General features: G+C 58.1%; 59 protein-coding genes and 6 tRNA genes (2 of these 65 running past the window's edge). 63 read left to right on the top strand and 2 right to left on the bottom strand.

The features are described 5' to 3' along the window. The 16 genes from CLG94_RS08465 to CLG94_RS08395 all read left to right on the top strand — a co-directional run. Positions 1-2906: the 3' portion of a YhdP family protein gene (locus CLG94_RS08465; protein ID WP_107562569.1), read on the top strand. Its footprint begins 385 nt before the window's first position; the window shows 2906 of its 3291 coding nt (coding positions 386-3291); its start codon lies beyond the left edge, outside the window; its stop codon occupies positions 2904-2906. 538 nt (positions 2907-3444) lie between these two features. Beyond that, positions 3445-3837, top strand: coding sequence for a response regulator (locus tag CLG94_RS08460; protein WP_107562567.1), 393 nt, complete (start codon positions 3445-3447; stop codon positions 3835-3837). 142 nt (positions 3838-3979) lie between these two features. Further along, positions 3980-4318: a hypothetical protein gene (locus tag CLG94_RS08455; protein ID WP_107562566.1), complete on the top strand. Its 339-nt coding sequence runs from the start codon at positions 3980-3982 to the stop codon at positions 4316-4318. Positions 4319-4357: 39 nt separating this feature from the next. Then, a complete protein-coding gene (locus CLG94_RS13285; RefSeq protein ID WP_161954092.1) occupies positions 4358-4498 on the top strand; it encodes a hypothetical protein in 141 nt (46 codons plus the stop codon). A 30-nt stretch (positions 4499-4528) separates the two neighbouring features. Next, the gene (gene sufB, locus CLG94_RS08450) at positions 4529-5989 is read left to right on the top strand and encodes a Fe-S cluster assembly protein SufB (RefSeq protein ID WP_107562564.1); all 1461 of its coding nucleotides are present in this window, start codon (positions 4529-4531) and stop codon (positions 5987-5989) included. 78 nt (positions 5990-6067) lie between these two features. Beyond that, positions 6068-6862, top strand: coding sequence for a Fe-S cluster assembly ATPase SufC (gene sufC / locus CLG94_RS08445; protein WP_107562562.1), 795 nt, complete (start codon positions 6068-6070; stop codon positions 6860-6862). 17 nt (positions 6863-6879) lie between these two features. Then, positions 6880-8247, top strand: coding sequence for a Fe-S cluster assembly protein SufD (gene sufD, locus CLG94_RS08440; RefSeq protein ID WP_107562560.1), 1368 nt, complete (start codon positions 6880-6882; stop codon positions 8245-8247). A gap of 14 nt (positions 8248-8261) precedes the next feature. Further along, a complete protein-coding gene (locus tag CLG94_RS08435; protein WP_107562844.1) occupies positions 8262-9521 on the top strand; it encodes a cysteine desulfurase in 1260 nt (419 codons plus the stop codon). Further along, entirely contained in the window at positions 9521-9973 is a 453-nt protein-coding gene (gene sufU, locus CLG94_RS08430; RefSeq protein ID WP_107562558.1) for a Fe-S cluster assembly sulfur transfer protein SufU, read from the top strand. Before CLG94_RS08435 ends, sufU begins: the two co-directional genes overlap by 1 nt. Before the next feature lie 99 nt (positions 9974-10072). Next, complete coding sequence (locus CLG94_RS08425; protein ID WP_107562556.1) at positions 10073-10384, top strand: DUF59 domain-containing protein; 312 nt, start codon at positions 10073-10075, stop codon at positions 10382-10384. Positions 10385-10451: 67 nt separating this feature from the next. Beyond that, entirely contained in the window at positions 10452-10793 is a 342-nt protein-coding gene (locus CLG94_RS08420; protein WP_107562554.1) for a ferredoxin family protein, read from the top strand. A 112-nt stretch (positions 10794-10905) separates the two neighbouring features. Then, positions 10906-11214, top strand: a complete 309-nt coding sequence (locus CLG94_RS08415; RefSeq protein WP_107562552.1) for a Rieske (2Fe-2S) protein — start codon at positions 10906-10908, stop codon at positions 11212-11214. Positions 11215-11338: 124 nt separating this feature from the next. Further along, entirely contained in the window at positions 11339-12385 is a 1047-nt protein-coding gene (gene moaA, locus CLG94_RS08410) for a GTP 3',8-cyclase MoaA (RefSeq protein ID WP_107562550.1), read from the top strand. Between the two features lie 219 nt (positions 12386-12604). Further along, positions 12605-14023, top strand: coding sequence for an aldehyde dehydrogenase family protein (locus CLG94_RS08405; RefSeq protein ID WP_107562548.1), 1419 nt, complete (start codon positions 12605-12607; stop codon positions 14021-14023). Positions 14024-14076: 53 nt separating this feature from the next. Then, positions 14077-15090 carry a ribonuclease Z gene (locus CLG94_RS08400; protein WP_107562546.1) on the top strand — a complete coding sequence of 338 codons (1014 nt, stop codon included), beginning with the start codon at positions 14077-14079 and terminating at the stop codon, positions 15088-15090. Positions 15091-15205: 115 nt separating this feature from the next. Beyond that, entirely contained in the window at positions 15206-15814 is a 609-nt protein-coding gene (locus CLG94_RS08395) for a Spy/CpxP family protein refolding chaperone (RefSeq protein ID WP_107562544.1), read from the top strand. Between the two features lie 53 nt (positions 15815-15867). Here the strand turns inward: CLG94_RS08395 and pdxA are convergent, their stop codons facing one another. Then, positions 15868-16902, bottom strand: a complete 1035-nt coding sequence (pdxA, locus tag CLG94_RS08390; protein WP_107562542.1) for a 4-hydroxythreonine-4-phosphate dehydrogenase PdxA — start codon at positions 16900-16902, stop codon at positions 15868-15870. A 133-nt stretch (positions 16903-17035) separates the two neighbouring features. Here pdxA and CLG94_RS08385 point away from each other — a divergent pair, with 133 nt between their 5' ends. From CLG94_RS08385 to CLG94_RS08335, 11 genes are all read left to right on the top strand, one after another. After that, complete coding sequence (locus CLG94_RS08385; protein ID WP_107562540.1) at positions 17036-17362, top strand: BON domain-containing protein; 327 nt, start codon at positions 17036-17038, stop codon at positions 17360-17362. Positions 17363-17599: 237 nt separating this feature from the next. Continuing rightward, positions 17600-17956, top strand: coding sequence for a hypothetical protein (locus tag CLG94_RS08380; protein WP_107562538.1), 357 nt, complete (start codon positions 17600-17602; stop codon positions 17954-17956). 249 nt (positions 17957-18205) lie between these two features. Then, positions 18206-18871, top strand: a complete 666-nt coding sequence (locus CLG94_RS08375; RefSeq protein ID WP_161954091.1) for a LuxR C-terminal-related transcriptional regulator — start codon at positions 18206-18208, stop codon at positions 18869-18871. 214 nt (positions 18872-19085) lie between these two features. Next, entirely contained in the window at positions 19086-19421 is a 336-nt protein-coding gene (gene bamE / locus CLG94_RS08370; protein ID WP_107562534.1) for an outer membrane protein assembly factor BamE domain-containing protein, read from the top strand. A 175-nt stretch (positions 19422-19596) separates the two neighbouring features. Continuing rightward, a complete protein-coding gene (locus CLG94_RS08365) occupies positions 19597-20238 on the top strand; it encodes a MotA/TolQ/ExbB proton channel family protein (RefSeq protein ID WP_239993181.1) in 642 nt (213 codons plus the stop codon). A 5-nt stretch (positions 20239-20243) separates the two neighbouring features. After that, positions 20244-20681: an ExbD/TolR family protein gene (locus CLG94_RS08360; protein WP_107562530.1), complete on the top strand. Its 438-nt coding sequence runs from the start codon at positions 20244-20246 to the stop codon at positions 20679-20681. 1 nt (position 20682) lies between these two features. Then, the gene (locus tag CLG94_RS08355; protein ID WP_107562528.1) at positions 20683-21546 is read left to right on the top strand and encodes a TonB family protein; all 864 of its coding nucleotides are present in this window, start codon (positions 20683-20685) and stop codon (positions 21544-21546) included. After that, positions 21546-22880, top strand: a complete 1335-nt coding sequence (gene tolB / locus CLG94_RS08350; RefSeq protein WP_107562526.1) for a Tol-Pal system beta propeller repeat protein TolB — start codon at positions 21546-21548, stop codon at positions 22878-22880. Before CLG94_RS08355 ends, tolB begins: the two co-directional genes overlap by 1 nt. 106 nt (positions 22881-22986) lie before the next feature. After that, positions 22987-23649, top strand: coding sequence for a peptidoglycan-associated lipoprotein Pal (gene pal / locus CLG94_RS08345; RefSeq protein ID WP_107562524.1), 663 nt, complete (start codon positions 22987-22989; stop codon positions 23647-23649). A gap of 13 nt (positions 23650-23662) precedes the next feature. Next, entirely contained in the window at positions 23663-24949 is a 1287-nt protein-coding gene (ybgF, locus tag CLG94_RS08340) for a tol-pal system protein YbgF (RefSeq protein ID WP_107562522.1), read from the top strand. A gap of 220 nt (positions 24950-25169) precedes the next feature. Continuing rightward, the gene (locus CLG94_RS08335; protein ID WP_107562520.1) at positions 25170-25637 is read left to right on the top strand and encodes a DUF2127 domain-containing protein; all 468 of its coding nucleotides are present in this window, start codon (positions 25170-25172) and stop codon (positions 25635-25637) included. Between the two features lie 84 nt (positions 25638-25721). On the opposite strand, the gene leuB is transcribed toward CLG94_RS08335, so the two are convergent. Then, complete coding sequence (gene leuB, locus CLG94_RS08330) at positions 25722-26804, bottom strand: 3-isopropylmalate dehydrogenase (protein ID WP_107562518.1); 1083 nt, start codon at positions 26802-26804, stop codon at positions 25722-25724. A gap of 59 nt (positions 26805-26863) precedes the next feature. Between leuB and yihA the strand changes: the two genes are divergently transcribed. The 36 genes from yihA to rpoC form a co-directional block, all read left to right on the top strand. Beyond that, on the top strand, positions 26864-27607 hold the full coding sequence (yihA, locus tag CLG94_RS08325) for a ribosome biogenesis GTP-binding protein YihA/YsxC (RefSeq protein WP_239993180.1): 744 nt from the start codon (positions 26864-26866) through the stop codon (positions 27605-27607). Between the two features lie 34 nt (positions 27608-27641). After that, on the top strand, positions 27642-29420 hold the full coding sequence (locus CLG94_RS08320; RefSeq protein WP_107562516.1) for a tetratricopeptide repeat protein: 1779 nt from the start codon (positions 27642-27644) through the stop codon (positions 29418-29420). Further along, entirely contained in the window at positions 29417-30241 is an 825-nt protein-coding gene (locus tag CLG94_RS08315; RefSeq protein WP_107562514.1) for a LolA family protein, read from the top strand. Before CLG94_RS08320 ends, CLG94_RS08315 begins: the two co-directional genes overlap by 4 nt. 3 nt (positions 30242-30244) lie before the next feature. Beyond that, positions 30245-31126, top strand: coding sequence for a 4-(cytidine 5'-diphospho)-2-C-methyl-D-erythritol kinase (ispE, locus tag CLG94_RS08310; protein WP_107562512.1), 882 nt, complete (start codon positions 30245-30247; stop codon positions 31124-31126). 7 nt (positions 31127-31133) lie between these two features. Beyond that, a tRNA-Gln gene (locus CLG94_RS08305) sits at positions 31134-31207 on the top strand. Between the two features lie 70 nt (positions 31208-31277). After that, the gene (locus CLG94_RS08300; protein WP_107562510.1) at positions 31278-32216 is read left to right on the top strand and encodes a ribose-phosphate diphosphokinase; all 939 of its coding nucleotides are present in this window, start codon (positions 31278-31280) and stop codon (positions 32214-32216) included. An 85-nt stretch (positions 32217-32301) separates the two neighbouring features. Next, positions 32302-32985 carry a 50S ribosomal protein L25 gene (locus tag CLG94_RS08295; RefSeq protein WP_107562509.1) on the top strand — a complete coding sequence of 228 codons (684 nt, stop codon included), beginning with the start codon at positions 32302-32304 and terminating at the stop codon, positions 32983-32985. A gap of 18 nt (positions 32986-33003) precedes the next feature. Continuing rightward, complete coding sequence (gene pth / locus CLG94_RS08290) at positions 33004-33585, top strand: aminoacyl-tRNA hydrolase (RefSeq protein ID WP_239993179.1); 582 nt, start codon at positions 33004-33006, stop codon at positions 33583-33585. Between the two features lie 19 nt (positions 33586-33604). Next, positions 33605-33985 carry a 30S ribosomal protein S6 gene (gene rpsF, locus CLG94_RS08285; protein ID WP_161954090.1) on the top strand — a complete coding sequence of 127 codons (381 nt, stop codon included), beginning with the start codon at positions 33605-33607 and terminating at the stop codon, positions 33983-33985. Beyond that, positions 33969-34388 (top strand): single-stranded DNA-binding protein, encoded by a 420-nt coding sequence (locus tag CLG94_RS08280; protein WP_239993178.1) that lies wholly within the window; start codon positions 33969-33971, stop codon positions 34386-34388. Before rpsF ends, CLG94_RS08280 begins: the two co-directional genes overlap by 17 nt. 31 nt (positions 34389-34419) lie before the next feature. Next, a complete protein-coding gene (gene rpsR / locus CLG94_RS08275) occupies positions 34420-34656 on the top strand; it encodes a 30S ribosomal protein S18 (RefSeq protein ID WP_107562504.1) in 237 nt (78 codons plus the stop codon). 49 nt (positions 34657-34705) lie between these two features. Next, on the top strand, positions 34706-35656 hold the full coding sequence (locus CLG94_RS08270; RefSeq protein WP_107562503.1) for a DUF2232 domain-containing protein: 951 nt from the start codon (positions 34706-34708) through the stop codon (positions 35654-35656). 41 nt (positions 35657-35697) lie between these two features. Next, a complete protein-coding gene (gene rplI / locus CLG94_RS08265; RefSeq protein ID WP_107562501.1) occupies positions 35698-36147 on the top strand; it encodes a 50S ribosomal protein L9 in 450 nt (149 codons plus the stop codon). A gap of 4 nt (positions 36148-36151) precedes the next feature. Then, a complete protein-coding gene (gene dnaB / locus CLG94_RS08260) occupies positions 36152-37561 on the top strand; it encodes a replicative DNA helicase (RefSeq protein ID WP_239993177.1) in 1410 nt (469 codons plus the stop codon). Between the two features lie 113 nt (positions 37562-37674). Then, complete coding sequence (gene radA, locus CLG94_RS08255; RefSeq protein WP_107562499.1) at positions 37675-39045, top strand: DNA repair protein RadA; 1371 nt, start codon at positions 37675-37677, stop codon at positions 39043-39045. A gap of 285 nt (positions 39046-39330) precedes the next feature. Beyond that, entirely contained in the window at positions 39331-39816 is a 486-nt protein-coding gene (locus tag CLG94_RS08250; protein ID WP_107562498.1) for a CarD family transcriptional regulator, read from the top strand. Between the two features lie 49 nt (positions 39817-39865). Further along, a complete protein-coding gene (locus tag CLG94_RS08245; protein WP_107562496.1) occupies positions 39866-40900 on the top strand; it encodes a PIN/TRAM domain-containing protein in 1035 nt (344 codons plus the stop codon). A gap of 84 nt (positions 40901-40984) precedes the next feature. Next, positions 40985-41677: a 2-C-methyl-D-erythritol 4-phosphate cytidylyltransferase gene (ispD, locus tag CLG94_RS08240; protein WP_107562494.1), complete on the top strand. Its 693-nt coding sequence runs from the start codon at positions 40985-40987 to the stop codon at positions 41675-41677. Then, positions 41674-42159 carry a 2-C-methyl-D-erythritol 2,4-cyclodiphosphate synthase gene (gene ispF / locus CLG94_RS08235; RefSeq protein ID WP_107562492.1) on the top strand — a complete coding sequence of 162 codons (486 nt, stop codon included), beginning with the start codon at positions 41674-41676 and terminating at the stop codon, positions 42157-42159. The genes ispD and ispF overlap by 4 nt, the downstream gene beginning before the upstream one ends. 18 nt (positions 42160-42177) lie before the next feature. Further along, positions 42178-43761, top strand: a complete 1584-nt coding sequence (gene cysS / locus CLG94_RS08230; protein ID WP_107562490.1) for a cysteine--tRNA ligase — start codon at positions 42178-42180, stop codon at positions 43759-43761. Then, positions 43758-44558 carry a 23S rRNA (guanosine(2251)-2'-O)-methyltransferase RlmB gene (gene rlmB, locus CLG94_RS08225; protein WP_107562489.1) on the top strand — a complete coding sequence of 267 codons (801 nt, stop codon included), beginning with the start codon at positions 43758-43760 and terminating at the stop codon, positions 44556-44558. The genes cysS and rlmB overlap by 4 nt, the downstream gene beginning before the upstream one ends. Before the next feature lie 86 nt (positions 44559-44644). Then, positions 44645-44720: transfer RNA gene (locus CLG94_RS08220), tRNA-Thr, on the top strand. Between the two features lie 39 nt (positions 44721-44759). Further along, positions 44760-44844, top strand: a tRNA-Tyr gene (locus CLG94_RS08215). A gap of 91 nt (positions 44845-44935) precedes the next feature. Next, a tRNA-Gly gene (locus CLG94_RS08210) sits at positions 44936-45012 on the top strand. Positions 45013-45228: 216 nt separating this feature from the next. Then, positions 45229-45304, top strand: a tRNA-Thr gene (locus CLG94_RS08205). A 102-nt stretch (positions 45305-45406) separates the two neighbouring features. Beyond that, positions 45407-46609 (top strand): elongation factor Tu, encoded by a 1203-nt coding sequence (tuf, locus tag CLG94_RS08200; RefSeq protein ID WP_107562466.1) that lies wholly within the window; start codon positions 45407-45409, stop codon positions 46607-46609. A gap of 81 nt (positions 46610-46690) precedes the next feature. After that, the gene (gene rpmG / locus CLG94_RS08195; RefSeq protein ID WP_107562487.1) at positions 46691-46840 is read left to right on the top strand and encodes a 50S ribosomal protein L33; all 150 of its coding nucleotides are present in this window, start codon (positions 46691-46693) and stop codon (positions 46838-46840) included. A 97-nt stretch (positions 46841-46937) separates the two neighbouring features. Then, a tRNA-Trp gene (locus CLG94_RS08190) sits at positions 46938-47013 on the top strand. Positions 47014-47178: 165 nt separating this feature from the next. Continuing rightward, positions 47179-47373, top strand: coding sequence for a preprotein translocase subunit SecE (gene secE, locus CLG94_RS08185; protein WP_107562485.1), 195 nt, complete (start codon positions 47179-47181; stop codon positions 47371-47373). Positions 47374-47404: 31 nt separating this feature from the next. After that, on the top strand, positions 47405-47935 hold the full coding sequence (nusG, locus tag CLG94_RS08180) for a transcription termination/antitermination protein NusG (RefSeq protein ID WP_107562834.1): 531 nt from the start codon (positions 47405-47407) through the stop codon (positions 47933-47935). Positions 47936-47984: 49 nt separating this feature from the next. Continuing rightward, positions 47985-48407, top strand: coding sequence for a 50S ribosomal protein L11 (gene rplK, locus CLG94_RS08175; protein ID WP_107562483.1), 423 nt, complete (start codon positions 47985-47987; stop codon positions 48405-48407). A 110-nt stretch (positions 48408-48517) separates the two neighbouring features. Next, positions 48518-49225: a 50S ribosomal protein L1 gene (rplA, locus tag CLG94_RS08170; protein ID WP_107562482.1), complete on the top strand. Its 708-nt coding sequence runs from the start codon at positions 48518-48520 to the stop codon at positions 49223-49225. Positions 49226-49256: 31 nt separating this feature from the next. Further along, a complete protein-coding gene (rplJ, locus tag CLG94_RS08165) occupies positions 49257-49772 on the top strand; it encodes a 50S ribosomal protein L10 (protein ID WP_161954089.1) in 516 nt (171 codons plus the stop codon). A gap of 77 nt (positions 49773-49849) precedes the next feature. After that, the gene (gene rplL, locus CLG94_RS08160; RefSeq protein WP_107562478.1) at positions 49850-50242 is read left to right on the top strand and encodes a 50S ribosomal protein L7/L12; all 393 of its coding nucleotides are present in this window, start codon (positions 49850-49852) and stop codon (positions 50240-50242) included. 27 nt (positions 50243-50269) lie between these two features. Next, a complete protein-coding gene (gene rpoB / locus CLG94_RS08155) occupies positions 50270-54286 on the top strand; it encodes a DNA-directed RNA polymerase subunit beta (protein WP_107562476.1) in 4017 nt (1338 codons plus the stop codon). 67 nt (positions 54287-54353) lie between these two features. Continuing rightward, positions 54354-57671: the 5' portion of a DNA-directed RNA polymerase subunit beta' gene (gene rpoC / locus CLG94_RS08150; RefSeq protein WP_107562474.1), read on the top strand. 780 nt of this gene lie beyond the right edge of the window; 3318 of the gene's 4098 nt are visible here — the first part of the coding sequence; it begins with the start codon at positions 54354-54356; its stop codon lies beyond the right edge, outside the window.

The raw sequence follows: 57671 nt of genomic DNA, 5'->3' as shown, positions 1-57671 counted from the left end.
GCCGGATCGTGCTGCGTCACCCCATCGTTCGGTTAGAACTGCCACGCCCACAGACGGAACCGGGCTCACCGATGCCCGTTCTCCTGCCGGTCGGCATCGAGCACGTGGAGATCCGGGACGGATCGGTCCTCTGGCGAGACTCCGGCATCGAACTGACACTGGTCGGGCTCCACGCCGACCTGCGAGCAACCGCAGGGGTGGTCGGAGGGACGCTCAAGATTGAAGAGAGCAAGATCCAAGGAGGAGCAACGCCGTTCCTCCTTCGCGATCTCACCCTGAGGGCGGAGGTTGACGGAGGCGACATCCAGGTCAAGCAATTCCACCTCTCCGTCCTGGGGGCCGCCGTTCAGGGAGCGGGTCGCATCCACAACTTCCTGACCGACGCGACACTTGATCTGACCATGCAGGCGCGTGGTGGGCTTGACGGGCTTTTTCCACTGAATCTGCCCATTCCCCTTAGGGGGGCTGTCCTGCTTGAGGGGAAGGCGACAGGACCCCTGACAGATCCCTCTTTCACCGGTTCCGCCGCAGTGGGCAACGGGCAGATCGAGCAGGTCGCTATGTCGGGAATGACCGTCGCGGTTCTGGCAAATCGCCGTGAGCTTCGCCTACAGGAGCTTACCCTACGAACGGCGAGAGGCGATCTGACCGGAGACATCATGCTTATCTGGGAGAAGCTTCGATACCGCCTCGCCCTGCGCGGGGAGCAGGTCGATTTGGCCGACATCCTGCGCCTCTTTACGGAAAAGACTCCGGTGGGTGGGCAGGCCACGATCCAGATTCAGGCGACGGGCGAAGGGGCTGACCTCAGGGGGCTGCGAGGCCAGGCCCACATCCGCATCGCGGAGTTGTATCTCATCGATCGCCCCGAAGAGCGGGGTCATGGTCAGTTCGTCCTTGAAGCTCGAGATGGTCGGATCCACGTCCGGCAGGGCACGGTCGAAATTGGCCGCGCGCGCCTGCAAGCCGAGGGCGTCGTTCAGCCGAACGGGGAGGTAAGTCTCAGCGTGTACGCCCACTTCCCGCAGCTCGAGCACACCGGGCGCCTCGTGGGCATCGATCCTCACGCGCTTGCCGGACAGGCCACCCTCAAAGGGCAGATCCGAGGAACGCCAGAAACCCTCCACGGACAGGGCACGGTGACGCTCACGAACGCCCTTATCCTCAAGGAGCACTGGGACCGAGGGCGCGCCACTGTGCACCTCGATCAGAGAGGGCTTCGCCTTGAGGGCCTCGAACTGCACCGGGGAGGCGAGATGATCGCAGGTCGCTTCGAGGTAGGCTTCAATGGTGTGTCACAGTTCGACTTGAGCTCGAATCGGATCGCTATTGAACGCCTGGCGCTCCTCCGGAATTCAGGGCTCACGGGGACGGTGCGGGCCTCGGCCAAAGGGGAAGGACCGATCGGCCAACCAAACGTCACGACGACACTCGAGGTTGGGGACCTGGCCTACCGGGGGACAAGCCTCGGCCGAGGGCACGGCACCCTGACCTGGGAAGGGGCTCGGGCGCGCATGACGGGACTCCTGAGCCTCCCTGACCGAGGCTACATGCTCCAAGGCGTGGTCACGGCCACGGGCGCCAGCCCATACGAGGGAACTCTCACGCTGGAGAAGGGCGATCTTGGGTCCCTTCTGAGGATCGTCGGGGCTTCCCTTCCCAATCAGATGGACGGAGTCGGTTCAGGACGGATCGAAATCGGCGGTCGGCTCGGGGAGCAGAGGCCTGAGCGGGTGACCGTGGACCTCGAAACGGCCCAACTGAATTTCCGAGGGCACGCCTTTCGGACCCAGGATCGGACCCGTCTCGCGTTTCAAGGAGGGCGACTTATGATCTCAGCGCTGTCGCTTCGAGGCGAGGGGACTGAGGTCACCGTGGGGGGGACCATCGGTGAGGAAATGGACGTGACAATCCGAGGGGCTGTCTCCGGGGCACTGGCCAGCGCCCTGCTCCCCGATGGCCTCGACGCCACAGGGGTGCTGGACCTGGATGTGAGGATTCAGGGGACTCAACGGCTTCCTCGCTATCGTGGACATCTCCGCACGAAAGACGCCTCGCTCACCGTTCGGGGGCATCCAGGGCCCCTGGAACATCTTGCGGGAGAGATCCAGTTCAAAGAGACGTCTGTCGAGACCACCCATTTGCAGGCTCGCTGGGGTGGTGGGACGCTGGGCGCGACGGTCCAGGGTAGACTTGAGCAGCCCGGGTGGCGCTGGCGAATTCAGTTGACCATGGAGGAGGGTCGCGCCGAGCGAATCGTCAAGGATCAGGACTCATTTCTTGCGACGGGACAGGTGCGGGCAAGCGGGGTAGTCACGGCTGGAGGGGGTGAGTATTTTCTTCGCTCCCTTGGGGGGCGAGTGCGGATCGAGATGGTCGATGGGAGGATTCAACGCTCTTTCATGATCGAGAAGGTTCTGAGGATGACCAACCTCACTGGGCTCTTCAAGAAGGGGCCAGAAGGGAAAGGGATGCCCTACGATGACATCAGCGCGACCTTCAATCTCAAGGATGGGATCGCGAGAACGGAGGACCTGAAGCTACGGAGTACGGCCCTGCGTGCCGGGGGCGTCGGCCAGTTTGACTTAGCTCATCGCACGGTCGATGTGGTCCTCGCGGTGCGACCGCTGAGCCTCACCGACGAGGCTCTCAAGGCAACCAGCGAACTGCCGATCATGAAGGAGCTTAAGATCGGAACGCTCCTCTTCGGGAAAGAGAAGAGCATTCTGGTAATCTCGTTTCGAATTCACGGACCCATAACCCAGCCGGCGGTTGAGGGCATCCCGACTCAGTCGGTCGAGCGAGGGGTTCTCGGGATCTTCAAGCGGATCCTAGACCTGCCCGGTGACCTGCGCTCGGGTGGTGGCCAGGCCCCCGACCGCAGACCGGATCAGGGCCAGCCATAAGCGAGCAGGCTAAGAAAAACTAGGCTGAGGCGATAATAGGGACAGACACTATTTATTGAAACCCTTTCTTGGTCTTCCCCTCTGCAACACGTGTATTACTCGTCCAGTGTCCTGCGCACCTCCCAGATGAACCCGTCTCTTTGCAGTGGCCGCTCTGTCATCGTGTGCCTTCGAATCGCTGTCGTTCCGAACGACCGCCTGGTGATCATTCCCTCGTTGCCTCACATGATACGGGTGGCCGGATGCAACGGCTCAGGTAATCCGTGGCATGCACGATCATGACCGTACACACCACGAATCGTCACGATAATAGTGTCTGTCCCTATTATCCCAGGAGAAACTCCGACCCCCTCGGAAGAATTCCCACCCTCCTGAAGAGTTCCCGTGACGAGGGAATCCTCCCTTGATTCACATCGTTCCTTTAGTCATATATAGTTAGATAGGTATCCTTCCCCATTTTGCTGGCCCATTTGGCTGGTACGATCTTTGCTATATGAAGTGATTGTTAGTTGTCAGGCCAGATGAGGGATCGGTAAACATGCATGTAATGTTGTGTTCGAATAATACGGGTCTGGTGGACGCGGCATCCAGAGCGTTCAGCAAAGACGGGTATCGCCTTACGGTCTGTGAGTGCGGGCTGGAGGCTCTGGGGGTGGTCGAGGTCATGGATGCCGATCTCCTGATCCTGGATTTGGATACGCCTGGGCTTGACGGCCTCCTGATCGTCGCAGCCATCAAGGAGTTGGCCCCGACGCTGCCGATTGTGGCGGTTTCGACGAAGCCCCAGGTGGATGCGCGGGTCGTCTCCCACAAAGGAGTCTCCTATGCGATGCTACCGCCAGGATCTACCGAGGCGATGCAGGTGCTCTTGGCCGGGTTGTCGGAGACCGAAAGGACCAGGTTTCCGTCTGGCGCGGGATCAGTACAATGATGGGGATTGATTGAAGGGCTCTCTCTTTCAGAGGGATCTCGCAAGGTTGGATTGGAGTGATAAAATGAGCAGTCCAAATCATCATCTTCACGTATTTCGTCACTATGGACGGAGCAAATCCGTTTCTGATCCACGAGGTGGGATGAAGGAACAATTGCCCCAGGGGGGTCAGATGGTCAGCATTATCGAATACTCTGCGGAGAAGAAGGCCAGAAACAGCTACCCTCATAGGATCATCTCTCCTCCTATGCCGAGCCGATGTTGCCAGGCCCGTATGAATCGGATCGGACAGGTACAGGTGGAGGACGATAGCAGGTTTTACTATAAGCGGTGTTCGCACTGCGGCTTCACGGTCCGGGAGTTCATGTCAGCTATTGACATTGAGCGGCTGCTGGGCATGGACGTGTCGGACTGGGGGGATCGCACGGAGGCTTGGCTTGACCGGATCCAGCACGAGGTCGAGACCGAAAGAGCCGCCTGAATCGTCGAGGCGGTTGCAGGCACGCTCCAGAGGCCACCGGTGGTGGTGATTGATGCGATAGGGCGCGACACGGAAAAGGTGTGGAAAAAAGAGGCCGATGGCGCTAATATTAAGCGTTATTGGCGAGAGGGCTGGCTGGCCCCAAGCACCGGGACCGGTGAAGAGGCCCCCGCTATTTGAGATTCAAAAAGAGCAGAAGCAGGAGAGGGCGTGAGTAGTAGCTCGAAGGCGATCGAGGCCCTGGCCAACCAGGAATACAAGTACGGGTTTGTGACGGAGATCGAAGAGGAGTCCGTTCCTCACGGACTGAACGAGGATACCGTCCGTCTCATCTCTGCCAAGAAAAATGAGCCCGACTGGATGCTTCAGTGGCGCTTGAAGGCCTACCGGCATTGGGTGAAGCTGGAAAAGTCAGAGGCGGAGCCGAAGTGGGCCAACGTCAAATATCCGCCCATCGACTACCAGGGCATCCGGTACTATGCGGCGCCTAAGCAGCAGACGGAAGGACCCAAGAGTCTCGATGAGGTCGATCCGAAGCTGCTGGAGACGTTCGCGAAGCTGGGCATTCCCCTGTCGGAGCGGAAGCGGCTCAGCGGCATCGCGGTTGATGCGGTGTTTGACAGCGTCTCGGTTGCTACGACGTTCAAGGGGAAGCTGGCTGAACTCGGGATTATCTTTGGCTCCTTTTCCGAGGCGGTGCAGAATCACCCGGACCTGGTCAGAAAGTACCTTGGGTCGGTGGTGCCCTACACCGATAATTTCTTTGCAACGCTGAACTCCGCCGTCTTCAGCGACGGGTCGTTTTGTTATATCCCGAAAGGCGTGCGCTGCCCGATGGAGCTTTCGACCTACTTCCGCATCAACGCCGCCCAGACGGGCCAGTTCGAGCGGACCCTGATCATCGCCGATGAAGGGGCCTATGTGAGCTACCTGGAGGGGTGTACCGCCCCGATGCGGGACGAGAATCAGTTGCACGCGGCGGTCGTGGAGCTGATCGCCCACGATGACGCCCAGATCAAGTACTCGACGGTCCAGAACTGGTATCCGGGCGACAAGGAAGGGAAGGGCGGCATCTACAACTTTGTCACCAAGCGGGGCAAGTGCATGGGGAAGCGCGCCAGGATCTCCTGGACGCAGGTGGAGACCGGCTCGGCGATCACCTGGAAGTACCCGAGCTGCATCCTGCAGGGCGATGATTCGATCGGGGAGTTCTACTCGGTAGCGCTGACCAACCACTACCAGCAGGCGGATACCGGCACCAAGATGATCCATATCGGCAAGCGCACCAGGAGCACTATCATCTCAAAGGGGATCTCCTCCGGTCACGGGCAGAACAGCTACCGGGGACTGGTCAAGATCATGAAGGGGGCGACCGGCGCCCGGAACTACTCGCAGTGCGACTCCTTGCTGCTCGGCGATCAGTGCGGCGCCCATACCTTCCCGTACCTCGAGGTGCATAACAACTCCTCGCAGCTCGAGCACGAAGCGTCAACGTCCAAGATCGGTGAGGATCAGCTCTTCTACTGCAAGCAGCGCGGGATCTCGGCTGAGGATGCCGTCAATCTGATCGTTAACGGCTTTTGCAGGACGGTCTTGCGCGAGCTGCCGATGGAGTTTGCCGTAGAAGCCCAGAAGCTGCTGGGCGTGAGCCTCGAGGGAAACGTTGGCTAAGTAGGGGCGCTGCTTGCTGCGCCCATTTTGGGCAGGGCAAGCCCTGCCCCTATATTGGGTATTCGAAGAGGATAACCTTTGCTCATAATTAAGAACCTGCACGCGCAAGTCGGCGACAACGAGATCCTGCGTGGCATTGATCTTGTGGTCAAGGCAGGCGAGGTCCATGCCGTCATGGGTCCGAACGGCTCTGGCAAGAGTACCCTGGCCCATCTGCTTGCCGGTCGGGACATCTACAAGGTCACGGCCGGCCAAGTGATGTTTGAGGGGAAGGACCTGCTCCGAATGCCTCCGGAAGAGCGCGCTCGCGAGGGGGTCTTCCTGGGTTTCCAATATCCGGTGGAGATCCCTGGGGTGAGCACCAGCTACTTCCTGAAGGCGGCAGTAAATGCCACAAGAAAGCACCGCGGCCTCGAAGAGCTGGATGCTATCGACTTCCTCAATCTGATCAAGGAAAAGATGAAGCTTGTCGAGCTGGACCAGGGTCTCTTGAATCGTCCGCTCAACGAAGGTTTCTCCGGTGGGGAGAAGAAGCGGAACGAGATCTTCCAGATGGCCGTGCTCGAACCCAAGCTGGCGATTCTCGACGAGACCGACTCCGGCCTGGACATCGATGCCTTGAGGATCGTGGCGAACGGCATTGATGCGCTCAGAAGCCCGGACCGCGCCCTGATCCTGATCACTCATTACCAGCGGCTACTGAACTACGTCACTCCCGACTTCGTCCATGTGCTCTTTGAGGGGCGGATCGTCAAGTCAGGGGGGCAGGCGCTGGCCCTCGAACTCGAGGCGAAAGGGTACGACTGGATCAAGGCGGAAGCTGTACTTGCCCAACAGGCGCCTGTCCCCGACTCCGATCGGGGAATCGTGTAGGAGGCAGCAACGGCGTGATGCTTCAAGTTGCGGAAGAGCTGGACAGCTATCGCGTAGACTTCGAGCGGCTCGAGAGGGGCAGCGTGTGTAGGCGACCCCAGTGGATCAATCTTATCCGCAGGGCGGCGTTCGGCCGGTTCACCGAATTAGGGTTTCCCACGACTCGGCTCGAAAATTGGAAGTACACCAACGTCGCTCCGATCGTCAAGACCACGTTCACACGCGCCGGACAGGCGTCATCGCGTCATCGCGTAATCGCAATGGACGCAGTTACTCTCGAAGGGGTGGCGTGCGCCCAACTCGTCTTCGTGAACGGCCATTATTCGTCCGATCTTTCGTCGCTTGAGAAGCTTCCGGAAGGTATCACGGTGAGCAGCCTGGCAGCGGTTATCGCCAGCAACCCGGCTTCGGTCAAGGCGCACCTGGCTCAGTACGCCGGTTACCACGATCAGGCGTTCGTGGCCCTCAACACCGCCTTCATGGAGGATGGGGCGTTCGTGTCCATTCCAAAGGACACGATTGTCGACGCACCCATCCACCTGTTGTTCATCTCCTCCGCCCGCCTCGGGCCGACTGACGATGAGGGGGGCTCGGCCCCGGTGTCGTACCGGAGGAACCTGATCGTGGTCGGGTCTCACAGCCAGGCGCGGATCATCGAGAGCTACGTGGGCCTGGAACACGACGTCTATTTGACCAATGTGGTCACCGAGATCGTGGGCGGCGAGAACGCAGTAATCGACTATTATAAGGTGCAGCGGGAAAGCGAGGAGGCCTTCCACGTGGCAACGGCGCAGGTGCAGCTCGGCCACAACAGTACGTTCTCGTCCCACGCCATCGACCTCGGCGGCGCCCTCGTCCGGAACGATCTGAACGTGGTGCTCGATGGGGAAGGCGCCGAATGCACTCTCAATGGCCTCTATATGGTGACGGGTCGGCAGCACGTGGATAACCACACGCGGATCGATCATGCGCAGCCACATTGCAGCAGCCGTCAGCTCTACAAGGGTATCCTCGATGGGAAGTCGAAGGGGGTCTTTAGCGGCAAGATCGTCGTACACAAGGCTGCCCAGAAAACCGACGCCAAGCAGTCCAACAAGAACCTCCTGCTGTCGGAGGACGCCGTCATCGACAGCAAGCCGCAGTTAGAGATCTTCAACAATGACGTGAAATGCACCCATGGGACGACCATCGGCCAGCATGACCAGGAAGCGTTGTTTTATCTGCGTTCTCGCGGTGTCGATCTTGCGGCTGCCCGGAGCCTGCTGACCTATGCGTTTGCGAGCGAGCTGCTCGGTCGGATCAAGATTGAGCCGGTCCGAGCCCGGCTCGAAGCGCTTCTGCTCACGCGGCTTTGCGACGGCGCCGTACCCGAGGAAACGCCATGAGAGCAGTCACAGCGATGACCGCACAGGATACGCAGGCGCAGCCTACAGCGCGCTCGACATTCGACGTGGCGCGAATCAGGGAGGACTTCCCAGCCCTGCAGCAGCAGATCCGCGGCAAGCCGTTGGTGTACCTCGACACCGCGGCCACGAGTCAGAAGCCGAAGCGTGTCATTGAGACGATCGAGAAGTATTACCTGACTGAAAACTCGAATGTACACCGGGGGGTCCACCTCTTGAGCGAGCGGGCCACGGAGGCCTTTGAGGGTGCCAGGGCCAAGGTGGCGCGCTTTCTTAACGCGAGGGATGCGCGCGAGATCATCTTCGTTCGCGGCGCCACGGAGGGGATCAACCTGGTGGCCCACAGCTTTGCCAGGCCACTTCTTACGGTGGGGGACGAGATCCTCATCACCGAGATGGAGCACCACTCGAATATCGTTCCGTGGCAAATTGTGTGTAAGGAGACTGGCGCGGTCCTGCGGGTCGTACCGATCAACGACGACGGTGAGTTGCGGCTCGACGAGTATGAGCGGCTGCTCGGCCCGAGAACGCGGTTGGTGTCGATGGTGCACGTCTCAAATGCTCTTGGCACGATCAACCCGGTACAGCAGGTGATTGATATGGCGCATGAGCGGGGTGTGCCCGTCCTGATCGATGGGGCCCAGGCCGCGCCCCATCTGCCTGTGGATGTGCGAGCGCTGGACTGCGACTTCTATGTATGCTCCGGTCACAAGCTGTTTGGTCCCACCGGCATCGGCATCGTGTTCGGCAAGGCGCACCTCCTCGAGGCCATGCCTCCATACCAGGGTGGGGGCGACATGGTCCTCTCGGTCACCTTTGAGAAGACGATCTACAACGAGGCGCCGTTAAAGTTCGAGGCTGGGACTCCCCACATCGCAGGTGCTATCGGGCTTGGCGCGGCGATCGATTACGTGAGCAGCATCGGGCTGGATCAGATTGCCGCCTACGAGGGCGAGTTGTTGGCGTATGCGACGGACGCCATCTCCGCCATCCCCGGCCTGCGGATCATCGGGACCGCTAAAGAGAAGGCGAGTATCCTGTCCTTTGTCCTTGACGGTGTTCACGCGCACGACATCGGTACGATCCTGGATCAAGAGGGGATTGCGATCCGGACCGGCCATCACTGTGCTCAGCCGGTACTGCAGCGATTCGGCGTGCCGGCCACCGCCAGGGCGTCGGTGGCTTTCTACAATACGCGAGACGAGATCGACGCACTGGTGAAGGCGATCTACAAGGTCACCGAGCTGTTTGGCTGATGTCGGACCTGCGCGAACTTTACCAGGAGGTCATCCTTGACCATAATAAGCGGCCGCGAAATTTCCAGAAGCTGGAAGGCGCGAACCGTGCGGCGGAAGGCTATAATCCATTGTGCGGCGACCAGATTACGGTGTACCTGCTTGTCGAAGATCATGTAATCAGGGATATCGCCTTTCAGGGATCGGGCTGCGCAATTTCTAAAGCCTCCGCATCGATGATGACTGCGGCTGTGAAAGGCAAGACTACAGCGGAAGCCGAGGGCCTTTTCGAGACCTTTCATAGAATGGTCACGGCCGATCTGAGCGTTGCATGTGATCCGCTCGTAGTTGGGAAGCTGGCCGCCTTTGCGGGTGTACGAGAGTTCCCAGTTCGGGTTAAGTGTGCTACCTTGCCCTGGCATACCATGCAGGCCGCGCTGGAGGGGAGAGGGCAGGTCTCCTCGACGGAATAGGATGTTTCATCGGATCAAGGCCAACAAAGGCAGCGATCAGTCTTCAGCACTCAGCGTTTTTGCGTGAGCTGACGGCTGACCGCTGGGAGCTGATTACTTATGAATACGAGTGAAATCGAGGCAGAGGTCATCGAGGCCCTGCGCACCGTTTATGATCCCGAGATCCCTGTCAATATCTACGATCTGGGGCTGATCTATGAGGTGAAGGTGGAGCCCTCTGGCTTAGCCAGGGTGGCAATGACCCTTACGTCGCCTCATTGTCCGGCTGCAGCGGAACTGCCGGCGCAGGTCGAGATGAAGGTGCGGTGTGTCTCTGGTGTGGCGGATGCCCAGGTCGAGGTAGTCTGGGATCCCCCATGGGATCCGTCCAAGCTGTCCGAAGCCGCCAAGCTCCAGCTTGGTTTCCTGTAGTAAAAGGTTTGTGCGTGTATCAGAACTTCAGTCAACCTAAACCACTTAATCAACGAGGAGAAGAACGATGGCGTACATTGTAGCCGAGCCATGTATCGGAACCAAAGACCATGCGTGCGTAGATGTCTGCCCGGTGGAGTGCTTCTACGAGGGTGAAGAGATCCTTTGGATTCACCCGGAGGAGTGCATCGATTGCGCCGCCTGCGAGCCGGAGTGCCCGGTTGCCGCGATCTTCGAAGCGACCCAGGTGCCGGAGCAGTGGCAACATTTCATCCAGCAGAACGCCGATGCGTGCAAGGACGGACATACCCTTCCGGTGGCGGTCCAGAGAGCTGTGTGGGAAGCTCAGAAGGAGGAGGAGGGGAGCGAGGCCAATCTCTATTACAAGAAGTACCCCGCGAAACACTAGGTAAGCTCTTGTAGCAACCCTCCGAACGGGGTGCGAAATCCCCCTCACCCCCCCCTTTTACCAAAGGGGGGAACGGGGGGTTTCGGGCTACGAGGGTGGGGGAGGTCGACAGATGACAGCGTTTGTGAAGGTGGCAACAACCGGAGAGTTGGCCCCCGGCCAGGCTAAGCAAGTGGAGGTTGGGGGCAAGACCATCGCCCTCTTTAATGTTGGTGGGTGCTACCACGCCATCGATGATACCTGTACCCACGATGGCGGTCCCCTCTCCGAAGGTGAAATTGAAGGGAGTACTGTCACTTGCCCCTGGCACGGGGCCAAGTTCAACGTAACGAACGGGGAGGTGATTAGGCCTCCCGCGCGAGTTGCAGCGCCCTGCTATCGGGTTCGTGTGAACGGCTCGGATATCGAAGTGGAGCCCTAAGTGGAGAAGCTATCAGCTTTCGCGGTCAGCTATCAGCTCGTCTGGTGCTCCCCCTATTTTATCTGATTTATCTGAGGCTGGCGGCTGAGCGCTGATTGCTGACGGCTTTTTTGAGTAAGCGCAAATGGCACACCTTACCGAATACTCCCCAACGTTTCTTGACACATTGAGCAGGCCTCTTCGCAATCTGCGCCTGTCGGTCACCGACAGGTGCAACCTGCGTTGTCAGTACTGTATGCCCGAGGAAGAATACGTCTGGCTTCCGCGCAAGGAGATCCTGACGTTGGAAGAAGTGAGCGGCCTGGTAGATATCTTTGCCGAGCTTGGCGTCAACAAGGTTCGCCTCACTGGCGGCGAGCCGCTCGTCCGCCGAGACCTTGCAGCCCTGGTCAGGATGATCGCGCGCAACCCGCAGATCAAGGACCTTGCCATTACGACAAACGGTATCCTCTTGGCTGAAGCCGCGCAGGCGCTGCATGACGCTGGTCTGCACCGCGTAACTGTGAGCCTGGACACTCTTCGCCCCGATCGTTTCACGGCACTGACAAGAAAAGACTCCCACGCAAAGGTGCTGAATGGGATCAAGACTGCGGGGCAAGTTGGCTTAAAGGAATTGAAGATTGATACCGTGGTCATCCGGGGGGTCAACGAAGACGAGCTCGTCGATCTGCTGGAGTTTGGCAAGCAGATCAGCGCCGAGGTCCGCTTCATTGAGTACATGGATGTGGGCGGGGCGACTTTGTGGTCGATGGACAAGGTCTTCTCTAGAGCCGAGATACTTGAGGTTCTCACGCGACAGTACGGCTATATTGAGCCGGTCGCTGCAGTGAGTGCTGCACCCGCCGATCGGTTTGTCCTGCCGGACGGCACGGTGTTCGGCATCGTCGCGTCCACAACTACACCGTTCTGCAGCACCTGCGACAGGAGTCGGCTCACCGCCGATGGGACGTGGTACTTGTGCCTGTACGCCCAACACGGGATCGACCTGCGATCTCCGCTCAGATCCGGGGCCTCGAAAGCAGAGATAATCTCCACCATCGTCTCCGTATGGACCATGCGAAGCGATCGCGGCGCAGAAGAGCGGAAAGAGATTCGGTCTAGAGACGTGTTGGTCTCGGTAGATAGACTCAGACAAGACCCCCGCCTTGAAATGCATACACGGGGAGGGTAGGCGGAGTCAGGAGCCTACCTTCCCGTCACAGAAGTCCTACGTACAATGGGCCCAGTGCGCCGGGTCACGTCTCTCGCTGCCTTAACCTCTACTCTGTTGTGAGCCATTACTGGTCTCGCAATAACCAACTCCTGTTAGAATGAAGCAGGGGCAGTCCGTAGAGCGTTTGCCGGGTCTCGTGATGAGGGAAGAGGAGGCGGCTGGAGGAGGGAAGTGGCGATGCGGATGTACGCGGCCGGCCAATGGATCGACGCAGAGAAGAAGATCAACGTCCTGAGCCCGTACGATGGAACGGTGGTCGATAGAGTGCCATGTGCGGATCCGGGCGATGTAGAGAATGCCATGGAGGGCGCAGTCCGTGGCGCGCGGACGATGGGATCGCTTCCCGGCTACGACCGCTATCGAATCCTGAGGGCGGCGGCAGACCTGATTGAGGCCCGGAGCGAGGATTTCGCCAGAACCATTACTCTCGAGGAGGGTAAGAGCCTGGCCGAGTCGCGCTTCGAGGTGAGCCGGGCAGTGCAGACCATGACCCTATCAGCCGAGGAGGCCAAGCGGTTACATGGCGAGACCATCCCCTTTGATGGCGCCCCGGGCGCTGCCGGTAAGTTCGGGTTCACGCTGCGCGTACCGTGTGGGGTCGTGGTTGCGATCAGCCCGTTCAACTTCCCGCTGAACCTGGTCTGTCATAAGGTCGGACCCGCTCTGGCGGCCGGCAACGCGGTCGTCATCAAGCCGGCCACGGACACCCCTCTCTCGGCGCTGAAACTTACGGAGGTGCTGCTGGAGGCCGGCCTGCCGGCCGACGGGATTGCCTGCCTGACCGGCCTGGGGGCTGAGATCGGCGACGCACTGTGCAGGGATCGTCGGGTCCGTAAGATCACCTTTACTGGAAGCCGCGATGTTGGAGAGCGGATTTGCCGGATGGCTGGGATCAAGAAGATCACCATGGAACTCGGCGGCAACTCACCCATCATCATCATGCCCGATGCCGATCTGGACAAGGTGGCCCTGGCTGTGGCCGCGACCGGCTACTCGAATGCCGGGCAGGTCTGCATCTCCACGCAGCGGGTCCTGACTAGCGAAAAGATCTATGGCGATTTTCTGGACGCCCTGAAGCCGAAGGTGGCCGCTCTGACCACGGGCAACCCCCTGGACGAACGGACCAAGGTGGGTCCGATGATCCGGGAAAAAGAGGCCATCCGGGTTGAGGAGTGGGTAAATGAGGCGGTGGCAGGCGGTGCGCAGGTTGTGACGGGTGGAGTGCGTCAGGGGGCTATATACGCGCCCACAGTCGTTGCCGATGTCTCCCCCGACATGCGGATCTTCCGTGATGAGCTGTTCGGGCCGGTGGTCGCGGTTACGCGATTCGACTCCATCGACGAGGCGATTGCGCTGGCCAACGACACGATCTACGGCTTGGCGGCCGGCATCTTCACTAAGAATTTGGAATGGGCGATGCGGTTTGCGCGCGAGGTCGAGGCGGGTAACCTGATGATCAACTGGGGCCCGCAATGGCGTGCTGACTTGATGCCCTACGGGGGACTGAAAGAAAGCGGCTTCGGCAAGGAAGGTCCGCGCTACGCCGTGGAGGAGATGACCGAGCTGAAACTGGTCTGCTTCCATTTGGCCGGCTAACGATTGTAACATCTCACGCCGAATGTCGAGTTCTGTGACACGGTGTTGCAGGAATGATCAATCTATTTCAATCAAGGCTCCTCAATGGGGTATTCGAGGATCCCGGCCTCTTTGTGAGGCTCAGGTGGGAACGACGCGCCCTTCTGTTGGATCTCGGTGATCTGACGGCGCAGCCGCCTGCCGATCTGCTGAAGGTTACCGATATCTTTGTTTCTCACACCCACATCGATCACTTTATTGGCTTCGATCATCTTCTGCGGATCGTCCTCGGTCGTGGTCACACGATTCGCCTCTTCGGACCGCCAGGCCTCATCTCGAACGTCGAAGGGAAGCTCTCCGGCTACATCTGGAACCTGGTTGAAGGGTACTCCCTCATATTCGACGTCCACGAGGTAAGCCCTGACAAGATTACCGCAGCACGCTTCCCATGTGGCGCTCGCTTCGAGCGGATCGATCTGCCGCCGCCTTCACCGTTTACCGGCGTGCTGGTCGACGATCCGTTGTTCCGGGTCGAGGCGGTACATCTCGATCACAAGATCCCGTGTCTTGCCTTTGCCCTGGCTGAAGCGCAGCGGATCAATATCGACCCCGAACGGCTGAAGTGCCTCGGTCTTTCGACCGGGCCCTGGCTGACCGAATTCAAGCGGCTGGTCCGCATGGGCGCGCCGGATGATACGATAGTCCGAGTTCCATGCGGGGATGAAACCGGCGAGACATTTCAGGAGCTGCTGCTCGGTGATCTTAGAGGCAAGATCGTGACCATCACGAGCGGTCAGAGGCTGGCTTATGTCACTGATACGCTATATTCCGATGAGAATCGGCAGAAGATCGTAGCCCTGGCGCATGATGCGGATATCCTGTTTTGCGAAGCGATGTATCTGGAGCGGGACCGGGATTGCGCGACCGAGCGGCACCACTTGACGGCGCGGCAGGCCGGACTCCTTGCCCGCGAGGCCAACGTGAAGGAGCTGGTGGTCTTTCATTTTTCCCAACGATATCAGGAGTGCCCGGAGGCCCTATATCATGAGGCCGCTGAGGCTTTCGGTGGCCCGGTCCGCTCGCACTAAACCTTGTCCCGCCGCCGGGTGTCGAAGGAAAAGATGTGGCAATCGGGCTTTGGGTTATCGCAGCGGATATGGATCCGTGAAACCGTAGAAACCATTTGAGAAGGAGGAAGTGACTATGCGAACAATCGTGACAGCCGCGTTGGTTCTAGTGGGTGTGTTGGGACTGGTGGTTCCGCCAACGTGGAACCAGGCTGCCTCGGCTGAAGAAGGTGCGGGTGGACCGGGGATGACGGGGCACCGGATGACTCCCGAAATGATGCGCGGGAGACATGAGATGATGCGGGGCAAGGGGATAGGCCCCTCGTTCTATGGGCGGGGGGGCCATGAAGGACCGCTCATCAGCCAGATGCTGATGTGGCAAGAGCAGTTAGGACTCAGCACAGATCAGGAGCGTACCCTCAGGGAGCTTCGAGTCAACTTTGAGAAGGAGTCGATCAAGCGGACTGCGGATATTGATGTGACGGAGCTGGAGTTGAACGGCCTGCTGGAGCAGGACAAGGTGGACGTGGCCAAGGTAGAGACGCTGGCGAAGAAGAGCGCGATGCTACAGGCTGAGCTTCGTGTAGGTCGTGTCAAGACGATCGAGGCCGGGAAGGCGGTACTGACACCGGAGCAAACAGAGAGACTCGATCGATTGGGCCACGAATCGATGATGGGTGGCATGGGCATGGGAATGAGGATGATGGGCCCAGGCATGCCTCAGATGCACCCTGGCGTGCGATAACTGGCGAATCGATATCGTCTGAGGATAATATAGGCAGGGGCGGATGCTCAGGACTACACGTCGAGGGGGCGGGCTGCCTTGCGCCGGCGATGGGCGAACTTCGTGGCCAGCAGGATTGCCTCTACCAGGCTGCGAGGGTTGGCGGTTCCTGTCCCCGCGATGTCGAAGGCGGTGCCATGATCTACTGAGGTGCGGATAATGGGGAGACCCGCGGTGACATTGACCCCCCGGTGAAACCCGATCATCTTGAGCGGGATATGGCCCTGATCATGGTACATGGCGACGACGGCATCGAATTCGCCAAGCTTGAGCCGATGGAATAAGGTATCAGGTGGGAAGGGGCCACTCGCCTTTATTCCCTCAGTCTTAGCGGCCTCGACCGCCGGCATGATCTCTTCTATCTCCTCCCGGCCGAACCGGCCGCTCTCGCCGGCATGAGGGTTGAGACCAGCGACGCCGATGCGCTTCTGCCGTGATCCGAGATCGCAGAGAACCTGATGAGCCAGGCGAATGACGGTCAGTATCCGCGCCCGTTTCACCTTGTCGCAGACGGTTCGTAACGAGTTATGGGTCGAGACATGGAGAACCCGCATCCGCCCGACGACCAATAGCATCGCGTAATCCTTAGTGCTGGTCCGCTCGGCGAGCAGCTCCGTTTGGCCATCGTACTTAAACCCTGCCAGGGCCATTGCCTCCTTGTTAAGGGGGCCGGTCACGACTCCATCCAGTTCACGCGCTATCGCGAGGTCGATCGCCCTATTGAGGTACTCCACCGCGGCTCTGCCGCAGTGCGGAGCAAGGACGCCTGGTGGGCAGTTCGCGGTATCAACATTCTTCAGGTCCAGCACCTCGAGATAGCCCGGGTCCGCTGTGACCTCAGCCGGGGAGGCGATGGACCGAACGAGGAGGTCGAGGTGGCAAAGCTTTATGGCCCGCCGCATGATTTCAGCCTCGCCGATGATCAGCAGACGACAGGCCGCCCGCACCTCCTCTTGTGTTACGGCCTTGGCCACGATTTCCGGACCGATCCCTGCCGGGTCGCCGATGGTCAATCCCAAAAATGGACGAAAGATCGTATGTCGGGGCATGATTCCTCCTGAAAGTAGGCTGGATGATAACACAAAGCGCTTCTTCTCCCCAGGCATTTCTGGTATAGTGACCCCGTGGCGCTAAGCTCCGTAGGCGTCTTTGGTAGCGGAACGAATAACTGGAGGGGGACTTATGCATCTGCCGAGCCGAACCGGCATTGTGTTCATCGCTATTCTTATCACCGCTTTCCCCTTGCTTTCGGCTTGCGCTCCCACGGCTACTCGCGAGAGCACCGGGGAGTACCTTGATGACACGGCTATCACCGCCAAGATCAAGTCTAAACTGCTTGGCGACCCTACAATCAGTGGCTTCGCAGTTTCGGTGGAGACCTTCCGCGGCCGGGTGATCCTGGCTGGGTTTGTCAACTCTCAGGCCCAAGTTGATCGGGCGATCGCACTGTCCCGAGAAGTGTCTGGCGTCAGGGAAGTACAGTCTGCGCTGGTGATCAAGAGCAGGTAGCGACTGAAGAGATAACTGCTGATGACGAGAGGCGTGCCCTGTAATGGTGCTTTCTTACCGCTTCTCTTTCCTGCCAGCTCACACTACCCCCGCCCGTTTTTAAGCCGAATGCAACCTCCTACCACCCACAGGTCGTGTGAAGACCCTACCTGTGCTTGGACTGGGACAAGGCCACGATTGGCGTCAGATGAAGCTTCGCACCGGGCGATGGGAGAGCGAAGAAAGAGTCTATAGGCGATGATGGCGACTGCGCTCGACCTGTTCTCCGCCTTCGCTGACTTCGTGCTTACGCTGTCTGTTTCTGTGTCGGCGCTCCAGTTTGTTGGGATCATCCTCGTCGCGTTTCTGCTCGGTCTGCTCCTCGGGCGGGTCACGAAGCGTGGGGTTAAACAAGCCGTTGAGAGTTCAAACGAACGGGAAGTGGGCCGCGTCTTATTGGATTTCGAGAGGTTGACACCACTTGGTCCCTCTAAAGAAGAAGCAGCAGAAAATTCGGCGATGGATATCTCTGACCTCCGGTCTGACCAGATGCGTAAGAAGCCAGGGGCGGGTGATCGAGAGGAACAACAGGGGCCGACATCACTCAAAGAATGATCCACATCACACGGTGTTATGGTCAGTGGATTTGAGAAAAAGTTGTGGTATTCCAACGGCATAAGATGGCCGCCAGTTTGGGGGCTAAATGGAGGGTTGGCGCCTCCTCGTGATCCTCGTTATGTCACCTTAATACGGATCTGCTGTTTCTCTTGATTTTTACGGCAGGCTTCGGCACTTTTAGCGAGTACGCTCTCTAGTTCAATGCTCACGCGCTGCATGGCACATACAATGGATACGACGCACCTGATGACGAGTTCGCTCGCAGAGATCTTTTCAAAGACGGCAGATGGGGCTCTCGGCGTAGATCAGGACCACATGATCACTCTGTGGAACGGGGCGGCTGAGCGCCTCGTGGGGTACGCGGCCACTGAGGTTATGGGGCGACCCTGTGCTGAGGTCTGGGCTGGAAGAAACCGAACAGGCTGCCGACTGTGCGGAGCCGACTGCTCCCCGATCACCTCGGCCAGGAAAGAGGAGCCGGTCGAGGGACGTGAGATTATGATCCACACCAAGGCTGGGCGCCCCCTCTGGCTCCACGTCAGCACCATCGTTGTCCCTGCCGATGCGCCGAGCCTCTTCACCATGGTGCACATCTTTCACGACGTGACCCGGCAAGTGGAGACCGAGATCCTCCTCGGCAAGGTGCAATCACTGCTGGGGGGTGAAGGAGACCTCACGGATGGCGGCAGGATGAGCCCCATGGAGAGCGCCTCCCCCTTGAAGGTGTTAACGCTCCGAGAGCAGGAGGTCCTCCGGTTCATCGCCCGTGGCGAGAGTGCCAAGGGGATTGCAAAACAGCTTCGCATCAGCACCACCACCGCTCGCAACCATACACAGAAGATCCTCATCAAGCTTGGCCTCCACACCAAACTCGAGGCCGTGGCGGTCGCCTTCCGCTACAAGCATTTCTAGCGCAGAAACTCATATTACTCAGGTAACTACTCAGTTAGATAGACTATAGGCTGTTAGACTGTAGGAACATGCCATGCGAGACCATACCAAGCTCAGAGCATTTGAACTGGCCGACGAAGCGCCTTGATTCGGTCCATGCGCAACGGCTAACAGCCTTCAGCCTACAGCCTAAACACCTTGTAGTTACGTTAACCCTGCCGAAGAGGAGAGAAAAATGCGTAACTCGTATCGTCGCATCTTGAGCCTTGGGTGCTTTATCCTGCTGCTCGCCGGGTGTGTCTCGGTGGGCGCGGAGTTCCCGACGCCTACTGCCGCGATGATCAAGAACGGGGTGACCACGCGGGCCGAGCTGCTTCAGCTCTTTGGTTCTCCGATCCAGGTCGGAATCGAGGATGGGGATCAGACCTGGACGTGGGTCTATGTGAAGGCGGGAAGCTTGAGCCGAACCCTCTCCAGACAGTTGCATGTTAAATTCACCGAACGGGGGGTCGTCAAGTCGTACTCCTACACCTCGAGCCTGCCGGAGGAGGTTCAGCGGGAAACCCGGTAAGCGTCTCGGGAGGAACGGGTGGGTACGGAAAGCGCCGGTTGAATGATCTTGACCATGATAGATGGTGATGGTATAAGCACAACTTAAGGACTATGAGATGAATGCCGTAAGCCTAGTTGTACAATCAGGGCTCGTTGCGAAGGCAGTGCTGCTCCTCTTGTTGAGTTTTTCCTTGATGAGCTGGACGCTGATCTTCATGAAGTTCGGAGTGTTCCGGCGAGGCCAACGGGAATCGACTCAGTTCCTCCGCATCTTTCGATCAGCCAAGAACCTCACGGCCGTTTTTGAAGAATCGAAGCGATTTGCGAAAAGCCCCATTGTAAGCGTATTTCAGGAGGGGTACCGAGAGCTCAGCCAGATGGTGAAAGGTGGCCAAGGTCCAGCCAATCAAGGGCCGGACGCCAATGAGCTAAGGGCAATGGTAGCCGAAATACCCATTTACAAGGAGCCACTCGAGCTCATCAGCCGGACCCTCCGCCATGCGAGTATGAAGGAGGTTGCGCAACAAGAGCGCTATCTGATCTTCCTGGCGACGACAGGTAACGTGACGCCGTTCGTCGGTCTCTTTGGGACGGTATGGGGAATTATGGATGCCTTTGCCAGCATTGGTCAGGCGGGTTCTGCGAACTTAGGCGCTGTGGCGCCTGGGGTCGCAGAAGCCCTGATCACTACGGCGGCCGGACTGGGGGCGGCCATCCCTGCGGTGATCGCCTATAACTACTTCTTGAATCGAGTTAGAAGACAGGCAACGGAGATGGAGATATTCGGTCTGGAATTTCTTACCTTGGCTGAACGGATTCTGGGAAGGAGCCGCTGACGGCGATGGTTTCATCGGGTACCGGTTCGGGTGAGCGACCAGGGGGCAGTGCACTCTCTGAGATCAACGTCACGCCGTTTGTCGATGTGGTCTTGGTCCTCCTCGTCATCTTCCTCGTTACGGCGCCGATGATGCTCAGGGGGATCGATGTCAAGGTGCCGAAGACCGAGACCAAGAATGTCGGGCCTGAGGAACGGCTGATGCTGACGGTTACCAAGGAGAAGGCCGTCTACCTGGATGATCAGCCCATCACTCTTGCCCGTCTGGAGGGAATCCTTGTCGGGCTTCGACAACGCAATGCAAAAGCTGCCGTGTTCCTTCGGGCGGATGAAGGAGTGGCTTACGGTGTTGTCGTGAAGGTCATGGATGCGGTGAAGAAGGCCGGCATTGAACGGTTGGGGATGGTGACCGAACCGATTCCTCCTGTGGCGAAGGGACGGTAGTGTGGCGGTGAGAGCGATTGGGAGGCGTCTCCCTTTGCCGGAAGGGTCGTCCTCGTGTGGTCTCTCGTTTTTACTCCATGGACTTCTGGCGCTTGCGGTGTTGTATGTCCCGCAGTGGCTTCACGGTAAACCATTCAAGGTGCCGGTCAGCTACGAAGTGACGCTCGCGTCTCTACAGGAGATAGACAGTAAGCAGAAGCCGGATTCTCCTCTCCTGGCAGGGCAGAAGATCGCGACCGCAACGGCGAAAGTCGTCGCTCAGCCGCGGGATGTTCTCACGCTACCATCGCTTCCCAATCCGAGCATTTCGGGGGCGGCGGTACGACCCCACGCCGCCCGAACGCGGACCGAGGAGATGACCCTCCCGGATAGGCACCGGTCATCCGAGCGCCAGCCTGTTGCACCTGTAGTGACGCCCCCTGCTCCCTCGAAGATCGTCGCTCCACAGGTGACTTCCGCTCCTGCCATCTCTCAGTTTGTAATCGCTCCGCCGGTCGGTGATCTTACAAAAGCGGGAGCTGGCCAGGGTATCGGTGTGGCTACGGAAACCGGGATAACGGTGGGGAACACTGATCCGGCGTTAGCCTATTACTTCGTCCTGATCCAAGATAAAATTACTAGTAACTGGACGCCGCCAAAGATGAGTCCTGGTACGACGGCCAGCGTGAGTCTCTCCATGAGGATCCTTCGTTCCGGGCAGGTTCGCAATCTCGCCGTCGGGTCGTCCTCGGGAGACCGTCTGCTTGACGACTCGGCAGTTCGCGCCGTCGGTCTCTCGAGCCCACTGCCGCCGCTGCCTCCACTGTTTAAGGCCGAGGCGCTCTCACTTGACCTGCGCTTCACATTTGTGGGAGAGAAGAGCTGATGCGATCCTACCGTTGCGTAAGCTCGGGTAGCGCGCTCTTTGTCTTCGGGCTATTTGTTATGGCGATGCTTCCGCTTCCGGCCCTCTCCGCAGAGGAAAAATATACCGTAGACATTGTTCGAAAGGAGGCACAGAAGATTGTCATTGCGGTCGTAGGCTTCCCGCCGCTGATGGCCGGCGCCAAGGCGGATGACCTCGGCACCCAGGCGGGCGCCATCCTGACCGATGACCTGAAGAGCGGGGGGATCTTCGACGTCATTGATTCGTCGTTCCTCCCAGTCAAGGCCACCCAGGTCGAGTTCGGGCAGGAGAAGGGGTTGTTATCGGCGCTGAACTCCCTGAAGGTCCAAGCCGTGGTGGTTGGAAAGCTTTCGTCTCGCGGTAGCGAGCTTATCCTGGAAGGTCAGCTCTTTGAGGTGACGAAGGGCGAGATGCTTTCCGGGAAGCGATATGTTGGGGATTCTCGGACCTTGCGGACAATGGTGCATCGTTTGGCAGACGAGATCGTCTTCCGACTGACTGGAGAAAAAGGGATCGCCTCCTCGCGGATCGCGTATGTCTCCTCCGTGAATGGCGCCAAAGAGATCTACGTCATGGACTATGATGCATATAATCCCATCCTCATCACCGGTAATCACTCCATTAACCTGTCGCCGCGGTGGTCTCCTGATGGCAAGAAGATCGCCTACACCTCCTATCGTGATCAGAATCCAGACCTGTTCGTGATCGATCTGGAGACCGGCCGGCGTCAGAAGATCTCGTCAAACCCTGGGCTCAACGTTGCCCCGGCTTGGTCTCCGGATGGAGAGCGACTTGCCTTTTCGATGAGCAGCGGTATGGGCACCAGCCTCTTTCTTGTCCGGCCGGACGGGACTGGCCTTCGTCGACTTACGCAGGGGCCGCAGATCGATATCTCCCCATCCTTCGCTCCTAACGGACGGCAGATCGTATTTAATTCGGATCGTGGCGGTACACCGCAGGTCTACCTGATGGATATCGAAGGGACCAATGTCCGGCGTCTGACCTTCGGGGCTGGAAACTATAGCGTGTCGCCTCGATGGTCCCCACGGGGGGATAAGATCGCATTCGTGGGTAGACAGAGTGGAAGCTTCGATATCTTCCTGATCAATCCCGACGGTACGGGACTGGTCCAGTTGACGTCGAATTCGCGCAATAACGAGGAGCCGTCGTGGTCGGCTGACGGGCGGCATATTCTATTCACCTCGACGCGGAATAGTCATCGGCATCTTTACATTATGAAGGCCGATGGATCGAATCAGCGTCAATTGACCAAGGATGGAAAGGAAAATTACCTCGCCGACTGGTCGCCGTAGGCGAGGATAGGCAGTTCTTTTCAGGGGGCATCGTGAAGGCATGACCGAAACATTGGCGGGATAGCGTATAAAGGATCGTTGGCTAGCACAAAAGGAGGACTTCGATATGAGATGGATGCAGCGAGCACGGGTCGGTTCTACTCTCACATTGGCCCTTATGGTATTGTTTCTGACAGGCTGTCCGAAGCGGCCAGAGGTCGTAGAGACTGTTCCGAGGTCGATCGCGCCGCAAAGCGAGGTCGGTATGCCGGTGCTTCCGCCGACGCCTCCACCGGTGCCCAAAGTTGCCACTCCAGCAGAGAAGTCCCCCACTGAGGTAGCGGCCCAGTTGCCGGAAGCCAGGCCGACCGCCGAGACCGGTGCGGTCCCGGAGGCTAATATCGCTGAGGCGGAGGTAAGGCCGGAAACAGCAGCCGAGGTCAAGGCACCAGTGCTGGCATTGAAAGACATCTACTTCGATTTCGATCAGGCCGCGATTCGAGAGGACTCGAAGAAGTTGTTGAGCGAGAACATTGAATGGATGAGGAAAAACTCTGCAGCCAAGGTGACCATCGAAGGTCACACCGACGAGCGCGGCTCCAGTGAGTACAATCTTGCGCTTGGTGATCGGCGAGCCAGAGCAACGCGCGATTACCTGATGGCTGCCGGGGTCGAGGCGAATCGAATCAGTTCAATCAGTTTCGGGAAGGAGCGCCCATTTGTGCTTGGGCACGACGAGTCCGCCTGGCAGTGGAATCGGCGAGCCCATTTTGCCGTTAGTGCGAAATAACGAGACACGCGGTATGGCCGATGCCAGAGAGAAGGGGATGAGGCTGCATCTCCCACTAGCGGCTGCGCTGACCCTTAGTGTGTTGACTATGGGGTGCGAGGGGGATTTGCCTCTGCGCATGCTTCAGCGGGATGTGGACTCCGTGAGGAGCGAGGTGGCAGTCGTCGCCAGGACCGATGAAGGCTCAAGAGTGTTTATCGAGGAGCGGCTCAAGAAGATCGAGGGGCGCCTGGAAAAGAGTGAGCGCGGGCGGGCGGCTCTGGAGGAGAGGCTAGGGAGGTTGGACGCGGACCTTAAGAGCCAATCGGCGAAGGTCGCCCAGGAACGACAGGAAAGACAGGGGTTCCTTCAGTCTCAGGCGTCTCTCACCGTGAAGCTGGACGAGTTGACAACCGGAGTGCGCTTGGCTCAGGGGCAAACCGAGGGGATTGGCCATGGCATCGCAGAGGCGAACAGGCGAGTTGATGAGTTTGGGCGTCAGCTTGATCAGTTCGGCCGACGAGTGAACGGGTTTGACAAACAGGTCAATCAGTCCGTTGTTGCTTCACAAGAGGCGACAGCCGTAGCTCAGCAGGCGGTAGTCGCCTCCCAGCAGACTCCAAAGCAAGTGACGGCCGCGCTCCAACAAATGGCCCAACAGACTAACGCTGCAATTGAGCAGGTAAACGCAACCGCACAACTGGCCCTGACCGAAGCCAGAAAACCGACTAAGGGAAAGCCACTCGCTGGCCCTGCCGCCTTGCCTCGCGCCGGGGCGCAGCCCCTGTCCCCTGCTGTTACCCCGATCATGGCGGCACCCCTTGTTCCTCCTGTGCCGGCCACCCAGGCCTCGGCTCAAGAGGTTACGGCCCCGTCCCCCGCCGCTCGAACGGCGGAGTCGCCTCCACCCCAGACCCCGGCTCCTCAACCGGTGACTAGCGTGCAGAGTGCCGGTGAGCTGTACAGGAATGCCCTGAACGATTATGCGAAAGGCCATTATGAATTAGCGATCAACGGTTTCCGAAGTCAGATCGAGATCTACCCAGACTCTAGTCTCGCTCCGAATGCCCGGTACTGGCTTGGCGAGTCGTATTACAGCCAGAAGAACTATGGCCAGGCGATCAAGGAGTTTGCGCTACTTGCCAAGCAGCATCCGGATAATCCAAAGGTAGCGAGCGCCATGCTCAAACAGGGGTATGCGTATCTCGAGATGAGGGATAAGTCCAGGGCACGTACGGTTCTCGACGATCTGCTTAAGCAGTTCCCAAAGTCGCAGGAGGCGAGGATGGCGAAGGAGCGGCTGAGCAAGCTTGGGCGTTAACGGTTCGCGGTTCACAGAGATGGCAGCAGAACATTCTAAAGTGCCAGTCTCTGGCCAGTTCGTCGCCGATGTTTTCTTTGCCCTGTCCGCTTGAGGTCAGTGTTCCCGCGATCTGACCTCACCCTATCCCGGTCTGCATTCGGCTTTGGCGAAGATATTTGCGACTACTTAATCTGTCCACCCTGAGGTCCTACGGCACGAGGCCGGGAGGGTAGCGCCCTTGCCAGAGACGACTGCCTCAAAAGATGGGGCCCTGCGGACCATCATTGCCCTCAAGGTCCTTGGCGGGGTCCTGTTCTTGCTGATCAGCCTCGGTGTCTTTGCTCTGATCAACAAAGACATTTCCGACCTGGCAGAGGGAGTGGCCGATTCGCTGGGCGTCGATCCGGAGAACCATTATCTCCTGCAGTTACTCGGATGGCTTACCGGAATCTCTTCGAAGCAGATCGTTGCGATAGGGTTCGTGACCATTCTGTACTCAGCCCTTTTGCTGACCATGGCCTGGGGACTTCACCTGGGACTGGTATGGGCTGACTGGCTGACGATTGGTGTGACGGGGCTCTTCATTCCAATTGAGCTGTACGAGGTGATCCGGTCGTTCCGCCTCACCTACGGGGTTGCGCTTGCGATCAACGTCTTTGTAGTCTGGTATCTGATCCGCCGCCGCATCCGAGTGTCATCGCTTTAACGGACAGTGACGCAGCGCCTATCCCGCGACGTCTTCGCACATCCTCCCGCACTTCGATCTTAACAACACCCCTTCCAGGCACGCTTAGCCTTTCACAAGGCTCTCGACCACAAGGTCACCCATGTGTGCCGTATTGACGAGTACCGCGGGGCCAGGTTGCCAGATATCTGGCGTTCGGTACCCTGCCTCGAGTACCCGGCTTACCGCAGTCTCGATAGCGGCCGCTGCTAACTCGTGGTGGAGTGAATAGCGCAGGAGCATTGCGGCGGACAGGATGGTGGCAAGGGGGTTGACTGTGTCCTGCCCGGCGATGTCGGGGGCGGAGCCATGGATCGGTTCGTACAGCCCTGGCCCATCTCCCAGGCTGGCTGAAGGCAACATCCCGATAGAACCGGCGAGCATGGCGGCCTCGTCGCTGAGAATGTCTCCGAAGGTATTCTCTGTGAGCAGCACGTCAAACTGGCGGGGATCGCGGATGAGCTGCATCGAGCAGTTGTCCACCAGCATGTGGTCCAGCTCGATGCCAGGAAACTCCTTGGCCGTCTCGGTGACGACACGCCGCCAGAGCTGGGAGCTGGCCAGCACATTGACCTTATCGACGGAAGTCAGTCGCTTCCGGCGCTGCGCGGCGATCTGGAATCCGATCCTGGCGATTCGCTCGATCTCCGGTGTCGTGTAGATGAGGGTGTCTACAGCTCGTTCCCCTTGGGCATTGGGAAGGGCGTCGATCCCCTTCGGTTCACCGAAGTAGAGACCACCTGTCAGCTCGCGCAGCACCATCAGATCGACTCCCTCGATGATCTCGCGCTTCAGTGGCGAGGCATCTACGAGGGGGGCAAACAGCTTCACTGGCCGGAGGTTCGCGTACAGCCCCAGCTCTTTGCGGAGGAGGAGCAGACCGCGCTCCGGCCGGCGATCCACCGGCAGGCTATCCCACTTGGGGCCACCGACCGCGCCGAAGAGGATCGCATCGCACGCTTTGCAGAGGCTCAGCGTCCGAAGCGGAAGCGGCGTCCCTTCCCGATCGATGGCTGCCCCCCCGACGATCCCCTCCTCGAACTCCAGGGGGATGCCGAAACGGGCTCCGGTGATCTCAAGGACCTTCATCGCCTCCCGGACGACCTCCGGCCCAACCCCATCTCCTGACAATACAGCGATCTTTGCCATACATCCTCCCTTGCAACCAACTGCGAAAAGCATTAGTCGCCTGAGGAGTATCACGGGGATTGAGACGGGTCAAGGGGAAAGGCGCAGGGGAAGGCTACACCCTCACAACGGCGGGGAAGCTATGCTATACTGACACCATGAAAATCCTCTCTGCTGAGTTCGTGATAAGCGTCGCCTCGCTCGCCCAGCTCCCGCGTGAGCAAAGAGCGGAGATCGCGGTCGTGGGCCGCTCTAACGTCGGCAAGTCCTCGTTGATCAACTGTCTGCTGCGCCGCCGTGGGCTTGCCCGCGTCAGCGCCGCACCAGGCAGAACGCAACTTCTCAATTTTTTCCTGGTGAACCAGGACTTCTATCTGGTTGATCTTCCTGGCTACGGCTACGCAAAGGTACCTGAATCGATCCGGCGGGCGTGGGGACCACTGGTCGAGGGGTATCTTGCTGCGAGGCGTGACCTCAGGGCTGTCATTGTGCTTATTGATGCGCGACAAGGGGTCACGGAGAAGGACCTTCAGATGAAGCGATTACTGGACAATTTTTCCATCGGCTGGGTTCCCGTTCTCACCAAGATCGATAAGCTTCGACGGACGGGCCGCGACGCGCAGATCCGCGATGCCGCCCATGCCTTGAGCTTGAGTGATCTTCGGGAGATTCTCCCGTTTTCTGCGAAGTCTGAGGAGGGTCGAGAATCGTTGCTGGCCATCATCGATGGCTGTGCGCAACAGCGACCCGACCCGAGGTATTCGACGTTGACTCCGACCTGCAGACCTGCTAGGCTCAGACCGGAAATGACGGGGCGATCGTAGTTACCAGCCCCTGGAAGAGTGCGTGCGGAGCTGGATGAGTATGATTTGGTTAGGGTGGGTCCGACAATGCTTTTGCGGATTGTTGGGGCTGGCTGTGTTCGGTCAAGGGTACGTGGCCGCCCAGACGGTAGAGCCTGAAGCTGCAGGGAACCGTAGGGTGCCCCCGGCTGCCGTCGCTTCCGTGGCCGAAGGGACCGGGCGGGAAGGAAAGGCCGAGGCCTACTACCGATTCATGAGGAGCCTGCTGGCAGAGCAAACAGGGGATTATCAGGTAGCGATCACATGGCAGAAGGGGGCGCTGCACGCCGACCCCCGATCTGTTGTCATGCACAATCACTTGGCTTCCCTGTACATGAAGCGAGGCGACGCTCGAAGTGCGATTAACACGGGAGAGGAAGCGCTCGCCCTTGATCCGAAGAACCTTCCAGCCCACCTGCTCTTGGCTACCGTCTATCAAGGCTTACATAACCTTCCGGTCGCCGAACGTTACCTCCGTGAGGCGGTCGACCTGAACTCCAGCCGGACCGAGACATACCTGCAGCTCGCGGCCCTCTATGCGGAGGTCAAACGAGCGCAGGAGGCAATCGCTGTATACCGGAGGGCACTGGACGTTGATCCGGGTTCGCTGGTTGCCCGCTATAACCTGGGTCGTCTCTACCTGGAGGAGGGACAGTCGGAGCAGGCCAGCCAACTCTTTCAAGAGATCCTGGAGCGCGATTCAGACTTCGATCCTGCGTTGGCGGCGCTTGGAATGAGCCTCGAGGCGCAGGGGAGATTTGACGAGGCTAGGGAGATGTACCAACGTGCGATCGAGAGCGATCCCAGGAATGGCGAGTTTCGGGAGCGTTTGGCTCAGCTTCACTTGAGACGGAAGGACCTGGGCGCCGCCCTTATCGAGTATCGGCTGCTGCTCGATCAGGAGCCGGGCAATCGCTCATTCAAGCTGCGGGTTGGATTTATCTATTATGAAAAGAAGGCATACGCCGAGGCCATGGGGGTCTTTCGAGATATCCTCAAAGAAGAACCGAGCAACCACGAGGTCCGCTACTATCTGGGGCTGATTCTTGAGGATGACAAGCGCCTGGATGAGGCCCTCGAAGAGCTGATACAGATTCCCAGGGACAGTCCACGCTATCCCGACGCGCTGTTCCACCGCGGGTACATCTTCAGCCAGAAGGAACGGTATGCCGAGGCAAACGATCTGCTCTCTACGGCGGGAGCCCTCAGGCCGAATGAGGGCAACATTCCGTACCTGATGGGTCTGATCTATTTCCAGCAAAAAAGCTATGCTCAGGCCATAGCGCAACTTGAACGCGCTCTCGGTCTGGAACCGAGCAATGCCGCCTATCTCTATCAACTCGGCTCGGCCTTTGAACGGAGTCGTCACATTGACAAGGCCGAAACGACCTTTCGTAAGCTCTTGGAGGTCGATCCAAAGAATGCTGATGCGTATAACTACTTGGGCTTCATGTTTGCCGATGAGGGGATCAATCTCGATGAGTCGATCGTCCTGGTCAAGAGGGCGTTAGAACTTCAGCCCGATAACGGGGCCTTCGTAGACAGCCTGGGCTGGGCCTATTATAAGAAGGGGATGGTGGACGAAGCCCTGGTTGAACTGAAGCGTGCCGTGGAACTCACCGAGAAGGAGGATCCTACCATCTTTGAACACCTCGGGGACGTCTACTTCAGAAAGCAGATGACCCGTGAGGCGATCAAGGAGTGGGAACGATCCCTCGCCATCGACAGCAGCAACGAGACAATCCAGCACAAGCTCAGAAAGGCCCTGGACGTGCTCTCTAGCGAGGGTGGATGATCGGTCGCCCATCTCTCCGCCCCCTGACGCTGATAATCGGAATAGTGCTGAGTGGATGCGCCCATGCACTTAATCTCGTTGTAGAGGAAAAGGATCTACCGCGCCCTTCGCGGCCAGTTGTGCAGGAAATTCTTCATACCCTACAGGAGCGTGAGGCTGCGGTCACAAGTCTGAAGGCTGTACTCGACATCACAGTGCGGTACGGGGGGACGCAAGAGTATCGTCAATGGGTAGCCGCCATCGAGCGACCAGATCTGATTCGACTGGAGAACATCGGCTGGGGTGGGTTCACGTCATTGGTTGTCTTGAGCGACGGACACCGACTGGTCGCGCATGCACTATTGCAGAACATATTCGTAGAGGGGAGTGCGACGCCTGATAGCGTTGCCGCGGTCACTGGATTTCGCGTGGCACCGGCACATCTGGCGCGGTTACTGCTTGGGTTACCGCCCCTTTCTATTCAGGTTGAGAAGACAGAACTCTATGGCCCGGATGGCGATCACGCTTACCTGCTGCGAGAGCAGGAATCGTCCTTCACGCAGCGCCTCTGGTTATCCGATGACGACCTGAGCCTTCTGAGGGGGGAGTTGTACGACCGACAATCACTCCGCTTGAGATTTCGGTACTCTCCTGCGGGCCACGGGTTGCGTTCGCTCATCTTGGAGGAGCCCTTGAAGCAGGTGGCGATGGAGGTATCGTACCGGTCCTACAATCTGAATATCGAGCTGCCTCGTGAGCTGTTTCGAATCCCGCAGCCGACCCAAGGGGCGCAGGTGGTGAACCTGGATGCGGGATTGGCCCCATTGCTCAGGTTCCCGTAAGACATGAAGCAGGTCACGCTGATTTCTCCTTCTAAGATTAACCTCTTTTTAGAGGTTCTGGGGCGGCGCGACGATGGGTACCATGAGATCTGCTCGATCGCGGTCCTGACCGAGCTAAGCGATACCATCACCTTGGAACGCCGTACGAGCGGTATTACAATCTGGGCCAAGAATCCCAAGGTTCCGTCTGGACCTGATAATCTGTGCTACCGGGCGGCCGATCTGCTGCTGCGACACAGCGGCACGCACGGCGGAGTGAGCATTCGGATTGAGAAGCAGATTCCTATCGCTGGAGGAATGGGGGGAGGATCGAGCAACGCTGCGGCGACCCTGTGGGGGCTAAACCTATTGTACGACCTTGGGTGGCCTCGCGAGGAGTTGATAGGTCTCGGATCTGTGCTGGGCTCCGATGTTCCCCTTTTCTTTTGTCGGGAGGCCGCCTTTGTGAGGGGGCGAGGGGAGCGGGTAGAAGAGCTAGCCGCGCTTACGCCACGATGGCTTGTCATTGCCAATCCCGGAATTGAGATCCTTACGGCCTCGGTCTATCGCCGACTGAGATTGCCATTGACATCCGATAAAACCGGGGTTACAATGCGCGTTTTGTTTGAGTCTGGCCAGGAGGAGGCTGCGCTGTCGCATTGTTTCAACCGACTGGAAGACGTGGTTCTTGAGGCCTATCCGGCGGTCGCAAACCTTAAGCAACGGTTGTTACTGTTGGGTGCAAGTCCGGTCCTGGTCAGCGGGAGCGGGCCAACTGTCTTCGGCGTCATGCGAGAGGCCGAGATGGCCAAGCGGGTAGCCTCGAGTTTGGTCGAGAGCGGAATTACCGCTGTTGCCTGCCGCACGCTGGACAGAAACCCCCTCTTCCTGTTGGCTGACCACTGACCGCTGTTGGGGGGTCGGATAAGGGTAATCCGGCAGCCTTTGGAGCTGCACATCGAGGTTCGAGTCCTCGCCCCCCAGCCAGCAGGTGGCGGCAGGCCGCCGTCGAGTGTATAGAGGCAGGAGAAACTATGCGGTATTCGGAGAACGTCTGATGACTGACCGGTTAATCCTTTTTTCCGGCAACGCCAATCGAGCCTTGTCACAAGAGATTGCGGACTACCTCGGCGTCCCGCTGGGTGACGCCGAGGTAACACGCTTTGCTGATGACGAGATCCTGGTCCAGGTTTGTGAGAATGTCAGGGGCGCCGACGTCTTCGTGATCCAGCCCACTTGCCGACCCGTCAACGAGAACCTGATGGAACTGCTGGTGATCATCGATGCCTTGAAGCGGGCGTCGGCCTGGCGGATCACAGCCGTGATGCCATACTACGGCTATGGGCGGCAGGATCGAAAGGTTCAACCTCGCGTACCCATCACCGCGAAATTGGTGGCTGACCTGCTCACGGCGGCGGGGGTACATCGGGTCTTGACGATGGATCTTCACGCCGGACAGATCCAGGGTTTCTTCACGACCCCAGTCGATCATCTCTATGCCGCTCCGGTGTTACTCCGGTATTTCGAGGAGCGGAGATTGGGGGATGCGGTGGTGGTCTCTCCGGATGCAGGCGGTGTGGAACGAGCCCGTGCATTCGCCAAGCGCCTGGGGAGCCCACTGGCATTTATCGACAAGCGTCGGACACGGCCCAATGAGGCGAAGATAATGCATATTGTTGGAGACGTCGAGGGTCGGGACGTGATCATCGTGGATGACATGATCGACACTGGCGGAACCCTCACGCAGGCGGTCACGGCGCTCCTTGAAAAGGGAGCGAAACGAATCTTTGCGAGCTGTACGCATCCAGTTCTCTCTGGACCGGCGGTAGAGCGGATCGATGGATCAGCCCTCGAAGAGGTGGTTGTCACGAATACCATCCCGCTTCCCGATGGTAGAATGTCTAAAAAACTGACCGTTCTCTCTGTGGCGCCCCTTCTGGGGGAGGCTATTAGCCGCATCCACAAAGAGGAATCCGTTAGCTGCCTTTTCGTCTGACAGTGAGGATAGTAGATCTGATGTGTAGGTACGAGGAGGGGGTTCCACCTGTGCCTCGTGAGATGCTCGTGAGAAGGAGGGTGCAATGGCAGAAGCAGTGCTGAAAGGGCAGGTCCGGACGCGGTTTGGCAAGGGAGTTGCGAGACGACTTCGGCAACAGCGGCTGATTCCGGCCGTTGTGTACGGCGGTAGTTCCGGACCGATGGCGGTGACAGTCAATCCCGTTGAAATGCTGAAGCTCCTGGGGACCGGGGCGGGTGAGAATGTCCTGATTACCCTCTCCCTGGAGGGAGATGCTGAGCGATCAAGGACTGTCATTCTGAAGGAGTTACAGCGAGACCCTGTACGATGGGAGCCGCTGCACGCGGATTTCTTTGAGATCTCCATGAAGCGAAAAATCAGGGTTCAGGTCCCGCTCAGGCTCGTAGGGGAAGCCGTCGGTGTTAAGATGAGAGCAGGTATTTTAGAGCAGCATCTACGTGAGGTGAGCGTTGAGTGCCTGCCCGGGGCGATTCCCAGTCACATCCAGGTGGATGTCAGTCGTCTTGATCTTGGCCACACCATTCACGTCAGCGAACTTACCGTGGGAGAGGACATCAGGGTGCTTGATGATCCCGCCAGGCCGGTAGTTGCGGTAATGATTCAGCGGGTGGCGGTTGAGGAGGCTGCGGCTGCAACGGAGGAGAAAGCGGCTGAGCCAGAGGTGGTGGCTGGTAAGAAGGAGGCGAAAGAGGGTAAGCAGGAGGGCGGAAAGGGAAAGCCCGCTTAGCGAGGTGCCTCGTTGTGGATGGTGGTGGGCTTAGGCAATCCCGGTCCGGAGTATGAAGCGAGTCGCCATAATGTGGGATTTCGAGTGGTGGAAGCGTTGGCCGGGCGGGTTGGCATGGCCCTCGATCATTGCCGGTACCGTTCGTTTTTTATGAGAGGCTCCCTACATGGGGTGCAGGTTCTTTTGGTTAAGCCCTTGACATTCATGAACGATAGCGGATTCGCTGTCTCCAGGTGGCAGCAGGCCTTATGCCTTGAGCCTGGTCGAATTATTGTAGTTCATGACGACCTGGACCTGTCTACCTCTCAGCTACGGATCAAGGTTGGCGGTGGTCACGGGGGCCATAGGGGTGTCCGTTCCGTCCTGGAGGCGATGGGCAGCGCTGATTTTTTGCGAGTCAAGGTGGGAATCGGACGGCCTCGGGAGGGACAGGATACGGTAAAGCATGTGCTTGGGCCGTTCGAGGAACGTGAGGGTGACGCGATACAGGTGGTGGTAGAACGGGCCGCCGATGCTGTAGAGGCGCTGTTGCAGGAAAGTCTCGAGGCGGCGATGAACCGCTATAACGTCCGAGGCTCCCGTCAGGATCTAATAGCGTAATCTGGAGGAGGTGAAGAGAGTGAACCAGCACGAGGTAATTGTCATTCTGGACCCAGCCCTCACGGAGGATGGTGTCGAGACAGAGATCAGCGGACTTCGCACAGTCGCCGCCAAGAAGGGGGGGGAGGTGCTGGAGGTTCAGAAGTGGGGGAAAAAGCGACTGGCCTACGAGGTGAAAAAGCGGCGGGAAGGCCAGTACGTCCTGATGAAAGTGGATGGCATGGGCGGAGTCGTGACCGATCTCGAACGGCATTTTCAGATCACTGAGGCCATCTTGAAAGGGATGGTCGTCAGGGCTGAGGAGCCCAAGAGAAAGCGCTTCAAGTCGAAGTCGCAAGCCACGCTCGGTAGTAGTACCGTGATAACTACCCAGGAGGTCGGCGATGGTGAGCTTCAATAAAGTGATTTTGCTGGGAAACTTGACACGGGACCCGGAACTTCGACATACGCCGGCCGGCATGGCCGTGTGTAACTTTGATCTGGCGGTTAATCGCTCTTTTACAGCGAAAGGTGGGGAGCGGCGAGAGGAGGTCTGTTTCATTACAGTAGTGGTATGGGATAAGCAGGCGCAGTCCTGCGTCGAGTTTCTGAGTAAGGGGCGTCAGGCACTGGTCGAAGGTCGGCTTCAGCAACGGTCATGGGATACGCCAGATGGCCAGAAGCGGAGCAAATATGAGGTGGTTGCAGAGAGGGTGCAATTTATCGGTGGGCGAAAGGACGCAGCGGTCTCCGATGAGGAACCGCCCCTGTCCACGCATGCTTTAAGCGGGGATCGGACCGGCGAGGAGGAGGTACCATTTTGAAACGTGATGACGCTCAGGGGGGTGATGGCGGATGCTGAAAAAGAGGCGAAGCTTTCGGAGGCAAAAGGTCTGCAAGTGGTGCGTTGATAAGATCGAGGCGGTCGATTTCAAGGACGCCAAGAGACTCAGAAACTTTATTACGGATCGAGGGAAGATCATTCCGCGCCGGATTTCCGGTAGCTGCGCGAGTCATCAGCGCCAGGTGGGCGGAGCCATCAAGAGGGCTCGCAGTATCGCATTGCTTCCCTTTGCCGCCGATCTGGCCTGAGCGAGAGGGCCTGACAGATCGCTGGGGCGGGATTTACGGAACGCGCTCGATGAAGGAGGGGTCGGTCAAGACGTTAGGACAGGGCGCGGCCCTCTGCCTCGCGTCTCTCATGCTCGCACTGGCTGGCGGGACGATTCCGATTATCGGGATCTTTTTCGGCCTGCTGACTCCACTGCCGCTTATTCTCCTGTCCTTGAAACGAGGCCGAGTCGTCGCCCTGCTTGGAGTGCTTACCGTGGGGTTCTGCCTCGCCGGCCTTCTGGGTTCAGGATACGCCTGGATATTCTACATTGAATTTGGCCTGCCTGCGATTGTACTGGCGGAGGCTATCCGCCGCCAGTGGGCCCCGGAGATATCGGTGGCCGCAGGGAGTCTGACCGTCCTCGTAGGCGGCCTGGGCGGCCTCTTAATCCTGTCTTGGAGTGCAGGCGGCTCTTTGCTGGATCTCCTGAGGCATCGACTCGACATCGCCGTGCGAGAAGCGGTGGCGCTGTACAGCAAGATGGGCGTTTCTCCGGAAGAGGTTGAGACGCTGTTCAGGTCGGGCGAAGAGGTGCGACACTTTCTGCTCACGACCTCACCTGGCCTCTTCATGACGGCGGCGCTACTCAGCACCTCAGCCAACTTCTTCCTGGCAAGGAGAAGATCGGCTCATGCCGCTGCATCCGGTGATTCGAAGCCGGGGTTTGTCTGGAGAGTTCCGGACTCGCTGGTGTGGGTGTTCATCGGATCTGCCGCCTTATTGCTGAGTGGCCTGCCGATTGCGAAAGAGATCGGTCTCAACGGGCTACTCGTCATGATGACGCTGTATTTTCTGCAGGGTCTGGCGATTGCCACTTTCTGGGTCAGGAGGTTACAGCTTTCGCCGTTGGTGGGGATTTTGGGTGTCGTGCTGTTGCTTCTTCAACCCCTGCTGTTGCTTCTTTTGACATTGGTTGGGCTATTCGATATCTGGGTTGTTTTTCGTCGGCATTCGCTTCCGAGGCTCCCTGGCGCATAGAGCGCTACAGGTGAGATCGTACCGGAGGAGGTAGCACATCGATGAAGCTTATTCTCTTGGAACGGGTGGAAAAGGTGGGATCTGCTGGTGACCAGGTAGATGTGGCGGCTGGCTTCGCACGGAATTTCCTGATCCCGCAGCGCAAGGCGGTGGCGGCGACATCCGCGAACATCAAGTCGCTGGATCACCTGCTGCGGCAGAACACGGGGCGCGAGGAGGGGCTTCGTCATGCGGCGGAGACGATGGCGGGTCGGATCACAGAGCTCCACTGCGTGCTTAAGCGCCGGGGTGGCGAGCAGGATCGGCTCTTCGGTTCTGTCACCAACCAGGATATCTGCGCCGCCCTGGCTACCCATGGACTTGAGGTAGATCGGCGAAAGATCCTACTGCAGGAACCGATCAAGGCTCTTGGCAGTTACACCATCTCCATCCGCTTACATCCCGAGGTTGTTGCCGAACTCAGGCTCACGGTGGAGCACACGGAGAGCTAAGCCGATGGGGCAACGAATCATGCGGGAGTCGACTCTCGATCGGCGTGAGAGGGCCGGGGAGCGGGTTCCGCCGCAGAACCTGGAGGCCGAGATGTCGGTCCTCGGGGCGATCTTGCAGAGCAACGAGGCCTTCCTGAAGTGCCTTGAGATACTGCGACCCGAGCACTTCTATCGGGACGCTCATCGTAAGATCTTCGCCGCAGCCTCCGCACTATTTGGGGGGGGCGAGCCGGTCGATCTCATCACCATCACCAATGAGCTTCGCCGCCGCGGCGAGCTTGATGAGGTGGGCTCTGCGGCCTTCCTCGCCTCACTGGTGGAGGCCGTCCCCACCTCCGCGAACGTTACCTACCATGCGCGGATCATTCGGGACAAGGCGCTTCTGCGTCAGTTGATCGATGTAGCCACCGACATCGTAGGGCTCGGCTTCGCCGGCCAGGACGAGGCGGACCAGGTACTTGAACAAGCCGAGCAGCAGATTTTCGAGCTAGCGGAGGATCGGGTACGGCGATCCTTCCTCCCGTTGAAGTCGATTCTGAAGGATGCCTTTGAACAGGTAGAGAAGTTATTTGACAAGAAGACGCAGGTCACCGGGGTGCCCACTGGATTTTCAGATCTCGACATGAAAACCGCCGGCTTTCAGCCGTCAGAACTCATCATCATCGCGGGCCGCCCCGGGATGGGCAAAACGGCCTTTGCTCTCAATATCGCGAGAAACGCCGCCATCGATGAACGGATACCTGTCGGGATCTTCAGCCTGGAAATGTCGAAGGAACAGGTGGTTCAGCGACTGCTCTCCTCCGAGGCCGAGGTCGACTCCAACAGGATCAGGACAGGGTGGTTGCGTGAGAGCGACTGGCCAAAGCTGACCAACGCGGCCGGCCATCTCTCAGAGGCGCCTATCTTTATTGATGACTCAGCCACCATCTCTGCCATCGAATTGCGGGCGAAGGCGCGGAGGCTGAAAGCCGAGCATAACATCGGGATGGTGGTGATTGACTATCTCCAGCTTATCTCAGGTCGCTCCCGGTCCGAGAATCGCCAGCAGGAGGTCTCAGAGATCTGTCGGAGCCTGAAGGCGATGGCCAAGGAGCTGAAGGTCCCGGTGGTAGCGCTGTCACAGCTCGCGCGGAGAACCGAGGAGCGGGAGCGCCCACAGCTATCGGACCTCCGGGAATCCGGGGCCATTGAGCAGGACTCGGATGTCGTGATCTTCCTATACCGGCCTGGCTACTATCAGGTTAGAAAGGCTGGTGGCTCAGATCCGGAGCGGGACACCAAGACCGAGGTCATTATCGCCAAGCAACGGAACGGCCCTACCGGGACCGTGGAGATGGCCTTCCTCAGGGAGTACGTCAAGTTCGGCGCTCTTGACCTCGTCCATCAAGGGCCGGATGAAGCAGAGGAAATATGATGAGCCGTGGTTCAACGTCCAACGTTCGACGTTCAAAGTTTACGATTCAACGTCGAACTTTGAACGTTGGACGTTGAACGGTCCGGCGTACCTACCTCGGGCAGAGAGGAACGATGGCTAAAAGCCTGAGTCATTACCTCTGTCAGAGTTGCGGCTATCAGACCGCTCGCTGGATGGGTCGATGCCCCGACTGTGGAGAGTGGGGAGGCCTGTTGGAGGAGCGCGCTGCGAGCGAGCGGCGTAGCGCCCGTGGCGACGGGGTGTCCTCGGTTCTACATCTTGCGACACCGATCACTACCGTAGATATCAGTACACTCCACCGGGTGAGCACCGGTCTGGCAGAGTTGGATCGGGTGCTGGGGGGTGGGATCGTTCCGGGCTCGTTCGTGCTCTTGAGCGGTGATCCGGGGATAGGGAAGTCAACCCTGCTCCTTCAGGCATCAATGCAGATCGCGCAGGGGGAGGGGATAGTCCTGTATGTCTCGGGCGAGGAATCGCTTCAGCAGACCAGATCCAGGGCGAGCCGGCTGGGCCCCCTCTCCGATCGTCTTCTACTTCTCGCTGAGACCTCCCTTCAGGTCATTCTGGATCAGACCGATCGAATTCGACCAACCATCCTGGTGATCGATTCCATCCAGACTATAGCCTCGGAAGAACTGGAGTCCCCCCCAGGTAGTTTCAGCCAGGTTCGCGAAGCTGCGGTTCGGCTGATGGCGCTGGCCAAGAAGAAGGGGATCAGTACCATTGTCATCGGCCATATCACGAAGGAAGGGGCCATCGCGGGTCCGAAGACGATGGAGCACCTCGTAGACGCAGTCGTGTTCATGGAGGGGGAGGGGCATCAGATCCATCGCCTGCTGCGAGCCGTGAAGAATCGTTTTGGCCCTACTCCAGAGGTCGGTGTACTCGAGATGACGGCGGCCGGACTGCAAGAACTCGCAAACCCGTCGGAGGTCTTTCTCTCCCAGCGCCCATCGGGGGCGTCGGGCTCAGTTGTCATTCCGACTCTGGAGGGGAGTCGGCCACTTCTCGTGGAGCTACAGGCGTTGGTGGCGGCGCCAAGCACTGCAATTCCCAGGCGGGTGTTCAATGGGGTGGACAGCAACCGAGGCGTCCTGCTGCTGGCTGTACTGGAAAAGCGGCTCGGTCTGCCGCTCAGCGCGTGCGATGTCTATGTAAACGTTGTGGGGGGCGTCAGAGTAGGAGAGACCGCCGCCGACCTTGGCATGGCTGCGGCGATCCTCTCAAGCGCCAGGAACCTTCTGCTCGACCCTGGGCTCTGCGTGTTTGGTGAGATCGGTCTGGCAGGTGAGGTGCGGGCGGTGCCGATGGCGGAGCAACGGCTCGAGGAGGCCGCCCGCCTGGGGTTGTCCCATTGTTTGATGCCCCGGCACAACCTCGATCGGATCCAGTCTGACTTTTCCTCTTTACGGGTTAGTGGGCTACGCACCCTGGAGGAGTTGACGGAGAGGCTGGAGACATAGCAGGCAGCAAAATATCTTGACTAGCCAGAGAATCCCTGTCATAATCGCCGATTAATGGTAACTAGTCAGGTAGACAGACTGAAGGCTGAAGGCTGTTAGGGATAATCATGTGTGATCACACAAAACTTCGGGCATTTGAGTTGGCTGATGAAGTAGCAATGTTAGTTTATCGGGTTGAACCAAAAGTCATAGAAACCGAGAAGGTCTTGAATGGCTTGATTCGTGCCTTGCGAGATAATTCAGAGCCTTCAGCCTTCAGCCTAAACACCTGAGTAGTTACGCGTGATGATGTATAGTACCGGGACAAAAGTAGTCTATCCCACCCATGGAGTTGGGTTGATTGAAGCCATCGAAAAAAAAGAGGCTGCAGGTGGGCTGCAGTCTTTCTACGTAGTTCGCATCATCGGGAACGGAATGACTATTCTGGTTCCTACCAAGAACGCCGAACGGGTCGGCCTCCGAGAGGTCATCGAACCGTCGGAGATCCCAAAGGTTCTGGCCATTTTGAAGAAAAATAATCTGGAAATCAGTTCGAATTGGAACCGCCGGTTTAAGGATAACTTAGAGCGGATCAGGACAGGATCGCTCTTTGAGGTCGCTCTGGTTCTGCGAAAGTTGATTGTGCTTCAGAAGGAACGGAGCCTATCGTTCGGCGAGAAAACGATGTTGGAAAATGTCCGAAGGTTAATGGTCAACGAGATTTCGCACGCATCCGGGATTGATCAGGAGGGAGCAAGAGCGCTCGTTGAGCAGGCGGTGGGTAACCACTGATGATGACTATGCGTAAGACCATCGAAGTTTATGAAAGGGGGCGATCGGCTTGAACACCCCTCGCGTTGGTCTCTCGGCCAGTATTGGAGGGGCGGCCATCGGATTCTTTGTAGCCTTCCAGGCCGCCACAGCTTACAACCATTGGCTGTTTGGGTTGATCGGTGGGCTGGCCGGCCTCATTCTAGGGGCCTCGTGCGGCCTTGCTGTGATGGTCCTTCAGCGAAAGTTTCATCAGGCTTCCTTGCAAGCCATCGTCAGTGGAATCATCGGGTTTGCCTTGGGTCTTGGTTTGGCCGAATTCTTATTTAGTGCTATCTCCAGCTTTCTGGACTTTCTTCCTACACCCGCCGCTATGATCATGCGGATCATTGTCACTCTCGGGGCTGCGTACATGGGGGCTGCCATCGCGATCGAGAAGAGCCGAGGGTTTAGCGTGTTGGGTCTGGTTCGGATTTTCAAGGAAAAGCCGCTAGGTAAGAGCTATAAGATTCTTGATACCTCGGTGATTATTGATGGCCGCATTGCTGACATCTGCGAGACGGGATTTATTGATGGGACGCTTCTCGTCCCTCAGTTTGTCCTGCGGGAGTTGCAGCAGGTTGCCGACTCATCGGATCCGCTGAAGCGAAACCGTGGCCGTCGTGGCCTGGATATTTTGCAAAAGATGCAGAAGCATGTCGATGCGCATATCGAGATCAGCGATGTGGACTTCCCGGAGATTCGTGAGGTGGACGCGAAATTGGTCGCACTAGCTAAGACCTGTAATGCCAAGATCGTGACAAACGATTTCAATCTGAATAAGGTGGCAGGGCTGCACGGTATCGGGGTGTTAAACATCAACGAGTTGACCAATGCGCTAAAACCTGTTGTCCTTCCTGGTGAGGAAATGCAGGTCTACGTTCTTAAAGAAGGCAAGGAGTACAACCAAGGCATTGCCTACCTTGATGATGGGACGATGGTGGTAGTCGATAGCGGCCGTCGATATATCGGCCAGACTGTCGATGTACGCGTCACCACTGTGCTTCCGACGACCGCGGGGCGTATGATCTTCTCACGCCTGAAGGAAGAGGCCGAAGCCGCTTAGGAGCAGGGTATAGGGTGTAGGGTAGAGGCAAGGACCTTCGGAAACCCCTAACCCCTAAACCCTAAACCCTAACCCCTAAACCCTATGCATGTGACTGCAATTATTCCCGCGGCTGGAGCGGGGGTCCGATTCGGGGGAGCGGTCAAGAAACAGTTTATCGCGCTGGATGGTCTTCCGATACTCAGCCACACATTGCGAGCGCTTGCGGCATCCAAGGCGCTTTCGGCTATCATCGTTGTGGTTCCTCCCGGGGAAGAGTTAAGAGGTCGAAAGGCGCTGGAGCTGGCTAGAATTGATCTAGAGACGGAGGTGGTCCCAGGGGGACAGGCACGGCAGGATTCAGTCTACATCGGTTTACAGAGGGCGAAGGCGGAGACGGATCTCGTATTGATCCACGACGGCGTTCGCCCTTTCGTTTCGCGTGAGGTTGTGCTGGCCACCATAGAGGCTGCTAAAGAATGGGGTGCGGCGATCGCGGCCGTGCCCGTTATTGATACCATTAAGCGAGTAGACACCGACGGCTTCGTGGTAGAGACGCTGCAGAGGGAGCAGCTCTGGGCGGTCCAGACTCCTCAGGTCTTCCGTTACGCACTCTTGATGCGGGCTCACCGGGCGATCCGGGAAGGCGGGATTGTTGCCACCGATGATGCCGCGCTGGTGGAGCGAATAGGGGGAATGGTCAAGGTTGTGAGAGGAAGTTACGAGAACCTCAAGATTACGAGCGAAGAGGATTTACCCCTCGCCGATCTGATCCTGAAGCGGTGGATGGTCCAATGACAGTTGGCATCGGGTTCGACACGCACCCATTAGTGCCCGGTCGGCGCCTTGTCCTGGGTGGGGTGGAGATCCCATTCGATCAAGGCCTTGAGGGCCACTCGGATGCGGATGCCCTGGCCCATGCGGTGATCGACGCCATACTTGGTGCGGCGTGCGCCGGCGATATCGGATCCTGCTTTGGGACGGACGATCCTCAATATAAGGATGTATCGAGCCTCCTACTCCTCAGGGAGGCCTTCCAGCGAGTGCAGGCCCTTGGCTATACGGTGAGTAATATCGATGCGACCATCATCGCAGAAGCCCCAAGGCTTGCGCCGTACATTGCGCAGATGCGGGCCAACCTCGCAGAAAGCATCGGAACCCCGGTCGAGGGAGTGAGCGTCAAGGCGGCGACGGCAAATCGAGTAGGCGCGCTTGGGGCAGGGCACGGTATTGCCTGTCTCGCCATTGCGTCCCTCCAGCGCCATCAGATACGGCCGTAGCATGACGGGGATAGTCATATGGCGCTAGCCATCTACAATACCATGAGCCAGAAAAAAGAGGTGTTTGAACCGTTCGTGCCCGGCGAGGTCCGAATGTACGCCTGCGGACCGACCGTGTACGATCATGCCCACATCGGCCACGCGCGCGCTGCTCTGACCTTCGACGTGATCTGGCGCTACTTGGAGTTCCGAGGGTACAAGGTCCTCTACGTGCGTAATTATACGGATGTGGACGATAAGATCATCCAACGGGCCGCGGAGCGGGGGCAGTCGTATGAGTTACTGGCCGAGGAGCAGATCGAGGCCTATCGCCAGGATATGCGAGCTCTGGGCCTCAGGACGCCGACGGAGGAGCCTCGGGCCACGCAGCATATCCTGGAGATGATCGAGATCATCCAGGCCTTGATGGTGAAGGGATTCGCGTATTCCGTAGAAGGCGATGTCTATTTCGAGGTCAGGCGAGCGCCCGACTATGGGAAGCTCTCCCATCGAGGCCTCGACGAGTTGCGAGTAGGGGCAAGGGTGGAGGTGGATCCGCGAAAGCGCGATCCGCTAGATTTTGCCTTGTGGAAGGCGTCGAGGCCAGGAGAGCCTGCTTGGAAGAGCCCGTGGGGTCCAGGCAGGCCAGGCTGGCATATCGAGTGCTCTGCCATGTCGATGAAATACCTCGGTGAGACATTCGACATCCACGGTGGGGGGGCTGATCTGATCTTTCCCCATCACGAGAACGAGATCGCGCAATCGGAATATGCCACCGGCAAGTTGTTTGCCCGCTACTGGGTTCATAACGGATTTGTGAACATCCGCGCCGAAAAGATGTCGAAGTCTCTGGGCAATGTTCTGACGGTCCGAGAGCTCCTCGGGCGCATGAGCCCATGTGCGCTCAAGCTATTTTTGATAGGCACCCATCACCGGGCGCCTTTAGATTTTTCGGAGGATGCGCTGATCAGCGCTATGGCTGCAGAGGATCGATTCCGCAATGTACTGGATGAGGTACAGCGTTTCCGGGATATCCCGAGTCCAAAGGCTGACCTTTCACGCATGGACCCCCTGCCTCTTTTGGACCAGATTCGTGAGGCGGAGAATGAGTTTACGGACGCGATGGATGATGATTTTAATACACCGCGCGCACTGGCCGCACTGTTTAACCTGACCAGGGATATGAACATTGCCCTGAGATGTGCCGATGGGCCACCGGAGCAATCGCTGGTGAGCGCTCTCTGCTTAGCGGGGGAGACGTTGTGTGGGTTGGGGTCGGTGTTGGGCGGCCTGTTTGAGGGTGCTGCTGGAAGGGGCTACTCGTTCATTGCTTCCCGGGGTCTACCTCCTGAATGGGCGGACGGCTTCCCGAGCGTGTCGCAGGACGAGTATCGTGACGCTCGCGATGTTATTGAATCGACCGCTGCATCTGGACAGCCGGTACCAGACGACAAGATCAGGATTATCGTAGAGTATCGCGCTCAGTGCCGTGGCAGGAAGGACTGGGCAACTGCCGATACGATTCGAACCTGGTTGGCGGACCGAGGTGTGGTCGTAGACGATACCGGCGATGGGGTCCGCTGGCACATGAAGGCCACATACGTGAAGACACAGCAGCCATGACGGAGCACATACTTGTTGGTCCTCATGCTGTGCTAGAGGCGCTTCGGGCGGGGCGACGTCACATCGATCGGATTTATCTGGCGAGGGAACGGTATGATCCCAGGATCGTCGAGATTGTAAAGCGCGCCCGCGACTTGGGCGTACCCTCTACACAGGAGAAACAGGAACGGCTTGACGAATTGGCCAAGGGGGTTACACACCAAGGGGTCCTTGCCGTTGTCAGTGAGGTAGGCTACGACGACCCTTTCGCGCTGGTGACTCGAATCAAGGCTGCCACCCCGCTGCCGTTATTGTTGTTGCTTGATGGGGTTCAGGACCCTCAGAACCTTGGAGCGATCATTCGCACTGCGGAGGCTGCAGGAGCAGATGGGCTCTTTATCTCAAAACATCGTGCTGTCGGGATCACTCCGGCGGTCGCAAAGGCCTCTGCTGGAGCTGTGGAGCATCTACCCGTGGCGAGAGTCGCGGGCCTGCCGGCGTTTCTCACGTGGCTGAAGGATCAGGGTGTCTGGATTCTCGGGGCCGATCCAAGTGCTGTACGGTCCATCCACGAGATCGATTTTGGCACTTCAATGGGCGTGGTAATCGGAGGAGAACACCGTGGACTGACGGTGTTAGTGCGACAGCGGTGCGATCTGCTCGCGCGAATCCCCACATATGGTCGTGTGGACTCTCTTAATGCTGCTGCTGCTGCTGCTGTCTTCCTCTTTGAGATCCGTCGGCAACATAGTATCATGAAGCAGCCTTCAGCGAATGGACAAGAAACTGCGATTGTTTCTCAAAAATCCCCTCAATAAGAAATTTTTGCTTGCTTTTTGCTTGCAGTATCTTTAATATCGACATTGCGCGTTTCTCAAAATAGTCATAGCCTACTAGCTTGTGTGCTGGCGTAGCTCAGCTGGCAGAGCAGCTGATTTGTAATCAGCCGGTCGGGGGTTCAAATCCCTTCGCCAGCTCCACGGGGAGCTAGCATCCGGGGAGATTCTGAATGGGGATGCGGGGAGATACCCAAGCGGCCAAAGGGGGCAGACTGTAAATCTGCTGGCGTTGCCTTCGGAGGTTCGAACCCTCCTCTCCCCACCATTGGAACGGGCTCGTGCAGGGGGTGCCAGACCAGAGACGAGGTGCTCCCTCGACGAGATTCTCTAGTGTCGAGCAACTGCTACAAGCGTGGGCGGGAATAGCTCAGTTGGCTAGAGCGTCAGCCTTCCAAGCTGAGGGTCGCGGGTTCGAATCCCGTTTCCCGCTCCAGAGAGCGTATTAATTTGTCATTCGCGTCGGCTTACTTCTCTACCGTTATTCCTTAGTACTCGCTCGCCGGTGAAAGAGGAAGCAGAAGACTCGATCAGCGGGTAGAGATGAACTCTCGATCGATGGAGTGTGTTCGGGGGAGTCGGAGAGAACGAGTCGCGCAGCTACCCCATGTGCGTGAGTCGTGACGTAGTGGATTGAGACCTCGGTGGACCAGCCCACGTAGCTCAGTTGGCAGAGCACATCCTTGGTAAGGATGAGGTCACCAGTTCAATCCTGGTCGTGGGCTCCAGGTAGTCTTCTTCGTGTATACTCGATAGGGACGGCTGAATCCGCCCTCGGCGGATAAGTGCCGGAAGGGAAAAAGGGATCACCCTTCAGGCTGGGAGGTGTTATGGGCAAGGCTAAGTTTGAGCGGACGAAAGAGCACATGAACATCGGGACCATCGGGCACATCGACCACGGGAAGACCACCCTGACCGCGGCGATCACGAAGGTCCTGCACGCGGCGAACGCGAAGGTCGCCTTCGTCCCCTTCGACCAGATCGACAAGGCACCGGAGGAGAAGGAGCGGGGGATCACCATCAACATCGCCCACGTCGAGTACGAGACGGCCAAGCGTCACTACGCCCATGTCGACTGCCCCGGCCACGCCGACTACATCAAGAACATGATCACCGGCGCCGCCCAGATGGATGGCGCGATCCTGGTCGTCGCCGCCTCCGAGGGGCCCATGCCCCAGACGCGTGAGCACATCCTCCTCGCTCGTCAGGTCAACGTTCCGAACCTCGTCGTCTTCCTGAATAAGGTCGACCTGGTCGATGACCCCGAACTGATCGAGCTCGTCGAGCTGGAGGTCCGTGAGCTGCTGACGCTCTACAACTTCCCCGGGGACGAGACCCCAATCATCCGCGGCAGCGCACTAAAAGCGCTGGAGACCGGCAGCGGGCTGCGGACCGACCCCGACGCCGCACCCATCTTCGAGCTCATGGACGCCGTGGACAGCTTCTTCCCCATGCCCGTCCGGGTCCTTGACAAGCCGTTCCTGATGCCTATCGAGGACGTCTTCTCGATCTCCGGGCGCGGGACCGTTGTCACCGGCCGTATTGAGCGCGGCATCATCAAGGTATCAGACGAGGTCGAGCTCGTCGGCATCCGGGACACCCAGCGGACCGTGGTGACCGGCGTCGAGATGTTCCGCAAGCTCCTCGACCAGGGCCAGGCGGGGGACAACGTCGGGCTCCTGCTGCGGGGGACCAAGCGCGAGGAAGTCGAGCGTGGCCAAGTGGTGGCGAAGCCTGGCTCCATCCCGCCCCACTTGCGCTTTAAGGCCGAGGCGTACATCCTCACCAAGGAAGAAGGTGGCCGTCACACCCCCTTCTTCAACGGCTATCGGCCCCAGTTCTACTTTCGAACGACAGACGTGACCGGCGTCTGCACGCTCCCAGCAGGAACCGAGATGGTCATGCCGGGGGATAACGTGAGCCTCACGGTCGAATTGATCCAGCCGATCGCCATGGAGAAGGAGCTGCGTTTCGCAATCCGCGAGGGGGGCCGCACTGTTGGGGCCGGCGTGGTGAGCGAGGTCGTGGAGTAGGGGCGTGGGTTTGGAGCGGGGTTTGCGTCTTACAGGTGGCGAGAGCCTTCCCTTAAAAAATAGTGAGCGTACGGAGCATCGATGCGTGAGATAATTACATTAGCCTGCGGTGATTGCAAGAGGCGGAATTACACAACGACGAAGAGTAAACAGAATACCCCTGATAGACTCGAACTGAGTAAGTACTGTCGTTGGTGTCGCAAGCACACCGCCCATAAGGAAGCAAAGTAAACAGTCTCGAGTTTCGCGTTTCGAGTTTCGCGTTGATGACGGAATCTGGAGCGACCCGGAACCCGAAACCCGGAACCCGGAACCCGAAACCTTTCAGAGGCCAGTAGCTCTAACGGCAGAGCACCGGACTCCAAATCCGGGTGTTGGGGGTTCAAATCCCTCCTGGCCTGCCATGTGATGGCGTGAGGATCTTTCACAGTTCGAGGGAGCAAATTTTCGGCAGCGGGTCGGTGGCATCAGGTTCACCCTCCGAAGATCACAGGTTTACGTGTAAGGTCTTTGGCGCTAGAGAGAGATTTCCGCCGAAGTCGGAGAGTTGGAGGAGCAGAAAAACGACGATGATGGAACGATGGCAGCAGTTGGTTCAATTCTTACAAGAGGTCAGGACTGAGCTGAAAAAGGTCCATTGGCCCACAAGGAAAGAGGTTGTGGGCTCTACTGTCGTAGTCATCGTGTCGGTTATTATTGTCTCGTTCTTTCTTGGAGGTATTGACGTCATATTGCAATGGCTGCTCACTTTGGTAGTCAGGTAGCCAGGAGTAGCTGATGCCAGCAGGTCAAACTATGCCGCAAAGTTGGTATGTAATCCATACGTATTCGGGTTTTGAGAATAAGGTGAAGGGAAGCATTGAGCAGCGGGCTGCCGCCATGGGGCTAGCTGACAAGATCTCCCAGGTCGTTATTCCCACTGAAGACGTGGTCGAGCTCAAGAAGGGGAAACGAACGGTTTCCTCGCGGAAATTCCTTCCAGGGTACGTTCTGATCAAGGCAGAAATGTCGGAGGATATTTGGTATCTCGTCAAGAATACCCCGAAAGTGACTGGCTTTGTTGGCCCGGCTACGCAACCAACTCCAGTTCCAGAGGAACAGGTGCAAGCCATCCTGCAGCAGGTAGAGGAGGGGGCTGAGCGACCCAAACATAGGGTCATGTTCCTGCGTGGGGAAAGTGTTCGAGTTATCGACGGTCCGTTCGCCAACTTCACTGGCCTCGTTGATGAGGTTAAGCCCGAAAAGGGGCGGCTAAAGGTTATGGTCAGCATCTTCGGAAGGCCGACCCCGGTGGACCTTGAGTTCCTACAGGTTGAAAAGGTCTGAAAGAACAGCTCACAGCTAGCAGCTAACAGCTTCTGCATTTGAGGTCTTTATGGCGAAAAAAGTTACAGCGATCGTAAAACTTCAGGTCCCAGCCGGTAAGGCCAACCCAGCGCCGCCGGTCGGCCCTGCACTCGGACAGCACGGCGTCAACATCATGGAGTTCTGTAAGGCCTTTAATGCACTGACAGCATCGGAAGAGGGCCTGGTGATCCCTGTTGTCATCACTATCTACGCGGACCGGTCCTTCACTTTCATCACCAAGACCCCCCCTGCAGCAATCCTGTTAAAGCAGGCCGTTGGGATCGCGAAGGCCTCTAAGGAACCGAACCGTACGAAGGTAGGCAAGGTGACCAGGATGCAGGTGGAAGAGATTGCGCGAACGAAGATGCCGGACTTGAATGCGCTATCACTTGAGTCGGCTGTCAGGATTATCGAGGGAACGGCGAGGACTATGGGGATTGATGTAGTCTAAGAACAGGGTTGAGGGTCTAGGGTCTAGGGTTTATAAGGGGAACGCGATCCGCTTCATCTCCTCTATACCCTGCACCCTCTACCCTATACCCTTTCTTTCAGGGGTGGGATATGTCGAAAGCTGGAAAGCGCTATGGGGTGGCTACTGAGGCAGTGACACGGGTTGGTGCATGCGACTTGGCTAAGGCGATAGAGGCAGTAAAGTCGAATGCCGGCGCGAAGTTTGATGAGACCATGGAAATCGCTGTCTGCCTGGGGGTTGATCCGAAGCATGCCGATCAGATGGTGAGGGGCACGGTCGTGTTGCCTCATGGCACAGGGAAGAGTGTTCGGGTGCTGGTCTTCATGAAGGGCGAACAAGAGAAGGATGCGCGTGAGGCTGGCGCTGATTATGTTGGCTGTGAAGACCTGATAGAGAAGATTCAACAGGGATGGCTTGAGTTCGATCGGGCAATTGCTACCCCGAACGTCATGGGTCTGGTGGGACGCCTCGGAAAGGTTCTCGGACCTCGGGGATTGATGCCCAACCCTAAGACCGGCACCGTCACCTTCGATGTTGGAAAAGCGGTCAGGGAGTTTAAGGGCGGAAAGATTGAGTATCGCACGGAGAAGGCAGGGATCGTGCATGCGCCTTTCGGTAAGGCCTCCTTTACGGCGGACCAGCTCCGTGAGAATGCCGTGGCTTTGCTGGAGGCGTTGCTCCGGGCCAAGCCGGCCTCCAGCAAGGGTCGATACCTTAATGGGGTCACCATATCGTCAACAATGGGACCGGGTATAAAGGTGGAGCTTGACACCTTGGTGGGGTTGGCAAAGAGCTAGGGAAGCCACCTTGTCTTGCAGGGAGGGGACAGTGAAGCAGACGGAAAAGGCAACGGTAGTTGATGAACTCAAGACTGGGCTAGCAGGGGCGACTGTAGCCATATTGGCAGATCCTCGGGGGCTCAGTGTAAGCGATTTGACTGAACTGAGAAAAATGCTCCGCCAACAGGGGATGGCTCTCCGGGTCGTTAAGAATACTCTCGCCAGATTGGCCGTCACGGGGACGGAACTCCAGGAGCTAAAGCCTTACCTCGTTGGCCCGACAGCGATTGTCCACGGGAAAGGTGATCCTACCGCGCCTGCTAAGCTCTTAGCCTCTTTCATCAAGACGAAATCGACCTTCCAAATCAAAGCCGGTTTCGCAGAGGGAAGAGTGCTGGTTAGCCAAGAGGTAATGGCGCTTGCTGATCTCCCTCCACGTGAGGTGCTTGCGGCCAGGCTCGCTGGTATTCTGCAATCCCCCCTTCGCGGCCTCGTGACTGTACTTTCTGGGCCGCTTCGTTCGCTCCTGATGGTTCTGGAGGCGGTGAGACAACAGAAAGAGTAAAGAACCGGCCCTGGCCCTGGAGCGGCTTGGGCATCGTCGACACACGTGTTACTACGTAGCCAAGGAGAGGATTGACGATGGCAAAGGTCACAGCTGATGACGTATTAGACTCGATTGAGCAGTGGAGTGTCTTGGACCTCAACAAGCTGGTGAAAGGGATTGAGGAAAAGTTTGGCATTTCCGCTGCGGCGATGATGCCTGCGATGGCGGTAGGTCCAGGAGGGGCTTCCGCTGCTGCAGCGGCACCAACTGAGGAAAAGACGGAATTCTCGGTCATCCTCGCTTCTGTGGGGGAAAAGAAGATCCAGGTGATCAAGGAGGTGAGGGCAATCACCGGCCTTGGTCTGAAAGAGGCAAAGGACCTGGTCGAGGGCGCTCCTAAGGCGGTAAAGGAAGGACTATCAAAGGCTGAGGCGGAAGCGATCAAAGCGAAGATCGAGGCGACTGGCGCGACCGCAGAACTTAAATAAAGCAGGAAGAAAAGGAGTCAAGGACGTATGGCCCTCGCAAAGAAGAGCGTGGCAGCCGAGCGCTGGAGTTTTAGCAAAATCAAAGAGGTGATCTCTATCCCCAATCTGATTGAGATCCAGCGACGGTCCTTCGATCAGTTCCTGCAAATGAAGGTTCCTCCGCACGCGCGGGAGGAGATCGGCCTTCAAGGGGCTTTCGCCAGCATCTTCCCGATTTTCAATTACGACAATTCAGCGTCCCTGGGTTTTGTTAAGTACGAGTTCGGGGTGCCCAAGTACGGCGCAGAGGAATCCCTGGAGAAGGGGATGACTTACTCCGTTCCGATCAAGGTGACCCTTCGCCTGATCGTCTGGGATAAGCCAGTCAGTTCCGAGGCCAGCAGCATCAGGGACATTAAAGAGCAAGAGGTCTACTTGGGGGAGATGCCCTTGATGACGCCGCAGGGTACCTTCATTATCAATGGGACCGAGCGGGTGGTGGTCAGCCAACTCCACCGCTCACCGGGGGTCTTCTTCGACCATGACAACGGTAAGACTCACCCGAGCGGCAAGATCCTCTACTCTGCTCGCCTCATCCCATATCGAGGCTCGTGGCTGGAATTCGAGTTTGATTCGAGCGATGTGCTCCATGTCCGGGTGGACCGAAGACGAAAGTTTCTAGCCTCGATCCTGCTGCGGGCGATCGGCTACGGGACTAATGAGGAGATCCTGAACCTATTCTATGAGCGGGATGTATTGCGCGTAGAGGAGGGGAAGGATTTCCTGATTCCTGTGGGTTCACCTGGCGCGACCAGCTTTCGGGTGAACAAGGATATTTCCGATCCTCACAGTAAGCAACTGATTCTTGGGGCGACCAAGCGAATCACGAAGGTGGCCCAGAAGCGACTGCAGGCTTTGAAGATTACGGAAGTACCACTGTATAAAGAAGATCTCATCGGCCGATTTGCAGCCGCTGACATTGTGGACACAAAGAGCGGCGAGGTAATCCTTGAATGTGCGCAGGAGATCACAGAAGAAGTGCTGGAGCAGGTCCTCAAAAGCGAACTGAGCAGCTTCTCCGTGCTTGCCAGCCGCGCGGGTCAGGATATGTTCGAGATTCGGGAGAACATTATTCGGGACTCGACTCGCTCTGAAAAGGATGGCCTGACTGAGATTTATCGAAGAATGCGACCGGGCGATCCGCCGAACGAGGGAGCGACCAAGGCGTTCCTCGAAACTATCTTCTTTAATCCGAAGCGCTACGATCTTTCCAAAGTCGGGCGCCTGAAGATCAATCGCAAGCTTGGCCTTGAGGTGCCGCTTGAGGTTCATACCCTCATGTGCCGCCGATATCGGCCTGCCGGTATGGAAGGGCGGATGGGCCAGGTAGACGATATCGTGGAGACTATCCGGTACCTACTCAGGCTGAAGCACGGGGAGGCCGGGACCTCCGTAGATGACATCGACCATCTGGGCAATCGCCGGATTCGGTCGGCTGGGGAGCTCCTGGAAGAACAGTTCCGGGTCGGATTGGCTCGAATGGAGCGGGCGGTCCGAGAGCGAATGAGTACACAGGAGCTGGAGACCCTGATGCCGCACGATCTGGTGAACGCCAAGCCGGTCACGGCAGCGCTGAAGGAGTTCTTCGGCAGCTCCCAGCTCTCCCAGTTCATGGACCAGACCAATCCGCTAGCTGAGCTGACCCATAAGCGGCGGCTGTCAGCCTTAGGTCCTGGAGGGCTATCGCGGGAGCGGGCAGGGTTCGAGGTCCGGGACGTGCACCCGACACACTACGGTCGGATGTGTCCCATCGAAACGCCGGAAGGCCCCAACGTTGGGCTTATCGCCAGTCTCTCTACCTATGCCCGCGTCAACGATTTTGGCTTCATCGAGACGCCTTATCGCAAGGTCCGGGGTATGGCCGTGACCGACGAGATCGAGTACCTGACGGCCGATGAAGAGGAGAAGTACACTATCGCACAGGCCAACGCAGAGGTGGACGGACGGGGACGTTTCACGTCAGATCGGGTCTCGGCACGATCCGGAGGTAACTTTGTCACGGTTCCCCCAGCCAATGTCGAGTATATGGATGTCGCTCCGAAACAACTTGTTGGAGTGTCCACTTCGCTTGTCCCATTCCTCGAACACGATGACGCCAATCGTGCCCTGATGGGCGCCAACATGCAACGTCAGGCAGTCCCCCTCCTGCGGCCGGAGGCTCCAGTAGTCGGAACCGGGATGGAATATCCTGCGGCGAAGGACTCTGGGGCGGTCGTGGTGGCCCAGCGTGGAGGGATCGTCGAATCGGTAACCGCTGACCGAATCATCGTCCGCTCCTCGGACGGCAAAGGTGACGACGGCGGGGACGATTCAGGAGTAGACATCTACACCCTGATAAAGTTTCGCCGTAGCAACCAGAATACCTGTATCACGCAGAAGCCGATTGTGAGTAAGGGCGATCGGATCGCCAAGGGCCAGGTGATCGCCGATGGTCCGGCTACCCAGAACGGCGAACTGGCGCTCGGGCAGAATGTCCTGACGGCCTTCATGGTATGGGGTGGGTATAACTTTGAGGATGCAATCCTGATAAGCGAGCGGCTCATCAAGGAAGACCGCTTTACCTCCATCCACATCGAGGAGTTCGAGATCGAAGCTCGCGAGACCAAGCTGGGGAAGGAGGAGATCACGCGAGACACCCCGAACGTGGGCGAGGACGCGCTCAAAGATCTCGACGAGAGTGGGATCGTCCGGATTGGAGCCGAGGTGAAGCCCGGGGATATCCTGGTTGGGAAGGTCACCCCCAAAGGTGAAACCGTGCTCACCCCAGAAGAGCGACTGTTGCGAGCTATCTTTGGCGAGAAGGCCGAGGATGTACGGGACGCCTCGCTCTATGTCCCGCCTGGGATTAGCGGTACCGTCGTCGATGTGAAGGTCTTCTCCCGAAAAGGGATCGAGAAGGACGAGCGGGCCAAGTCGATCGAGGACGAAGAGGTTAGCCGACTCCGCAAGGACTTCGAAGACGAGATCAGTATCATCGCTGCAGATCGGGATAGGAAGCTGCGATCCCTTCTCGATGGCCTGAGTGTCAGTAAGGAGGTCCGGAGCAGGCTCACGCGTAAGGTTATGGTTGCCAAGGACAAGAAGTTGACCGGCGAGACCCTGGATGCGCTGTCCCATGAGGACATGGTGGATCTCGCAGGGCGATTAGACGAAGAGTTGGGTCGGAAGGCGAGTAGGATCGGTGACGCGTCCGATAACCAGGTCCACGTCTTGCAGACGCTCTTGGATGAGCGAGTCAGCAGAGTGACCCGAGGTGATGAGCTCGCCCCTGGGGTCTTCAAGATGGTCAAGGTCTACGTGGCCATGAAGCGAAAGCTCTCTGTCGGCGATAAGATGGCTGGTCGACATGGGAATAAGGGCGTTATCGCGAAGATTCTACCCGAAGAGGATATGCCCTATCTACCTGATGGGACGCCTGTCGAGGTGGTCCTGAATCCTCTGGGCGTGCCTTCCAGGATGAACGTGGGCCAGGTTCTAGAGACCCACCTGGGCTGGGCGGCCAGGGCCTTGGGGCTGCGGGTCGCCTCACCGGTCTTTGATGGAGCTACGGAGAAGGAGATCAAGGTCTGGCTCAAGCGAGCTGGTCTCCCTGTTACGGGGAAGACCGTTCTTTATGACGGACGAACCGGGAAGCCGTTCCATCAGGAGGTGACGGTTGGCTATATCTACATTATGAAGCTGGCCCATCTCGTGGATGACAAAATTCATGCTCGCTCCATTGGGCCCTACTCGTTGATCACTCAGCAGCCCCTGGGGGGCAAGGCTCAATTCGGCGGACAGCGATTTGGAGAGATGGAGGTGTGGGCTCTGGAGGCGTACGGGGCCGCCCATATCCTGCAAGAGATCCTGACCGTGAAGTCAGACGATGTGGTGGGGCGAACCAAGATGTACGAGTCGATTGTCAGGGGCGACTGTACCCTCGAGCCTGGACTCCCGGAATCTTTCAACGTCCTGGTCAAGGAGCTACAAAGCCTTGCGCTGGATGTCGAGCTGAAAAAAGAGTAGCCCCTGAAAGACAGCGATCAGCTGTCAGCTAATAGCTGAGAGCCGTTCTCGGGCGGAGGTAATAGCGTTGGATAAGTTTTTCGGGTTCTACGATGAAAAGACCATTGATCCCACCAGTTTCAAAGCCATCCGGATCGGACTAGCTTCGCCAGAGAAGATTCGGTCGTGGTCCTTCGGAGAGGTGAGAAAACCGGAGACCATTAACTACCGGACGTTTAAGCCGGAGCGAGACGGGCTCTTCTGTTCTAAGATCTTCGGTCCGACAAAGGATTGGGAGTGCAACTGCGGTAAGTATAAGGGCATCAAGCATAAGGGGGTTGTCTGCGACAAGTGCGGCGTGGAGGTGATCAGGAGTAAAGCGCGACGACAGCGGCTGGGCCACATCGAGCTGGTCTCACCGGTGGTCCACGTCTGGTTTTATAAAGGCGTTCCAAGTCGAATCGGCTATCTCCTTGATATATCCCTCCGAGATCTGGAGAGGGTCCTCTACTTCGAAGCGTATGTTGTGTTGAACCCGGGCAAGACTCCCCTCTCCTTGAAACAGCTCTTGACCGAGGATCAACATCGCCTGGCATATGAAGAGTACGGGGACGGCTTTAAGGCGGGGATGGGCGCAGCGGCTATTCGGGATCTGTTGAAGCGGCTGAACCTTCGCGAACTGGCGGAAGAGCTCCACGCGCAAATGCCCCTGGAGACCTCTCAACAGGGCCGTAAGAAGGCCACTAAGCGGCTGCGAATCGTGGAGGCCTTCATCAATTCCGGCAATCGACCGGAGTGGATGATTCTGGACGCGATTCCAGTCCTGCCACCTGAGCTTCGGCCGCTGGTCCCCCTTGACGGGGGGCGTTTTGCCACATCGGATCTGAACGATCTCTATCGACGAGTAATCAATCGCAACAACCGACTCAGGCGTCTCATTGAACTCCGGGCGCCTGATATCATCGTCCGTAACGAGAAGCGGATGCTGCAAGAAGCAGTTGACGCTCTGTTCGATAATGGCCGTCGTGGCCGCGCGCTGAAGGGGCAGAATAACCGTCCGCTCAAGTCCCTTTCTGAAATGCTGAAGGGAAAGCAGGGGCGCTTCCGCCAGAACCTACTCGGGAAAAGGGTGGACTATTCCGGGCGATCGGTGATCGTGGTGGGACCCGAATTGAAGCTGCACCAGTGTGGTCTGCCAAAGAAGATGGCTCTTGAGCTATTCAAACCCTTCATCTTCAGGAAGCTACTCAAGGACGGCGTTGTCACCACCATCAAGAGTGCCAAGAAGCTGGTAGAAAAGGGTAAGCCTGAGGTATGGGATGCCCTGGAGGAGGTGATTCACGAGCACCCGGTCCTCCTGAACCGTGCCCCGACGCTGCATCGGCTGGGCGTGCAGGCCTTTGAACCCGTACTGGTGGAAGGCGAAGCGATCAAGATTCATCCCCTGGTCTGCGCGGCCTTCAATGCTGACTTTGACGGTGACCAGATGGCCGTCCATGTGCCTCTGTCGCCGGAGGCCCAGATTGAAGCCTCGGTGCTGATGTTGGCTTCCCATAATATCCTTTCTCCGGCAAACGGTTTGCCTGTCGTTACCCCAAGCCAGGATATCGTGCTGGGTTGCTACTACCTGACTCGGAGCAGGTCTGGCGAGAAGGGCGAGGGCCATGTGTTCTCCGATATGGACGAGGTCAGGGCGGCCTATGATGCCGAGGAAGTGGGTTTGCTGGCCAGGGTCAAGGTCCGCTTCGAAGGCGAAATGATTGAGACCACCGTGGGGCGCTGCATCTTCAATGAGCACTTGCCGGAGACGCTCCGGTTCATCAACCAGGAGATGAATAGACGGGAGTTGACCCGTCTCGTTGCGCAGTGCCACTACCTTCTCGGGAATGTGGAAACAGTAAAGCTTCTGGACAACCTGAAGGACCTCGGGTTCAGATACGCCACGCTCGCCGGCATCTCGATTGGCATCGACGACATGCATATTCCATCTACCAAAGGCGCGTTGATCGACGATGCCCATAAGGAGATCGTCAAGATCGATGGTGAATATCAGGATGGTCTGATCACCAAAGGCGAGCGTTACAATAAGATTATCGACATCTGGACCCACGTAACCGAACGCGTGTCGGACGAGATGTTCCGAGAGATCGAGGCTGAGGAGAAGGGGGAATTCAACCCGGTCTTCATGATGGCCGACTCTGGCGCGAGAGGCAGCCGGCAGCAGATCAGGCAGTTGGCAGGCATGCGCGGCTTGATGGCCAAACCCTCCGGAGAGATCATCGAGACCCCAATCACCGCGAACTTCCGGGAGGGGCTCACTGTTCTTCAGTACTTTATCTCAACTCACGGGGCGCGAAAGGGCCTGGCAGATACGGCCCTGAAGACGGCCGATTCCGGCTATCTCACTCGCCGATTGGTAGACGTGGCGCAGGATGTCATCGTGGCCGAGATGGATTGCGGTACGCCCAACGGGATATGGGTCACCCCCCTCATCGAAGGGGGCGAGATCATCCAGCCCCTGCGTGATCGAATCCTCGGTCGGGTAGCCCTGGATGAAATTCTTGATCCCTTCACGGGAGAGGTGTTGGTAGAGGCCAATCAGGAGATCGTGGAGGTGCTGGCCAGCAATATCGAAAATGCCGGCCTCGATAGGGTCAAAATTCGCTCGGTCCTTACCTGCGAGGCGCGACGAGGTATCTGCATCAGGTGCTACGGCCGCAACCTTGCTACCGGCAGGCTGGTGGAATTGGGAGAGGCGTGCGGTGTCATAGCGGCGCAGTCTATCGGTGAGCCTGGGACCCAGTTGACCATGCGAACTTTCCACATAGGGGGTACTGCGAGCCGTTCTGTCGAGCAGAGTACTCTCGAATGCAAGGGAACGGGGATCGTCAGGTTCACGAGCCTGCGTACGGTTAAGGCCCCCAAGGGCGACTACGTGGTGATGAACCGGAATGGTACGATCAGCGTCATCGATGAGAAGGGCCGCAAGAAAGAAAGCTACCCTGCAGTCTACGGTGCTCACCTGAAAGTGGAGGATGGCGCGACAGTGAAAGCTGGGCAGGTGTTGATGGAGTGGGATCCCTTTACGAACGCGATCTTGACAGAACACGGTGGAATGGTGCACTTTCGGGATGTCGTCGAGGGGGTGACCATCAGGGAGGAAGTGGATGAGGTCACCGGCCTATCTCAGCGGGTCGTAGTGGAGCACGGACGGGAGGACTTGCAGCCTCGGGTCTCGATTAAGGACGAGCATGGCGCGACCGTCTTCCGCTGCCTGCTGCCTGTCAGCGCTCACATCATGGTGAGCGAGGGGCAGATGGTGTCGGCTGGAGACAGTGTGTCGAGGATCCCGCGGGAGACGATGAAAACCAAGGACATCACGGGTGGTCTCCCACGGGTGGCTGAG

This window comes from Candidatus Methylomirabilis limnetica (assembly GCF_003044035.1).
GTDB classification, from domain to species: Bacteria; Methylomirabilota; Methylomirabilia; order Methylomirabilales; family Methylomirabilaceae; genus Methylomirabilis; species Methylomirabilis limnetica.
Note: the sequence above shows the minus strand (reverse complement) of the source record. Positions and strands in the feature narration are given on the sequence as shown.

Coding starts and splice junctions, on each gene's coding strand:
- moaA (WP_107562550.1), top strand. CDS start 11,339: ATGGCACACCTTACCGAATACTCCCCAACGTTTCTTGACACATTGAGC.
- dnaB (WP_239993177.1), top strand. CDS start 36,152: ATGGGGCAACGAATCATGCGGGAGTCGACTCTCGATCGGCGTGAGAGG.
- pal (WP_107562524.1), top strand. CDS start 22,987: ATGAGATGGATGCAGCGAGCACGGGTCGGTTCTACTCTCACATTGGCC.
- CLG94_RS08320 (WP_107562516.1), top strand. CDS start 27,642: ATGAGTATGATTTGGTTAGGGTGGGTCCGACAATGCTTTTGCGGATTG.
- CLG94_RS08315 (WP_107562514.1), top strand. CDS start 29,417: ATGATCGGTCGCCCATCTCTCCGCCCCCTGACGCTGATAATCGGAATA.
- rlmB (WP_107562489.1), top strand. CDS start 43,758: ATGACGGAGCACATACTTGTTGGTCCTCATGCTGTGCTAGAGGCGCTT.
- CLG94_RS08400 (WP_107562546.1), top strand. CDS start 14,077: ATGATCAATCTATTTCAATCAAGGCTCCTCAATGGGGTATTCGAGGAT.
- CLG94_RS08270 (WP_107562503.1), top strand. CDS start 34,706: ATGAAGGAGGGGTCGGTCAAGACGTTAGGACAGGGCGCGGCCCTCTGC.
- CLG94_RS08460 (WP_107562567.1), top strand. CDS start 3,445: ATGCATGTAATGTTGTGTTCGAATAATACGGGTCTGGTGGACGCGGCA.
- pth (WP_239993179.1), top strand. CDS start 33,004: ATGGTGGTGGGCTTAGGCAATCCCGGTCCGGAGTATGAAGCGAGTCGC.
- CLG94_RS08295 (WP_107562509.1), top strand. CDS start 32,302: ATGGCAGAAGCAGTGCTGAAAGGGCAGGTCCGGACGCGGTTTGGCAAG.
- CLG94_RS08375 (WP_161954091.1), top strand. CDS start 18,206: ATGACGAGTTCGCTCGCAGAGATCTTTTCAAAGACGGCAGATGGGGCT.
- CLG94_RS08420 (WP_107562554.1), top strand. CDS start 10,452: ATGGCGTACATTGTAGCCGAGCCATGTATCGGAACCAAAGACCATGCG.
- ispE (WP_107562512.1), top strand. CDS start 30,245: ATGAAGCAGGTCACGCTGATTTCTCCTTCTAAGATTAACCTCTTTTTA.
- CLG94_RS08280 (WP_239993178.1), top strand. CDS start 33,969: ATGGTGAGCTTCAATAAAGTGATTTTGCTGGGAAACTTGACACGGGAC.
- rplL (WP_107562478.1), top strand. CDS start 49,850: ATGGCAAAGGTCACAGCTGATGACGTATTAGACTCGATTGAGCAGTGG.
- nusG (WP_107562834.1), top strand. CDS start 47,405: ATGCCGCAAAGTTGGTATGTAATCCATACGTATTCGGGTTTTGAGAAT.
- CLG94_RS08405 (WP_107562548.1), top strand. CDS start 12,605: ATGCGGATGTACGCGGCCGGCCAATGGATCGACGCAGAGAAGAAGATC.
- bamE (WP_107562534.1), top strand. CDS start 19,086: ATGCGTAACTCGTATCGTCGCATCTTGAGCCTTGGGTGCTTTATCCTG.
- tolB (WP_107562526.1), top strand. CDS start 21,546: ATGCGATCCTACCGTTGCGTAAGCTCGGGTAGCGCGCTCTTTGTCTTC.
- leuB (WP_107562518.1), bottom strand. CDS start 26,804: ATGGCAAAGATCGCTGTATTGTCAGGAGATGGGGTTGGGCCGGAGGTC.
- sufU (WP_107562558.1), top strand. CDS start 9,521: ATGTCGGACCTGCGCGAACTTTACCAGGAGGTCATCCTTGACCATAAT.
- pdxA (WP_107562542.1), bottom strand. CDS start 16,902: ATGCCCCGACATACGATCTTTCGTCCATTTTTGGGATTGACCATCGGC.
- CLG94_RS08415 (WP_107562552.1), top strand. CDS start 10,906: ATGACAGCGTTTGTGAAGGTGGCAACAACCGGAGAGTTGGCCCCCGGC.
- CLG94_RS08395 (WP_107562544.1), top strand. CDS start 15,206: ATGCGAACAATCGTGACAGCCGCGTTGGTTCTAGTGGGTGTGTTGGGA.
- tuf (WP_107562466.1), top strand. CDS start 45,407: ATGGGCAAGGCTAAGTTTGAGCGGACGAAAGAGCACATGAACATCGGG.
- rplI (WP_107562501.1), top strand. CDS start 35,698: ATGAAGCTTATTCTCTTGGAACGGGTGGAAAAGGTGGGATCTGCTGGT.
- CLG94_RS08435 (WP_107562844.1), top strand. CDS start 8,262: ATGACCGCACAGGATACGCAGGCGCAGCCTACAGCGCGCTCGACATTC.
- ispF (WP_107562492.1), top strand. CDS start 41,674: ATGACAGTTGGCATCGGGTTCGACACGCACCCATTAGTGCCCGGTCGG.
- rpoB (WP_107562476.1), top strand. CDS start 50,270: ATGGCCCTCGCAAAGAAGAGCGTGGCAGCCGAGCGCTGGAGTTTTAGC.
- sufD (WP_107562560.1), top strand. CDS start 6,880: ATGCTTCAAGTTGCGGAAGAGCTGGACAGCTATCGCGTAGACTTCGAG.
- CLG94_RS08425 (WP_107562556.1), top strand. CDS start 10,073: ATGAATACGAGTGAAATCGAGGCAGAGGTCATCGAGGCCCTGCGCACC.
- cysS (WP_107562490.1), top strand. CDS start 42,178: ATGGCGCTAGCCATCTACAATACCATGAGCCAGAAAAAAGAGGTGTTT.
- rplK (WP_107562483.1), top strand. CDS start 47,985: ATGGCGAAAAAAGTTACAGCGATCGTAAAACTTCAGGTCCCAGCCGGT.
- ybgF (WP_107562522.1), top strand. CDS start 23,663: ATGGCCGATGCCAGAGAGAAGGGGATGAGGCTGCATCTCCCACTAGCG.
- CLG94_RS08250 (WP_107562498.1), top strand. CDS start 39,331: ATGATGTATAGTACCGGGACAAAAGTAGTCTATCCCACCCATGGAGTT.
- secE (WP_107562485.1), top strand. CDS start 47,179: ATGATGGAACGATGGCAGCAGTTGGTTCAATTCTTACAAGAGGTCAGG.
- rplA (WP_107562482.1), top strand. CDS start 48,518: ATGTCGAAAGCTGGAAAGCGCTATGGGGTGGCTACTGAGGCAGTGACA.
- CLG94_RS08385 (WP_107562540.1), top strand. CDS start 17,036: ATGCATCTGCCGAGCCGAACCGGCATTGTGTTCATCGCTATTCTTATC.
- CLG94_RS08380 (WP_107562538.1), top strand. CDS start 17,600: ATGATGGCGACTGCGCTCGACCTGTTCTCCGCCTTCGCTGACTTCGTG.
- CLG94_RS08365 (WP_239993181.1), top strand. CDS start 19,597: ATGAGCTGGACGCTGATCTTCATGAAGTTCGGAGTGTTCCGGCGAGGC.
- CLG94_RS08300 (WP_107562510.1), top strand. CDS start 31,278: ATGACTGACCGGTTAATCCTTTTTTCCGGCAACGCCAATCGAGCCTTG.
- rpmG (WP_107562487.1), top strand. CDS start 46,691: ATGCGTGAGATAATTACATTAGCCTGCGGTGATTGCAAGAGGCGGAAT.
- radA (WP_107562499.1), top strand. CDS start 37,675: ATGGCTAAAAGCCTGAGTCATTACCTCTGTCAGAGTTGCGGCTATCAG.
- ispD (WP_107562494.1), top strand. CDS start 40,985: ATGCATGTGACTGCAATTATTCCCGCGGCTGGAGCGGGGGTCCGATTC.
- rpsR (WP_107562504.1), top strand. CDS start 34,420: ATGCTGAAAAAGAGGCGAAGCTTTCGGAGGCAAAAGGTCTGCAAGTGG.
- CLG94_RS08455 (WP_107562566.1), top strand. CDS start 3,980: ATGAAGGAACAATTGCCCCAGGGGGGTCAGATGGTCAGCATTATCGAA.
- CLG94_RS08360 (WP_107562530.1), top strand. CDS start 20,244: ATGGTTTCATCGGGTACCGGTTCGGGTGAGCGACCAGGGGGCAGTGCA.